Below are 41,045 nucleotides of genomic sequence, written 5' to 3' on the forward strand. Positions count from 1 at the left end.
GCCCCTTACGGGACATCGTTTAATGGAGAAGTACGGCTGGAGTACTAGGCCCACCCTGTACAGACCTCCACCCCGGCACGGGCTTGGGGTCGGCTCGTGCCGGGGCGGGTCACGCGCGAGTCAGCGCACGCGGTGGTTGCTGGTGTCGGCGATGTAAAAGCTCGCGTCGAGATCGACGCTCATGGACCTTGCCTTCACCGCAGGGCCCGCCACGTAGGCCGCTACAGGGGCGCCGGAGTCGTTGACGACCGTGAGAGAAACCGGAACGGCTTCGCCGCCGCTGACGACGAGCGTGGGCACCCCGTCCACGTAGCGCAGGCTCAGCGTGCCCACGTCCTCGGGTTTCGGCTCGCTCACGTCAATGATCTCGAACGGCTGCTTCTCCTCGGGCATGTGCCCACCCCTCTGAAACGGAAAAATGACGGCCTGTCGCGAATTTTGCCACGCCGTGACTGCGCGAGCTAGGACGCGCCCCATGAGCCCACCACGACCCATCGGACAGTCCCTAGGGCTCGTATCTGCTCCAGGTGGTGGGCGGCGGCGCAATTGGCGGCGTAGCAGGCGGTGCTGGCGGCCGCGGGGTGGTGGTCGGGGGTGTAGAGGTGGCGCCATCTGCCCTCGTCGTCGATTGGGCAGGAGCGGCATTGCACGCCGCCCGTGGCGGCCGGGGAGTTGTGCCTGTCCCTGCGGTGGCCGCAGAGGCAGAGGGGGGCGGGGTCACCGGGCACGGTCGCCGCCGAGGAGGAGCTGGATATGGCGGCGTTGACTGTCGGTCTCGCGGCGTAGGGCGTCGATGGTGCGGAGGAGCTCGGCACGCTCGGCGATCCAGGCTTGGCCGAGCGCGGGGGGCTCTGCAGGCGGTGTCCGGATGGTGTCCGTGCTGGTCGCAGCGGTTTCGGACGGGGCGGTGCCTGCGGTGTCCGGAGTGGTCCGGGTGGTGTCCGGATCGGTGTCCGCCCAGACGGTCCGGGTTGCGCCGCCGTGGCCGTGGACGGCTATGGCGTCGTCCAGGCGATCCCAGCGCGTTACGACAAGAGGGCCTACATCTTCCATGGCACTGTGACCGTCGCCGCGATCTGGCTGTGGCTCCGCCCCTGACCCGCCAGACAGTGCCTAGTTTTGTTCCGAGGTGGTGTCCTCCCTTGATGTAGTCGCCGACAGTTGGCGCGTTGCCGCAGGCCGTGACAACGTGTGTCTGAGTCTCCTCGGCGACCTCGCGTCGCAGGGCCTCGGTCAGGCTCTCGCCGTTGTCCACGCCGCAGCGCCATGGCGCTGTCGCCTCGACAGGCCGTCCGACTGGTATGCGGGGTGAGCTGGACGGCCGCAGTGAAGCGTCCGGCCCCGGCGACGGACTACTCACCCCGACGCCCTACGCGGGCGGTGAGCAGGTCATCGTTACAGTGACGCTCCATATCAAACAGCGCCAATGAGGGTATCCAGGGTTGTGGGGGCATCCCGGGTCGGTGGTGTGCCCTGAGCGCCCCGTTCCGCACCCTGTTGACGATCGCCTTCCGCGCGTCACGCTGAACCGACAACGCGTAAGGAGGAGCACCATGGCCGAACGTGTCCGCACCGGTTGGAGCAGGCTGCTCATCACCGCCGCCTGTGCCGTCATCATCCCCCTCACCCTCGCTCCACCCGCCGCCGCTGTTGACCTCCCCGGCGTCCCCGACGTCCTCCCCCTCGACACCGTCATCCTCAGCGTCTCCGAGCTCACCCAGAACATCTCCAACCTCTCCCGCAGCGTCCGCAGCGCTTGGCGCGTCGACGCCAACCTCGACCTAATCGGTGTCCCGGAAGGGGCTGTTTGAGCAGGCTGAGGTGCTTCGCGTGCTCTCGCGGGCTATCCCGCGAGGGCGAGGTTGTGGAGTCGGGCGGCGGTTCGGGCGGTCGGGTAGCCGAGGCGGACGGGCGTGCGGTTGCACCAGGCGCGGAGGGTCCAGCGGGTTCCGTCGTGGTCGATCGTGTAGGTGTACGAGCCGTCGGCAGTCTTGGCGTGGTAGGTGCGGGCGGGCCAGCTGGCCTTGTGCCAGGTGAGGTTGGGCCAGGAAAGTCGCATTGCTTCTCCAGGGGGCGGAGCCCGGCGGCTTGGCGTCCGCCGGGCCGACCGGTTCAGGCGCGGGGTGCCGTGGGGGACAGCGTGCTAGTACTCCAGCCGTACTTCTCCATTAGTGCTGGTCAGCGGCTTGGGTGTGGGAAGTGTAGCGGGGTGGGTCGGTGTGCGGGGCGGTCTTGGCGGACCGTCCCGCGAAGGTGTGACCGCGCCGCATGTAGTGACAGTGTCGGGCGCGTGCTTGGTGACGGCGTCTCCAGTGCGACCACCTGATTGCGTAGTCGCGTCGTGCAGGACGACGTTGGGGTTCAACTGCCAGCAGGCGGCGTACTTCTGCCGGGGTGAGGTCCACGAGGTCGGGCGTGTCAGCCGCATCACCCCTTTTTCGCGTGCCTGGACGGCCATCGCCGCGAGAAAGATGTGCGCGAGCATGACGAGAGTGATGTGCCGGTACCAGCCGACGTAGCGGCGGACTTCGTACTGGTCCAGGCCGCACTCGTTCTTCGCGCTCTGGAAGCACTCCTCGATCTTCCAGCGGCAGCCCGCGATGCGGGCCAGGTCGGCCACGGTGGCATCCAACGGGGCACTGGCCAGGTAGTAGGCGATCTCCGCGGGGCGGGTGATGCTGCGGCGGGCGAGCATCCAGCGTTGCCGCGTGGGCTCGTCGCCGTCGAATTCCCAGACGGCCGGCAGCCGGGCTGCCGCCCAGTCGTAGAGCCGTGGTCCTTTCGCGCCGTCTCCGCAGGACAGACGTTGCCATGCCTCGGGCGGGGCCTGTCCGATGAGGTAGTCGATGCGCGGCCCGTGGACCTGCTGCGACTTGGGCACCGCCACGACGTAGGAGAGGCCGGCGTCCTCCAGGAAGCGGCGAAAGCGGGAGTCCTGGCCATAAGCGGAATCTGCGGTGACCCAGGAGAAGACCAGCGGGGAGCGCATGGCTCGCAGGATCATGGAGCGGGCGAGGTCGTTCTTGGTCGTGAAGTCGCGCTGGTCGGGAACCTGGGCCGCCCGGCAGCGTTCGCGATCCTCAGTCCAGGACTTGGGCAGGTAGAGCTCGCGGTCGACCAGTGCGTGACCGCGGCTGGTGGCATAAGCGGCGAAGACACCGATCTGGCAATTTTCCGTGCGGCCCGCCGTTCCAGAATATTGACGCTGCACTCCGGCTGAGGTGGTGCCCTTCTTGACGAAGCCGGTGTCATCGATGATCAACACGCCCTTCGATGCGTCGAGTTGTTCTGCCGCATAGAACTGCAGATCGTCGCGGAGGCGGTCCGCTTCCCAGCGACTGCGGGACAGGAGGTGCTGCAACCCGTCTGGGGTGGCATGCCCGGCATACTCGGCGAGTTGCCAGCCGTCCTTGCGACCTACCGGACCCAGCAGCCCGCGCACGTAGTCGCGCATCCGGCGCCGGGGTTCCACCCTGGCGAAGCAGGCTCCGGCCCGCAGGAACAGGTTCTCAAGTTCACGGCCCCAGGCACTCGTGGGCACATCATCGATCACATCTGCGGACTGCTCGATCCACTGTCACTACATGCGGCGCGGTCACACCTTCGCGGGACGGTCCGCCAAGACCGCCCCGCACACCGACCCACCCCGCTACACTCCCCACACCCAAGCCGCTGACCAGCACTAATGGAGAAGTACGGCTGGAGTACTAGGCGCCCGCGCGGCGTCCGGCGCTCGTTGTCCTCACGCGCCGGACGGGCTGGATTTGGCCGAAACGCGGCCGGAACGGTTCTCCGCACGGGGCTGCTGGATCGCGAGCTGCCCCAGGGTGCCCTGGGAGGCGAGGCGTCGGAGGTTGGGTGCGAGGTGGGGGTTTATTCGGGAGTGGTCATGCTTGCGAGGGAATGGGGAGAGGCAGGTGGTTCGGTGGGGATTCGGTGGGCAATTCTTGGAGCGCGACGTCGTGAAGATCGCCGGGCGGTGGGCCAGCCTCCCGGCAGTTGGCGGTAGTTCCGTTCTGTGTTCTGGAGGAATTGACATGGCAAGCACCCGCACGGCCCGCGTCCTGGCTGCTGTGGCCGCACTTCCGATGGCGGCCCTGCTGTTCTCCGGCGTGGCCTCGGCCGACGACGGGAATGGCAACCAGGTGGCCAACCGCGGTTCCAATGCCGCCGCCGCGGGCATCATCGGGAGCGGTGTCGCCGGCCCCAACGAAGGCGCCTCCACCACGGGCCAGCAGCAGGCCGTGGGCACCGGAGCATCGAACCAGAACAATACGGCGAGTGTCGTCGGTTCCGAGGACACCGAGATTCAGCAGGAGAACGTCGCCGTCTCCTTCACCGAGCTCTGGTAGCCGCCTCTGGGGATGGTGGTGATACGTGACTGGGTGAATCCGAAATGGGTCTGGTGATGGTGCGCGGCGGCACTCCGGTGCCGCCGCGCAGCCATGTCCGGGGCGGGCCGGGTCGGACCGCTTGACAGTCACCCTGACCTGACGGACAGTCAGGTCGCGTGAGCGCGAGCATGAGCGACGCCCCCCGCGACGACGACCTCCACCCCTTGCTCAAGACCTTCGAAGGCCGGCCCGCCACCGTCTCCGGCCGGGCGAAGGACCCCGTCAACTCGCCCATGATCAGGCACTGGTGCGAAGCCATGGGCGACGCCAACCCCGCCTACACCGGCGACGACGCCATCGCCCCGCCCACCATGCTCCAGGCATGGCTCATGGGCGGACTCTCCGGGCGCGGGCGCGCCCGTTCCACCGCCTACGAGCAGCTGTTCGAGATGCTCCGCCGTGCCGGGTACACCGCCATCGTCGCCACCGACTGCGAGCAGGAATACCCGCGCCCCCTCCGCCCCGGCGACCTCCCCACCTTCGACACCGTCATCGAGTCCGTATCGCCGCGCAAGACCACCAGGCTCGGCGCCGGGCACTTCATCACGACGCGGACCGAGGTGCGGGTGAACGGGCGGCTCGTCGGGACGCACCGCTTCCGCGTCCTCACCTACGCGCCCGCACCCGGACCCGTCCCCGCCGCTGTCCGTACCGACCGTCCCCGCCCCGTCGTCAACCGCGACAACGCCGGCTTCTGGGAGGGCGTCGCCGCGCACCGGCTGCTCATCCAGCGCTGCGACGCCTGCGCCGCGCTCCGTTTCCCCTGGCTGCCGGGCTGCGGCCGGTGCGGTTCGCCGGAGTGGAGCACCGTCGAGGCGTCCGGTGCCGGGACCGTCTTCTCGTACGTGATCGTGCACCACCCGCCCGCTCCCGGCCTCGATCCCCCTTACGCGGTCGGGCTCGTCGAACTCGCCGAAGGGGTGCGGATGATCAGCAACATCACGGGCGCGGCGGCCGAGCGCGTACGGATCGGGATGGCGGTCGCGCTGGAGTTCGTACGGGTGGACGCGGATCTGGAGATCCCCGTATTCCGGGCGCTCCCGGACGGGGCCGCGGGATGAGGGCCGGCGACGAACTTCCCGCGCTGACCATCCCCGTCACTCGTACGCTCGTCGTCGCGGGTGCCATCGCCTCCCGCGACTACCAGGACGTGCACCACGACGTGGAAGCGGCCCGCGCCAAGGGCTCTCCCGACATCTTCATGAACATCCTCACCACCAATGGTCTGGTGGGCCGGTACATCACCGACTATTTCGGCCCGGAGGCGACGCTCCTGAAGGTTTCGATACGGCTGGGTGTGCCGAACTATCCAGGCGACGTCCTGACATTGACCGGAAGGATCGTTTCCGTGAGCGATCACGCCCACGACTCCCACGGTGTCCCCGTGGAGGCGGAGGTCGCCGTTCGCGGCGCCAACGGCCTCGGCCGCCACGTCACCGGCACGGTCATCGTCACTGTTCCGGGCCCGACGCCTGCCCCCGACTCCGCCACCGCCGGATGAGCGCCCGCCGCCCCGACACCCTCGGCGGCGCCGCGGCCGTCGTCGGCATCGGGGCGACCGAGTTCACCAAGGACTCCGGGCGCAGCGAGCTCGCCCTGGCGGCCGAGGCCGTACGGGCCGCCCTCGCGGACGCCGGGCTCGCGCCCTCCGACGTCGACGGCCTGGTCACCTTCACCATGGACACCAGCCCCGAGATCACCGTCGCCCAGGCGGCCGGCATCGGTGAGCTGACCTTCTTCTCGCGCGTCCACTACGGAGGCGGCGCCGCCTGCGCCACCGTGCAGCAGGCCGCGCTCGCCGTCGCGAGCGGCCTCGCCGAGGTCGTCGTCTGCTACCGCGCCTTCAACGAGCGCTCCGGCCGGCGCTTCGGCGCGGGCGTGCGCCGGCGCGAGCCCTCGACGGAGGGCGTGGCGCTCGGCTGGGCACTGCCCTTCGGGCTGCTCACGCCCGCGTCCTGGGTGGCGATGGCCGCCCGCCGCTACCTCCACACGTACGGTCTGACGCCCGAGGTCTTCGGGCACGTCGCCGTCACCGACCGCCGGCACGCGGCGGTGAACCCGGCCGCGTACTTCCACGGCAGGCCGATCACCCTCGCCGACCACGCCGCGTCCCGCTGGATCGCCGAGCCGCTGCGGCTGCTCGACTGCTGCCAGGAGACGGACGGCGGGCAGGCCGTCGTCGTCACCTCCCTCGACCGGGCCCGTACACTCCCGCACCCGCCGGCCGTGATCGTCGCCGCCGCCCAGGGCGCGGGACGGGCGCAGGAGCAGATGACCAGCTTCTACCGGGACGACCTGACCGGCCTGCCCGAGATGGGAGTGGTCGCCCGGCAGCTGTGGCGCAGTGGCGGCCTGACCCCGGAAGAGATCGACGTGGCCATCCTCTACGACCACTTCACCCCGTTCGTCCTGATGCAGCTGGAGGAGTTCGGCTTCTGCGGGCCCGGCGAGGGCGGGGACTTCGTCGCCGCCGGCGCGCTGCCGCTGAACACCCACGGCGGCCAGCTCGGCGAGGCGTACCTGCACGGGATGAACGGCATCGCCGAGGCCGTGCGGCAGGTCCGCGGCACCTCCGTCAACCAGATCACCGGCGCGGCGCGGGTCCTGGTGACCGCCGGGAGCGGAGTTCCCACGTCCGGGCTCCTTCTCGGGGCAGACGGATGAACCGAGGGCGTGTCAGCGGAGACGCCGGGTCGGGGGAGCCGTTCACTCTGCGTATGGACCGACGAAGGAAGATCATCGGATATTTCGTCGCCCTGATGGTCGCTGCGGCCCAGCTGACCACCGGGACGTCGCCCGCGACAGCCGGCGGCCGGCGGGACCCCGACCCCAGGGCCGAGGGAGCCTCCATCTTCAAGGGATGGGGCATCGACGCCTGCCAGGCGCCGCCGCTGTCCACCATGCGCGCGTGGCGGGACTCCGACTACCGCGCCATCGGGGTCTACTTCGCCGGCCGGGCCCGCGCCTGCTCCCACCAGCACCACCTCAGTGCCTCCTGGCTGACCGGCGCCCGCGCCCTCGGCTGGAAGTTCCTGCCGATCTACGTCGGTTCGCAGTCGCCGTGCGTCGGCTCGGACTCCAAGCGGGGCTACCTCATCGAGGACGACGACCCGTACGGGCAGGGTCAGGACGAGGGCCGGGAGGCCGTGGACCGCGCCGCCGCGATGGGCATCGTCTCCCGCAGCCCGCTCTACCTCGACATGGAGGCGTACGACCAGAGCGACTCCGACTGCGCCCGTACGACGCTGTCCTTCATCCGCGGCTGGGACTCGACGGTGCGCCGCCACGGTTACCTCGCCGGCTTCTACAGCAGCGCGAGCTCCGGCGTGCGCCACATGGAGCGCGCCCGGCGCTCGGGCACGTCGAGCCTGCCCGACGTGCTGTGGTTCGCCCGCTGGCAGGTCGACCCCTCCACCGACGACGAGCCGTCGCTCGCCCGCACCGCCTGGCAGCCGCACCGCCGCATCCACCAGTACCGCGGCAATGTCACCGAGACGCACGGCGGGGAGCGGCTGACCATCGACCGCAACCTCGTCGACGCGCCTGTGGCGATCATCGACTGATGACGCCGGGGGCGTGCGGGCTCGCCCGTACGCCCCCTCGTCGCCTCTCTCCGCCTCCGGTGCGGCATGCCGTCGGCCAGAGCCTTGGGTAGGGGTCCCCCTGAGCACCCTCCCCCTTCAGGAGGTGGGGACAACCTCACCTGTACGACCTGAGGCGGACGGTTCTTCGGCACTTGCGGCCGATCCGGCGGGCAGGGGCGCGCTCCTAGCGTTAAGGCATGACCACGTCCGTGTGCACCAGCGCATCCACCGCCGTGTACCCGTCGTTCTCCTCGTACGTACGGGCACGCGGTCCGGTGCTGCAGCGCACCGCCCGCTCCCTGACCTCGAACCCGTGCGACGCCGAGGACCTGCTGCAGACGGCGCTCACCAAGACGTACCTGGCGTGGGAGCGCATAGAGGACCACCGGGCGCTGGACGGCTACGTACGCCGCGCCCTGGTCAATACGCGCACGTCGCAGTGGCGGAAGCGGAGGGTCGACGAGTTCCCCTGCGAGGAGCTCCCCGAGCGCGAGGCGACGGCCGCGGCTGACCCCGCGGAGTCGCAGGCGCTGCGCGACGCGATGTGGCGGGCGGTCCTGAGGCTGCCGGCCCGCCAGCGGGCCATGGTCGTCCTCAGGTATTACGAGGACCTCACCGAGGTACAGACCGCGGAGCTGCTCGGCGTCTCGGTCGGCACGGTGAAGAGCGCGGTGTCGCGGGCGCTGGGCAAGCTGCGGGAGGACCCGGAGTTGTCGCGGGCGGCGTAGGCCGTCGGTTATTCGTCGGTTATTCGCCGCTCAGCAGGTCGGCCACCTGGTTCAGGACGTCGAAGTCGGCAGTGCCCGTGAAGACCGTGCTGTTCGCGGGCAGCGGGCTGGTGGTGAAGTCTTTCGCGAGGGCGGCCGCGCCGGTCCGGGTGAGGTTCATCGGGATGTCCGCGGCGCTCACCTTGGTCAGGAAGAGCTTCAGCTGGGCCGAGGGCGAGGAGAAGACGTCGATCCGCCGACCGTGGTGAACGGCCGAGGTGACCAAGGTCCGGTCGGGTGTGGCCGCGCCGGCCAGGTCCTCGAACGTGGCCCGCTGCTGACCACGGTGGAAGGCGAAGCCGCCGCCCGCCGCCGGGGCCGGACCGGAGAGGTCCGGGTCGATCCGCCCGGTCGCCAGGGCCGTCCGCACGCAGGGGTGGCCGTTCTCGCTGACCAGGGTGGCGGGTGCGACGGCCGCCAGCTCGATCCGCGCCGCGCGCAGGGCGGCGGCGGACGCGTCGGTCAGGCAGAGGGTGACCGGGGTGCCGGCGCGCAGCGGGCTCGGCGCCTGCGAGGGCGCGAGCGCTCCCAGTGACACCACGGCGAGGGTGAGGACGCGGAGGCAGGGCTTCTTCACAGCGGACTCCGGAGGGTCGGTGACGCCGACGACGAATGCGCCTGGCCAACGCGGGGGGTGCTGCGCACGTCACGCCTCACCTCGGCGACTTGGGCCGGGCGGCGTAAAGGTCTGTCCGGGCCCGTTCGTACGGCCACGTCCCGTTTCCCCTGGTGTACATGGCGCCGGTGGTGGTCGCGATGGCGCCGGCGGCTTCAGCGGGGGTCCGGGTTCGGGCGTCATCAGGGCGCCCGGCCCGGAGGAGCGCTGCCGGTCCGGGTCCCCGCACTCCGAGGGTGTGCTAAACAGAGAGCAATCAAAGGGGCCTTTTGCAGCAGCTCAAGCTCGGAATCATGTCGCAGACCCGCAAAGAGAACGAACACCGTCTGCCGATCCACCCAGCGCACTTCGAACGCATCGCCGCCGACCTCCGCCCCAGCATCTATCTGCAGACCGGTTACGGAGAGCACTTCGGTGTCTCGGACAGTCAGCTCGCACCGCTGGTCGCCGGTTTCCGCTCACGCCAGGAGCTGATCGCGGAGTGTGACGTCATCCTGCTGGCCAAACCGCTGCACGAGGATCTGGCGGAGCTGCGGGAAGGGCAGGTGCTGTGGGGATGGCCGCACTGCGTGCAGGACGAGAAGGTCACGCAGGCCGCCATCGACCGCAAGCTCACCGTGATCGCCTTCGAGGCGATGAACCACTGGACCCGCGAGGGTTCCTTCAACCTGCACGTCTTCCACAAGAACAACGAGCTGGCCGGCTACTCGTCGGTGCTGCATGCCATGCAGCTGACCGGTGCGACCGGTGACTACGGGCGCCGGCGGCGTGCGGTGGTGATCGGCTTCGGCGCCACCGCCCGCGGCGCGGTCACCGCTCTCAACGCGCTGGGCGTTCACGAAGTGGACGTGCTGACTGCCCGCGGCGTCACCGCCGTCAGCTCACCGATCCACTCGGCGCGGATCGTGCAATTCGACCACGACGTGGCCGACGACACCCTCGACCCGCGGCGCAGCGTCGCGCTCACCGAGGACGGCCCGGAGCCGCTGGCCGATTTCCTCGCCGGGCACGACATCATTGTCAACTGCGTGCTCCAGGACACCGCGGCGCCGCTGATGTTCTTGATAAACGAGGACCTGCCGAAGCTCGCGCCCGGCACCCTCGTCATCGACGTCTCCTGCGACGAGGGCATGGGCTTCGCCTGGGCCCGGCCGACCACCTTCAACGACCCGATGTTCACCGTCGGCGACCACGTCCACTACTACGGCGTGGACCACAGCCCCTCCTACCTGTGGGACGCGGCCACCTGGGAGAACAGCGAGGCGCTGATCCCGTTCCTGCGGCCGGTCCTCGAAGGACCGGCCGGCTGGGACGGTGACGGCACGATCCGCCGGGCGATCGAGATCCGCGGTGGCACCGTCCAGAACCCCGCGGTCCTGGCCTTCCAGCACCGCGCCGAGCAGTACCCGCACGCGCTGCTCTGAGCCGGCGCCGCCCGGTCGACGGCGTACCCGCACCGGGTAGGCCGTCGACCGGGCGCTCCCGGCCGCCCCTCGACGGCGGGGCCCCGGTGCCGCCAGGCGTTCACGCGACGGGGTGCCCCGCGCCGTCCGTGTGGCCGGCCTGGCTCGAGAACTTGCTCAGGAATACGTCGTACCGGCCGTCGGAGCGCTGGGTGAGCGTCGCGCCGTCCTGCCAGATCCCGTTCTCCGCCCACCACTGGGAACCGACCGGGTCGCCCTGATTCTGGTGGACGTTGTGCATGCCGAGATCCCCCTCGGGATCGTCGAGGAACGGCTCGCCGAAGACGAGGGTGCGCCGCCCCGGCACCAGGATCGGCTCCAACGCGGTAGCGGCGTCGGCGTTGGATCCGGCATGCCACGGTCGCGAGCCGAACAGGTCGAGGAGTTCCTGCAGCCAGGACGGTGGGCGGCGCTGGAACAGGACGCCGGACCGGTCCAGCAGCGCCGGGTGGCGCAGGAAGTCCAGGGCCCCGGAGTCCGGCGCGGACGCGAGGTCGTGGTAGCCGGGGGCGAGGGCGGCGGCCGGCCCGAGATCACCGGCGTCCAGGGTGAACAGCTTCCACTGCACTCCCACGTTGGACTTGTGGCTGTCGACGTCGATGGCGCAGTGGTAACGCCCGTCGGGCGCGTCCACCTCGATGTGGAGGTGGAACCAGCGTCCCTGATCGTCCGGCCGGTCGCGGTAGTGACGGTAGAGGGTTCCCGAGAGTGCGCCGTAGCGTGCGAAAGGCATACCGCCAGTGAATCACTCGTGAACACGACCCGCATGTGAGTGGTGACTGTGCGTAAAGGCCGCTATGGCCGAGCCGCACCGCTACCTTTGCTCCCGTCCGTCCCAGTATGCCGGTCGGGGCATCAGCAAGCCTCGTTCGTCCTCCCGTCGTTCAGCCGCCGACTCCACCCGGCAGTCCCGGCGTGGACAACGGGGCGAAATGGCGCGCGCTACCAGCGGACTTCCCACCGTGGTCCACTTATCTACTACGTCTCAGGGCCCGCGCCGGGGTGGTGGCCTCCATCCGTGACCAGCTCCGCCGCCGCATCCGCACCGGCACCTGCCAGTCCGCCGGAACCTGCGTCGCACCCGGGCTGACCCGTCCGCGACAGTGCGCCTGATGGTCTTCTTACGCCCATGGTGTGATCAACCACTGCCACCCGGGCCCTCTCGGCAGGATGCTCCTGAGACACGGGATCAACTCGGCATATACAGGTACGAGACGGAATGGCCGGGCTGGGTGCTGCGCAGGCAGCTGGCGGCGTTGGAGACCCCGACTCTGACCATCCGCGACTTCGTCCTGCCTTTGCAGGCACTGACCGTCTTCGTGCTGGCCTAGGTCCTGGTCATGGCCTCGGGCTCCAACGGCAAGGCGGAGGAAGCCGTGCGGCAGGAGGCCCAGACTCTCGATCACATGTACAAGGCCGCCGACTTCGCTCCCACCGCGCCCCGGCGACGGCTACAGGGCGACATCACCTGCTACGTGCGCGCGGTCCGCTCCGCGGAATGGCCGGCCATGGCCGACGGTCACGGTTCACCCACTCCCGATGCATGGGCCAGCGATTTCCACACCGCGCTGCTGAGCATGGACGTCAAGAGTGCCCCACTCAGCCAGCTCATCTCCGCCGACCAAGACCGTGACCAGGCGCGCCAGACCCGGGTGGCGGAATCGACCCCAGCGATCCCCAGCCCGGTCTACTGGCTGCTCCTGGCCACCCTCTCCGTCCTGGTCGTCCTCCTGGGCCTGTGCCTGCCCACAGCCAAGAGCATCACGGTCACCGCCGCTCTCGTCGTCCTCACGGCCCTCCTCACCTGCGTCCTGCTCGCCATCCGCGACGTCGAACGTCCGTTCAGCGGCATCATCCAGATCAAACCCACCGCCCTGACCGCGCTGGAGGACAACATGAGCCGGCACTACACCGCCACCTACCGGCACGCCCAGCTCCCCTGCACAGAAAGCGGCGCGAAACGCGAAGCCTGACTGCCGAACAAGCGGCGAGCACCGCTCCGTTCGGCCCCGCGGCCTGCTCCGGCCCTCACCCGGCACCGCGACGGGTAGTAGATGGCATCGTTGAGGTGCAGTCGCTGCGGTGGCGGGCTGGTGAGCGGGGTGATCGAGCGCGCCGGGCCGGCCGAATTCATTGGGAAGAGCAACCGGGTGTCTCGCCCGGTGCCCGGCATGCGAGGTCGGCGGTGTGTCAGGCCGGGCACGAGGGTCAGAAGATGACGTACGCGCCGTCGTGCGTCCCGCCGACACACCTTGGGATCCCGCTTTCGTCTGAGACGCGCCCGCCGCCGCTGCGGCACTCCTGCGCGCGGAGACGATGCCGTCACGGGCGTGGGTGGGTGCGGCGGCGCGGGCACTGGCTCCCACCGCGCCGGTGAGCAGCAGCGCCAGGGCGGCGGGAGCGAGGAAGTGACGTGTACGCATGAGCCGGACCGTGGACTGCTGTTCGCGTGGCGTCCTGGAGTGCGGCAGCTGTAGGTGTCGGACGATCTGACCTTTTGACCGGGTGGTGCGGCGCCAGTACGTGAGTGTTTTCGATCCACGGCATGCCAGCGATCCGGGCGCGATCAGTGTGGTGGCGGCGTGGCGGAAGCGGCCGTAGCGTGGCGAGGAGAACATCGTCGGCTCGGGGCGGAGGTGGTGGACCATGGACTGTTTCGAGGATCTGCGGGATCCTGACGAGTTCATCCGGGCCGCCATGCAGTGGCATTTCGGTCCGCGCACGGGTTCGCCGTTCTGGCTGGGCCGGGCCCGCACGCTGGGCTTCGATCCGCTTGCCGATGTGAAGTCCTTCGATGACCTGGCACTGTTCCCGAACGTGGTCAACGAGCTGCGGCACGTTCGCGTGGAGGATCTGATCCCCCGCGGGTACGCCGAAGAGGCCCGACCGGTCGGGGTGTACGAGAGCGGCGGGACCACGGGTGCGCCCAAACGGGTGGTTCTGCTGGAGGACTGGCTGGTGCGCAACGTGTCGCTGTGGCAGTCGAGCCTGGCCGAGCACCAGGTGCAGCTGCGGGGGAACTGGCTGCTGCTCATGCCCTCCGGCCCGCACCTGGCCGGCCCGTTCACCCAGCGCCTGGCCACCCTGACCGGCTCGGTGGTCTTCACCGTCGACATGGACCCCCGCTGGGCGAAGCACCTGGCCGCCCAGGGGCGGGCGGACGAGGTCGACGCCTACGCCGAGCACGTGATCGACCAGGCCGTCCACATCGTCCGCAGCCAGGACGTCGGCATGCTGATGACCACCCCGCCCATGCTCCAGCGGTTGGCCGCCCGAGAGGACCTCGCCCATCTGATCAATGAGAAGATCCACACGATCATCTGGGGCGGCGCGCACATGGACCCCGACACTCGCCACCTGCTGCGCACCGAGGTCTTCCCGCAGGTGAAGCTGATCGGCAACTACGGCAGCACGATGGCCCTGGGATCGGCCGACGAACGGCCCGGTCTGGCAGATGACGAGCCGTGCGTCTTCGACACCTTGGCACCCTTCATCACCTACTGGGTGGTGGACGCGGCCACCGGCCGGCGCGTCGCCCTGGGCGAGCGCGGCCAGGTCGTGATGCACCACGTCACGAAGTCGGCGCTGCTGCCCAACAATCTCGAACGGGACGAGGCCACCCGGATCGCGCCGCGCCACGGGGAGTGCGGTGACGCGGTCGCCGACGTCGCGCCGGTGGCCGTCTTCCAGGGCGAGAAGGTCACCGAAGGGGTGTACTGAGGTGAGCGGCGCTCCCCCCGGCATCGTCGCTCTGGACGCGCTCGGCCCGACGGGGCCTTTCCGGGCCCGCCGCCGGGTCACCGTCGAGGAGGTGACAGGCCGGCCGGCCGCCGAACTCAGCCTGGTGCCCGAGCTGTTCGTCAGCCGGGCCCTGGCGGCCTTGCGCCGGGCCGAAGAGATGCCGGTGGATGACCGGGTGGCCGCGCTCGCCCGCGCCGGGCAGGCGTTCGCCACCGCCACCGTCGCCGGGCTGCCGCCCGCCGCCTACCAGCACCTGGTCAGCCGCGTCTCGGGGCTCCCCCTGTCGGTGGTCCGCCGCGCCGCCGACACCATCGCCCGCGCGGCCGCCGACGCCCACCGCGCCGTCCGGCAGGCCCGCCCCCACAGCGCGGTCGATCACTGGCGCGACCCCGCGACTCGTGCCGGGTGCGCCGTGTGGTGCCGCCGGGGTGAGGTCTTCGCCGTCCTGGCCGCGGGCAACCACCCCGCCGTCCACGCCCAGTGGCTGCAAGCCCTCGCCCTGGGCTTCCGCGTCGCCGTACGCCCCTCGCAGCGCGAACCCCTGACCGCCCACCGGCTGATCACCGCCCTGCGCGAGGCCGGCTTCGGCCCCGACCACGTCGTGCTGCTGCCCACCGACCACCACACCGCCGACCGCATCCTCACCCACGCCGACCTCGCCACGGTCTACGGCAGCACCGAAACGCTCCGCGCCTACGCCGGCAACCCGCTCGTCCTGCCCCAGGGACCGGGCCGCTCCAAGATCCTCATCACCGCCGACACGGACTGGACGCCCTGGATCGACACCCTCGTCGCGTCGGTCGGCCACGAAGCGGGCACCGCCTGCGTCAACGCCACCGCCGTCCTCGTCGAAGGCGACCCCACCCCCGTCGCCCAAGCCCTCGCCGAACACCTCGCCGCCCTGCCCGTCCTGCCCCCGCACGACGAACGCGCCGTCCTGCCCGCCCAGCCCCTGGCCACTGCCCACGCCCTGAACAAACACCTCCTCGACCACGCCGCCGGCGCCACCACCTGGCTCGGCAAGGACGGCGTCCTGGCCGACCTCGGCGACGGCAGCGCCGTCCTGCGCCCCGCCGTCCACCAGCTCGACCACCCCGGCGACGAACGCGCCGGCCTGGAGATGCCCTTCCCCTGCGTCTGGGTCACCCCCTGGACCCGCGAAGCCGGCCTCACACCCCTGCGCCACACCCTCGCGCTCACCGCCCTCACCCAGGACGAGACCCTCATCGACGCCCTGGTCGGCGAACCCACCATCAGCGGTGTTCACATCGGTCCGCACCCCACCCACCTCAGCACCCCGGCCATGCCGCACGACGCCTTCCTCGCAGAGTTCCTCATGCGCACCAAAGCTGTCATCCGCTGACACGGCAGAGCCCCGTCCGCCAGCCTCTCAGGGCGCGAAGTCCGGTGTGGCGACGGGAATAACCACGTCGTCTCACGCCTCGCGCGCGGTTTATGCCGTGGTCTTCTTCGTCCACGCAGTGCGGGGGCCGGTGCGAGCCAGGCGGCGGGTCATCAGGGTGATGGCAGCCCACGTGATGTTGCATGAACCCCCAGACCGTGCGCCAGGGAGGGAAGTCCGCAGGCAAGGCCCTCCATTTGCAGCCGGTGTCCACGACGTAGCGGATGGCGTCGACGACCTCGCGACGGGGTGCTTCTCCGGCCGCCCGCCTCCGGGCGTCTCGCAGGCCGGCACCGGCAGCAGAGGTTCGATCAGAGCCCACTCGGCGTCGGTGGTGTCCGAGGGATAGCGGGGGCACCGCGCCGGCGGCTCCTTCCGGTCGCCGCTTCCACCCGGCAATCCCGGCAGCTCGTCTCTTCCGCCAGTGGGCGGAACACCCGCTCGCACCCTCCGTCGCACGGCCGCAACGGCCGTACCCCAGGCGCGTCCGCGCCGAACCGCGGAGCGTCCGGCATCTTGCGGGTGAGGCGGTTGCGGGCCAGGGCCGCCGGGGAGTGGACGCGGTCCGGGAGGCCGTCCGTCAGGGCCTCGCGGATTTCCTTGACCGTCGCGCCCCGCAGCAGCCATTCACCCGCCAGGGCGGCCAGTTGCTGTACGTCCCTGCCGGTCAGCCGGAGCCTTCGTTCGCGGTGCGAGACCGAGGCCAGGACCAGCCCACCCCGCTCGATCAACGGCTGCGGGATTCCGGAGGGCTGGGAGGGAGGGTCGTCAGTGTTCTCTTCAGTGTTGTCTGGGTGACGGCCGACCGCCCGACCCGTCGGTTCACCGACGGCCGGTTTCACGGCCCTCGGTGCGGCGGGGTCGCGTAAGGCCGTGGCCTCCTCCGCCGACAGGGGAACGTTCGACACCAGCTGCGTCGTCATCCACCGGCCGTCCGTGCCCTGGCGGCGCCATTCGTGCACGTAGCCCTCCGCCATCAGCTCCCGCTTCGCGCGGATGAACGCCGTCTTCTTGATGGCCGCCTGCGTCGCCGTTACGTGCAGTGGGGTGCGCACTTCCTCCGGCAGGGACAGCTGCCACAGCAGCAGCCGTACGGCCTCCGCCGACAGCCGCGGATGGCGAATGATCTCGTTCGGTACTTGGGAGAAGAATCGCGCGGGGGCGATAGCATGCCGGAGCATCCTGAGGTCCTCCTGAGACCTTTGTCGGGTGTAGGCCCTCGACCGGTGTTCGCAGCACCGTCGAGGGCCGCTTCGTTTCGTTACGAAGCAGCCGAATCCCGGCCACCGTATCGCAAGCCCACCGACCCGCGCGGGCCTTCAACACCCGTTCTGGCGTGCGAAGTTCGGTGCGGTCAACGTGCCGTTGACGGTTGTTGGTGCGTCCGGTTGCGTACCTGGGCGGAATGTGCGGTATCGGATTATTTGCCTGTTCATGGGAGTTTTATTACTTCTATCGGGTACGCGGGGGTGTCCGGCCCTGCCATCGGAATCACCCGGAGTGAGCGATGACGCGTTCAGCAGGCAGCCACTCGGCAGCCAAGCGGTGGATCATCGCGGTGGCGTCCGTCGTCGCGCTCGGACTGATCGCCTGGCCCGTGTTGATCCACTACGAGATACCCCCGTTCACCGACAAGGGCGACCCGGTCACCTATGGCGGGGTCGAACCCGACCGGACCGCCGGTGGCACGCGGAGCGGCGGGGACCCCAGGGTTCTGATGCCGACCGGGCCGGTCGCCGACTTCAGGAACGCCAGGACCCTGGACGACGGCACGCACGTCAGCGTCGTCACCCTGGACGGGAAGAAATCCGGGTTCAGGGGCAAGGTGTGGGTCTGGGCACCCAAGGAATACACGGACGAACCGAAGTTCGCCAAGAGCGGCTTCCCCGTGATGATCGCCCTGCCGGGTGGCCCCGGCTTCGACTCCAATTACTGGTGGGCGGGGTTCGCGTTCGAGGAGAACATGGCCAAGTGGTACGAGGAGGGAAAGAGCAAGCCGTTCCTCCTGGCCATGCCGGTGCTGAATCCCGGTCCGGACACCGACGGCAGGTACTGGGACGGCAGTGACATCCCGGGGCAACCGAAGATGGGCACGTGGCTGACCGAGGACGTCCCGGACCTCATGAGGCAGAATTTCCGGACGCTCACGTCGCGGGACGGCTGGGCATTCATGGGCTCGTCCACCGGTGGATTCGCGGGCGTGAAGGCCGTGTTGAAACACCCGGACAAGTTCAAGGCCGTCATCGCGAACGGGCCGGATTTCGTCCCGGATTCCCTGCTCTGGCGGGGCCATGAGCAGGAGCAGCGGGAGAACACCCCGTCGGTGCTGGCCAAGCGGCTGATCGCCGCCGGGGGCCCGGACGTCTACATGGCCTTTCAGGTCGGCACGAGGGAAAGGGCGGCGACCATGAAGGGCGTCAAGGACTTCATGGCGCAGTACGACAAGGGGCCGATCCACACATACCTGCGCCCGATCGAGGGCGGAAAGCACGACGGGGCCACGTACGCGCCGAACCTGGGCCTGGGGCCGATCCAGTGGATCAGCCGGTACATCGAGGGGCCGACGCCTTCGTCCTGAGGTTCCAGCCATGAATCATGCGTAGCATATGGGCGAAGTTAAATGATTGTCTCCAATAAGTGGGTATTGCGCGTGAAACTGGCTCGTGTCTCGGCCATCGTGGCGGCTGTCGCGATGGCACCTGCCGTTCTTCTCTCCTCCCCGGCCTTCGCCGCCGACGCCGCCTCGACGGGGCCCGCCGCGTCGACGCCCGACAAGGCTGAGCCCGAGACGAAGTCTCCCAAGAGGGGCTCGCAGGAAGAAGAAGACCGGGTCGCCATTGCGAAGATGCTGGCCGACGCCGGCCTCGGCAAGGGCCTCCGGAGGGAGGCGAACAAGGCACTCGACGGTGACGCGGCCGCTGTGCGCAACTTCCTGGAAAAGGGCCAGTACGCCGCCCGTGACGAGGACAACCGAGTCGCCATCCTCAAGATGCTCGGCGACAAGAGCAACGGCCCGACCTTCGTGGAAGCGGCGAACGACGCACTCAACGGTTCCGCCAAGGACCGCGTGTACTTCCTGGAGACCGGGCAGCACGACGCCCGCCTGTCGGACGACCGGTTGCGCGTGACCCAGATCGCCCACAAGGGCGGCCCCACGATGAAGGAAGCCGCCAGGAAGGCGCTGGACGGCACGGCCGAGGACCTGCGCCGCTTCCTGGAGACCGACCAGTACATCGCCCGCCTGATGGACGACCGGCTTCGTGCCTCCCAGCTCTACAGCTCCGGCGGCCCCGCGGTGAAGGCCGCGGCCAGGGCGGCGCTGGACGGTACCGACGATGACCTCCGTAAGTTCCTGTCGACCGGGTACGACGAGGCCAAGGCCAAGGACGACGCCGCAACGAAGGCAGCCAAGGACAAGGACGCCAAGGACAAGGGCGACAAGGGCGCCAGCGACAAGAAGGACGACAAGAAGGCCGACAAGGCGACCGACAAGGACGCCAAGGGCAAGCCGGCTACCGACAAGGGCACCAAGTCGACCTCGTCCGACCAGCAGAAGTCCGGCCAGGCCGGCGGCACCACCGCCGCCGTGAAGCCCACCGGTGGCAGCACCGAACTCGCCACGACCGGCGCTGGTTTCGACGCCAACTGGGCGATCGGTGGCACGGCCGTGGCCGTCGCCGCCGGTGCGGGCCTGGTCGTCGCGGCCCGTCGCCGCAAGTCCGCCGAGCGCTGACGTACGGCGACGTACGGCAGGGAGGGCAGCCGCACTGCGTCATCGGCAGCCGCGCGGCGCCATTGTCAGTGGTGGGGAGTTCAATGGTCCGCATGACCGTTCTGGAGCTCGTGGCCCAACTGCCCGACCCGGTGGTGCTCCTGGAGCGCTGCCGGGCCCTCGCCGTGCTCGACGCGGTTTTCGATACGCGCTTTCGCACATACCGCTTCGACCCCGCGTGGGGTGGGGACGGGGTGGCGCTGGCCGAGATGGACAACGGCGGCGGTGATCTCTACGCCATCGTCTTCGACCCGGCCGGGGTGTTCCTCTACGGGTTCGACCACGAAAGCGATGCCACGCCCTGGCGCGAGGACGACCGCGTCCACTGGCCCGGTCTGCTCGACGGGCTGCCCCCGGCGCTCGCCCGCTACGCCACCGAGCCGGCGTTCCAGTTCGACGGCTTCTTCGACGCCACGGTGTGCGCCTGGCGGGAGGCCGGGGACGACAGGTGGCGCTGCGGGCCGGTGGAGTTCGAGGACGGCGAGTCCGACGGGGCGGACTTCCTCTTCGAGCTCGTGCTCGACGGCGGCGCCGATGCGTACGCGGAGTGGGCCGAGGACTACTTCGAATGCCCCGTCGACGGGGACGCGGTGGCGGCCGTCCTCTCCGGGGCACCGCTGACCCCGGAGCTCGTCCGCGTGCTCAACCCCTCGGCGGACTACGCGAAGATCGCCGAGGAGGCCGCGGCGCTGGGGCACCGAATACGGTAGGCGGCCGGCCTGTTTCCAACCGCTTGGCAGGTTGGCGCCCAGGGCGTACGGCCGGAGCCTCGCTCACGTCATGTGCTCGCCGCACAGGCACGCGACGGCGGTGTCGATCCACTCCCGGCCTGCCCACTCGGGGTGCCGCGCGATCAACACCGCTCGTACCTCCTCGACGATCGTCTCCTGGCTCATCGCCGAGTCACGGCGAGCCCAGGTCTCGTCGCGCAGCTCCCGCAGGTAGCCGAGCACGTCCTCCAGCACCCGCGTTCCGCCGATGTCGCCGTGGCCCGGGACCACGGTCCGCGGCCTGGCCGCCGCCAGCCGGGCCATGACCTCGATCCAGCCGAGGCCGGTCACGTCGGTGTCGTGCGGCGGGAACCACGGGAAGATCGCGAACTGTCCGGTCTCGGCCAGGTCGCCGGTGAACAGCACATCGGCGTCGGGCACGGTGATCACCTGGTCGCCCTTGCTGTGCGCGGGGCCGACGGCCCGCAGACGCACCACCCGGCCACCGAGGTCGAGGTCGTGCGACTCCGCGTAGACGACGTCCGGCGTGGGCACCCGCGCGCCTTCCAAGCGCTTGGCGAGGGTCGTCCCGAGGCCGCCGAACATCGTGAGGTACCCGGCACCCTTGACGGCCAGGTCCTCGGCCTGCGCCTTGTTCACGAGGTACGTCGCCTCGCCGGCGAAGACGTGCGCGCCGAAGGCGTGCTCGGGGTGGAAGTGGGTGGATGTCAGGTACAGCTCGCGCCCCTTGGCGTAGTCGCGGGCGAAGGCCAGCACGCTCTCGGCGTTCTCCGGCCCCAGGCCGGTGTCGACCACCAGCACCGAGTGCGTCCCGCCGATGACCCCGATGTTCGGGACCAGTTGCACGTTCCGGTTGGGCACGACCACGAGGTCGCGCGCGAGCTCCTGCGCACCGGCGGTCCGCACCACGGGGTCGGGCTGCTGATAGTCGGCCATGACACATGCTCCTCGCGTCGCCGGACCGCACCGGACCGGATTGCCCCCACCTCACCTCCGCGTCGACCCCGGCGTCCAATACCTGTTGAACACGCCCGATACCGTCCGGGTATCGTGACCGGCGATGGACCTCCGCCTCCTGCGCTACTTCGTGGCCGTCGCCGAGGAGCTCCACTTCGGCCGCGCCGCCGCCCGGCTGCACATGACCCAGCCACCACTGACCCGTGCCATCAAGCAGCTGGAAGCGCATCTGGGTGCCACCCTGCTGCACCGCTCGGCCGCCGGCGTGACGTTGACCGCGGCCGGAACCGTCCTGTACGACGAAGCCCGCGCCCTGCTGGCACAGGCCGATCACGCGCGCGCCCGGGTCGCCGCCGCGGCCGACGTCGCGAGCATCACCATCGGCACCCTCGGCGACAGCGTGGAGCGCGCCGGCGCCGGCACGTCCCTCGCGGCCGCCTTCCGCCGCCGCCATCCGGGTGTCGAAGTCCGCGTCCTGGAAGCCGACTTCACCGACCCCACCACCGGACTGCGCGCCGGCCTGGTCGACGTCGCCGTGACCCGGGCGCCGTTCGACGACACCGGGATCAGCACCCGCGTCATCCGCTCCGAACCCGTCGGGGCGGTCCTGCGCTCCGACGATCCGCTCGCTGGGCGCGACCTCGTACGCCTGGCCGACCTCGACGACCGCACGTGGTTCCGGTTGCCCGACGGCACCGACCCCGTCTGGCGTGCCTACTGGAACGGCACCGAGCCCGGCGAACCGCTGCGCGAGGGCCCCGTGGTGCGCACGATCCACGAATGCGTCCGGGCGGTGCTGTGGAACGGAACCGTCGGGCTGGCGCCGCTCGGCCACGAGCCCCCCGACGGCCTCACCGTCGTCCCCCTGGCGGACATGCCGCCGAGCCCCCTGATCGTCGCCTGGCACGCCGCCGACGCCAACCCCCTGGTCCGTTCATTCGTCGAGCTCGCCGCGCCCGGCACCCGCCGTCACCAGGAGGATCTTCACTAGGTCGTCCGGTACGTCCCGCATGAGGTTGTGCTTGCCGGCCAGGGCGTGGACCGACCACCGCGGGTCCTTCCGCAACCGCTCGTAGAGCGAGGCGAACGGGGACCCGCCCTCCCACTCCGACTCCGTCGCGTAGACATAGGTCCTGCTCCGGAAGCGGCTGAGGTCACCGGTGAGGCGGATGCGCTGAAGAGCCGACGCCAGCGGGTGATCCGTCGCGCGCGGGTCGAAGAAGGGCAGGGGCGGTATCGCGTAGCCGGTCTCACCCACGCCCAGGTACCAGTCGCCTTCGGCGGGGACGAGGCCGAAGACGGAGTCGCCGTCCTCGGGGACGAGGGCGTCGAGGTAGACGAGCGAGTCCACCCGCCGCGGCACCCGGTCCGCGACGCCGGTGATCACCATGCCGCCGTAGCTGTGGCCGACCAGCACCGCGTCCTCGATCGCCTCGGCCTCCAGGACGCCGACCACGTCCTGGATGTGCGTGTCCAGGTTCACCGTCGAGGTCAGGAGGTGGGCGCGCTCGGCGACGCCGGTCAGGGTCAGGGCGTACACGCGGTGCCCGTGCCGCCGCAGCGGCTCGACGAGCGTCTCGAAGCTCCAGGCGCCGTGGCACATGCCCGGGACGAGGACGAAGGTTGCCATGGGTGCTGCTCCTCAGGGCCGGCGGGGCCGGCGGTCGGCGCCGGTGGCGCGGCGGTAGTCCTCGGTGATGCGGGCGAGTTCGGCGGGGGTACGGGCGTCCGCGCCGCGTCGCATCTCGCGGTTCACGGCGATGACGGCGGCCGTCGCCTCGCGGCGCGCCTTCTCGTACGCGGCCAGGCCGTGGGGCAGGCCGGCGGCCGCGAGCTCGTCGGCCAGGACGCGCGCGTCGACGATCGCCTGGGACGCGCCGTTCGCGCCGAGCGGATACATGGGGTGGGCGGCGTCGCCCAGCAGGGTGACTCGGCCCGTGCCCCACGACGGCAGGGGGTCCCGGTCGACCATGGGGTATTCGAGGATCATCGAGCTGTTGGTGATCAGGGAGGGGACGTCGAGCAGACCGAGGTCCCAGTGGCCGATGTGGCGCAGGATGTCTTCCGGGCGGCCCGGGAGGTTCCAGTTGGCGTCGCCGGGCAGCGGGCCGGGCTCGGCCACCTGGACCTGGGCCACCCAGTTGATCAGGTTCGGGCCGATCGGGTAGGCGACGAGCTCGCTCGGCTCGCTGCCCTCGCCCCGCGCGATGACCATCGAACTGCCGCCGAGGAAGGGCCCGGCCTCGGTCACCCCGCGCCACATCTGTACGCCGGACCATGCCAGCGGCCCTTGGCCCGGGTGCAGTTGGGCCCGTACCGCCGAGTGCAGGCCGTCCGCGCCGATCAGCACGTCGGCCGCGATGTCCGTGCCGCCGACCCGGGCCCGTACGGTGTCGGCGTCCTGCGTGAACCCCGTCAGCCGGGCGCCGGTGCGGACCGCGTGCGGGCCGAGCCGCTCGCGCACCGCGGACAGCAGCAGCATCTGCAACTGCCCGCGGTGCACGGCGTACTGCGGCCGGTCGTATCCCCCGGGGAGCCCGCGCTTCTTGGTGAAAAGCGTGGTTCCCGACTGGTCGCAGTAGACGTTCTCGCTGATGGCGACGCCGATACGGGCCAGGTCGTCGCCGAGACCCAGGTCGGTGAGCTCCCGCACGGCGTGCGGGAGGACGTTGATGCCGACGCCCAGGGGGCGGAGTTCGCGGGAGCCCTCGATCAGGGCCGCCCCGATGCCCGCGGCGTGGAGGGTGAGCGCGGTGGTGAGGCCGGCGATGCCGGCCCCGGCTATGAGGACGCGCATGGTCAGCCCGCGATCTCGGGACGGTCGGCGATCTCGGGGCGGTCCATGATGCGCAGCCACGTGCCGTCCGGCTGCTGCCGCGCGACCTGGACGCGGCCGCCGGTGTCGTCCGCCGGTCGCGTCGAGGTGACGGCCAGGTCGCCGTACCGGAGGGTCGGCAGCGGCTCCTCCACCTCGAACCGCGGGGTCTGCGCGACCATGTGCTCGAACAGCGCGCGGATCGCCTCCCGGCCGACCGTCCGCGCACCCGGTGGGAAGGCGAGGACGGCGTCCTCCGCGTAGAGCTCGGCGAGCCCTTCTGCGTCACCGGCGTTGGCGCGCTCCACGAACATCCGGGCGAGGTCCTCGGGGGCGGTGGCGCGCGGGCGAGGGGTGGTGTCCATGCTCAGCTCCTTTTCCTTCCTTGCGGGCCTTGCTGCCCCGCACTCCTCAGCCTCCTCGCCACCGATCTAGAAGTCCAAGAGCTAGTGATGCTCGTAGCTAGAATCATTCGTTATGGAACTTCGCCAGTTGGAGTACTTCGTGACCGTGGCCGAGGAGGCCAACTTCACCCGGGCGGCAGCCAAGTTGCACGTGGCGCAGCCCGGCGTCAGCGCGCAGGTCCGGCGGCTGGAACGGGAGCTCGGGCAGGAGCTGCTGGACCGGTCGGGCCGCGCCGTGCGGCTGACGGAGGTCGGCGAGGCCGTCCTCCCGTACGCGCGCGCGGCGCTGGCGGCGGTGGACGGGGTGCGGCTGGCCGTGGACGAGATGTCGGGGCTGCTGCGCGGGCACGTCGCTCTCGGCATGGTGACCTCGCACGACGTCGATCTGCCGGCGCTGCTGGCGGAGTTCCACGCGGATCACCCCGGTGTGGAGATCACCCTCGCCGAGGCCAACACCCACGAGCTCATCGAGGCGTTGCGGTCCGGACGGCTGGACGCGGCGATCATCGCGTTCGGTGAGACGCTGCCACCGGGCCTCGCGATCCACTCGATCATCGAGGAGCGGATCGTGGCGGCCGTCGGCCTGGACGACGAGCTCGCCGCCGGGACGACGATCCCGCTCGCCGCCCTGCGCGACCAGGTACTGATCAGCCTCCCGCAGGGGACGGGAATCCGGTCGATCTTCGACGATGCCTGCGCGGCCGCCGGGTTCGCCCCGCGCGTCGCCTTCGAGGCCGGCAGCCCGGTGGTGCTGGCGAAGCTGGCCGCGCGAGGGCTGGGCGCCGCGATCATTCCGGAGGGCCTGGCCCGGTCGAGGGCGGACCTGCACACGCTGATGATCGACGAACCGGCGCTGCGTGGGGGGCTCGCGCTGGCGTGGCGCGAGGACGGACCCATGAGCCCGGCGGCCCGCGCCTTGGTGGAACGGGCCCGGCGCATGCCGTAGGCCGTGTCCGGCGGATCTTCGGCTGCGGGCCGTCCTTGCCGCGTGGCCGCCTGCGGCGGGGCGGGCCGTCTTTGCCGCCTGCGGCGGCGGGCGCCCTGCGGGCGCGTCCTCAAGCGCCGGACTGGCTTGATTTTCGGCTGAGCCCAGCCGCTTTCAGCCCGTCCGGCGATTGAGGACGCCACCGCGCAGCGGTGGTGCGCACGACACGGCCCGCAGCCGCCCGCTCAGCAGCCCTCCTCGGCGTACATCGCGTGTTCCCAGTCGGTCACCGAACCGCAGAAGCGGGCCCATTCGTCCGCCTTGAGGACCTGGAAGAGGTCGGTGAGTTCCGGGCCCAGCGCGCCGGTGACGACCGGGTCGGCGACGAACTCCGCCACGGCCTCGCCCAAGGTCATGGGCAGCGCGGCAGCCGGAGACGCGGCCTCGGCGTAGCCGGCGCCCTCGTGGGCGGGGCCGGGGTCGGTGCGGTTCTTGATGCCGTCCTCGATGGCGGCGAGGAGCACCGCGTGCGACAGGTACGGATTGACCATCGCGTCCGGCAGTTTGAACTCCAGGCGGCCGTTCGCCGAAAGGCGCACGCTGCACGTCTTGTTGTCCATACCCCAGTTGGCATGCGTGGGCGCGAATTGACTGGCGTGCCAATAGCGTTTGTAGGAGTTGACCGTGGGGCCCATGACGGCGGTCATGGCGGTGGTGTGGGCGAGGATTCCGCCGATGGCGTGCCGGCCGATGTCGGTCAGGTGCAGCTGTCGCGTTCCCGGGTCGGCGAGTACGTTCTCCTCGCCCCGCCAGAGGCTGAGGTTGTGGTGACAGCCGTTGCCTTTACGGTCATTGGCGGGCTTGGGCATGAAGCTGACGGTGACGCCGAGTTCGCGGGCGACCTGGCGGCAGATCTGCCGGTGGACGACGAGCCTGTCGGCGGTGCGGTCGGCGTGGTCGTACATCCAGTTCAGTTCGAGCTGGCCGGGGTCCTCGTAGTCGCCCTCGATCATGTCGAGGCCGAGGGCCTGCCCGTAGGCGATCACCTTCTGGTAGATCGGCCGGTACCGCTCAAGGTGATCGACGTGGTAGGCGGGGCTGGTGTGCGGGCGGGGCCGGGGTTCCAGGCCGGGGCCGCTCCAGGAGAGTTCGGGTTCGCAGCCGGTGCGCAGTTCCAGGCCCGTCCGCTCGGTGAACGCGGCGTGGACCTGGTGCAGATTGCCGCGCGCGTCGGTGCCCAGGGCGCGGCCGCCGATGTCTCCGGCGGTGTGGGCGGATTCGTACAGGCGGCAGAAGAACCGGCCCATCCGGGTGTCCCAGGGCAGCACGGCGAACGTGTCCAGGTCCGGCATCGCTGTGAATTCGGCGGCTCCGCACCCTCCGCCGAGGAGCGTGCCGTGCCGGTCGGTCTGCAGGTCCGCCAGCACGGTGCGGTGCATCTGCACGCCGTGTTCGACGTTGCGGGCCAGGTGCCGCGCGGGTACCACCTTGCCGATGACCCGGCCCGTGACCGTCACCGTTTGGTAGTACACATATTCCACGCCGGATTCGGCCATCCGGGTCCGCACCGCCTCGACGGCGGCCTCGTCGGTATTGCGTTCGCGGTGCTGGTCCAGCTCGGGCAGGTCCCTGACGGTCGTCATGACTTCCTCGCAAGCGGGGAGGGGATCAGGTCGGCGGCCACCTGGGCCGAATTGCCGCGTTTGCTCACCAAAGATACTTTTGCTTATTGTGCGCCGCTCGCTGAGGCGCGGCGCGGCACAGCGCACTGCCCGCACCCGCAGGTGTAACCGCACGGTCGGCATCACAGCCCACCCTGGCAGGAGAAGCGCCGTATGCGACCCGAAACCCTCCTGCTGACGCAGGACGACCTGAACGAGATCCTTGACGCCCACGGCCGCCACGCGTTCATGGACCTGGTGATCGAGCGACTGCACGAAGCGCTCGTGCTCGCCCACCACAGCCGCACCGCGACCCCCTCACGGGCGGGCGTGCGGCGCTGTCCGCAGGAGACCGGTGTCCTGGAGTGGATGCCGCACCACGAGTCCGGCCGCTGCCTGACCGTGAAGACGGTCGGCTACACGCCGACGAACCCGTCCGCCAGGGGTCTGCCGACCATCCTCGCGACCCTGACGCGCTTCGACGACGAGACCGGCCACCTGGTGGCGGTCTGCGACGGCGTCCTGCCGACCGCGATCCGCACGGGTGCGGCCTCCGCCGTGGCCAGCCGGCTGCTCGCGCACCCGGACAGTGCCACCCTGGGCCTGATCGGCGCGGGCGCGCAGGCCATCACGCAACTCCACGCCGTGTCCCGGGCGTTCCGGCTGCGTGATGTCCTCGTGCACGACATCGACCCGGCGCGCGGCACCAGCCTCGCCGAACGGGCCGCCTTCCTGGGCCTGGACATCCGCGTGGCCACCGTGCGGCAGATCGAGGAGTCCGCGGACATCATCTGCACGGCCACCTCGGTCGGTGTCGGCGCCGGTCCGGCGCTCGACGGAACCCACCTCCGGCCGCACGTCCACTTCAACGCCATCGGCGCCGACCTGCCCGGCAAGACCGAGCTGCCGGTGGAGGTGCTGCGCTCCGCGCTGGTCGTCCCCGATCACCTCGAACAGGCGCGCAGGGAGGGTGAGTGCCAGCAGCTGAAGCCGGCGGAGATCGGCCCGGACCTGCCGACCCTGCTGGCGTCGCCCGCCGAGGCGGTGGCGCATCAGGGCCGGTGGACCGTGTTCGACTCGACCGGCTACGCGCTGGAGGACCACGCGATCCTCGACGTGCTGCTGGAACTGGCGGAGAAGTACGGCCTCGGGCAGCGGGTACGGGTGGAACACCTGCCTGCCGATGCGCTCAATCCGTACGAGGGGTGACGGGGTCGTGCCGGCCGCTGTCGCAGGCTCGGAACGTGACCTGATCTCCTACGCCCGCCTCGCCCCGGCGACCTGACGTCCCGTCCGTAACCGGGCACCAGCCTCTCCGCTCCCGGGGGAAGCGGCCCCCAGGAGGCCGGTGCGCGGATGTGTGTCACTCGCCGAGTTCAGTTGATGCCGGGCTCGATCTTGCCGTGGGCGTTCGCGGGCATGTACCGCTTGTTGCCCTGGAAGTGGACCTCGTAGCCGGAGCTGAGCGCGTGGATCCACAGCAAGGGGTCGAGAAGGTTCGAGCCGCTGTCGAGGTGCGCGACCCCGGTGGCGTCCGTGACCGCCGTGCCGACCTGCCGGCCGTCAGTGAGCGTGAAGGTGATCGGCTGTCCCTTGATGGGCTGGCCGTCGTTGTCGATGAGCTTCGCGCTGACCTGGGCCTGCGCCTGCCCGAGCACGGTGCCCTTCACGGTCGCCGCGGTGAGCTGCGGGTATTCCTTCTCCGGGTCAGGCTGGGGCTGAGGCGGGTAGTAATACCCGTACGGGCCCGGCTGGGGCTGGGGCTGGTAGTACCCGTAGGGCCCGGGCTGGGGCGGGTAGTAGCCCCAGGGGCCAGGCTGGGGCTGGGGGTTCCCGTACGGTCCGGGCTGGGGCTGCGGCGCGTATGGCTGTGTCACCAGAGAACTCCTGCTGGTCGTGTGCGGTGAGTTTCCTACCGAGCCAGTGCGTGGCGAACGAACAGCTTGGGCACATGCGAAGTCGAGAACACCGGTGCGAACATTCGAGAACGTCCGATAATCCGGATATCACTCTGCGGTGTTTCTCCTTGCCGTGTTCAAAAGGTATGCCGATTCCCATCCCGGCCACATCGACCCCATCGAGCCATCCGCAGGAAACAAGCGAGATGAGACCCGACGGCTCATCGCCTAGGGGCGCCTGGCGAACGGGCAGGCCAGGAGGGCCGATGGGGCCCTCCCGCCACACCCTCACCCGGGAACCCCTCGACCGCGGCCGAAAACCGCATGACAACCGTTTCTGCAGGCCAGGGAGCGCATCGGAATGGGCCGAAAACCGGGTCGTGCCGGCAGTCGACGGTGAACGAATTTCGTTTGAGCTTCCTGGCTTTCGTCGGCGTCGAGGTCAACGAACAGTGGTCCGCGAATCCGCCGCGATGAGGGCGACAGCGTCTCTGACCGCGTCCAGCGCCGCCGATCGTTCCTGGTCGGTCATGCGGACAGGCCCATGGGTGACCACGGGGTCGAGTGCCTGGAATCCGACGAACTCCAGCATTCCGCGGTGGATGTGGTACAGGAAGTCGTCCATCGAGCCGAAGGTGCCACCGGGGCGGAACGACTCACTGGACCCGCCGGTCGTGAACAGCAGCATCGCGCGCTTCCCGACGAGCGCCGCGTCGCCGAAGACTCCGTAGTCCCCGCCGAAGACCCCGCCCATCACGAAGACCCGGTCCACCCATCCCTTGAGGATGGCGGGCAGCGAGAACCACCACAGCGGGAAGGACAGTACGAGCAGATCAGCGGCGAGCAGTCGATCGAGATGGGCCTTGACGGCCGCATCGAGCGTCCCGTCCTTGACCGCGCGCCGCTGCTCGACCTGCGGCTTGAAGTGCCCTTCCCCCGGCGCGTACTCCTCACGGGCGAGGACCGGCGCCCATGCGTCGGAGTAGAGATCGAGGATGTCGACCCGGTACCCGGCCTCCCGCAGGGCCTGAGCCGCAGTGGTCATCTGGGCCGTGGTGAACGACTGGGGCTCGGGGTGAGCGTGGACGATCAGCGCGATGGGAGCAGCATCGAAGGTCGACATGAGGCGATCATATCGACGTATTGCGATGCGTCAATTGGTTTTCAGATCGTGGTGTCGATCGCTCGTGCCACCTGTGCCAGCCGCTCTTCATCGCGCCGGTAGTGGGTCCACTTGCCCACCCGGGTGGGATGCACGAGCCCCGCCCGTTCGAGCGTGCTCATGTAGCTGGAGACGGTCGACTGGGCGAGCCCCGACTTCGCTTGGATGTGCGTGACGCACACGCCGACCGTCTGACGGTCCGCGATCGGCTCGTACTCGCAGAAGTGCGCGTCGGGATCCTTCAGCCACCGCATGATCTGCAAACGGGCAGGGTTGCCAAGGGCCTTGAACACCTCGATCAGATCACCCGAACCTGATCCCGCCGCTTCGGCCATGAGCCGCCTCTCTCGCCAGACACTCCGACACACCACGATATCTCGATGACCGATCCGCTCCCATTTCTCCGGCCGCGCCTCGCGAGGTGATCACGACCGCACCCCCGGGCTGTCCATCACCGCGCGCCAGCCGCGCTTGATGATCTCGGTGTACGAGCGGTGCGACGGGTGCGCGCCGGCGTGCCGGAGGACCCAGTCGATGGTCGGCGTCGGGTCCGCGGTGCGGGGTGAGCCCTCCCCACACAGGTCGCACTCCTGCGCGTACGTGCGAATCCTGGCGTCCGGCTCCTCGTCGGGCTGGACCGTCCAGTACATGTGCTTGATCACGGCGCGGGTGCTCACCGCTGGCTCCTCACTGTGTGTGTCGATGCGGTGACGAGCCTGGCTCCTGCGGAGTACGCTGACCAGGGGTAACGGCTTTCGGCGTATCGACGCGAAAACAGGGGATCAACGATGCCTCCACCGAAGGAACTCGACCCTTCCACGTCGCTGGCGGCTCTGTACGGGGTGAAGTTACGCAAGCTCCGCCTACGAGCGGGTTGGACGCAGCGTGAGTTGGGCGACAAGATTCCCATCGCGCACAACCGAATCGCACAGTTCGAACTGGGCAAGGAATCGCCGCCCAAGGACATTTCCGAGCGGCTTGACGCGGTACTCGGCGCGGACGGAGACCTTACCGACCTGTGGGAGTACGCAAAGCAGTTCCCGCCCACCGAGGCGTTTCGCAAGTACAAGGAGTACGAAGCCAGGGCCGTCGCCATGCACAAGTACCTGGCGTGCTCCGTTCCTGGTCTGTTGCAGACCGAAGCGTATGCGCGTGAGGTGATGCGTCAGGCTCTTCCATGGTGTGCTGCGGAGGAAATCGAGGAGAAGGTCGCGGCACGGCTCGCTCGGAAGAGCGTCCTTGAGAAGGAGGATCCGCCACTGCTCTGGGTCGTGCTGGATGAGGCGGTACTTCGGCGCCCAGTCGGTGGAGTTGCCGTAATGCGTGAACAGTTGGCCTGTCTGCTGAAGGCGTCAGAGGCTGCCAATGTCGAAGTACAGGTTCTACCGTTCGCGGCCGGCGGCCACGCCGCCATGGGCGGATCGGTAACAGTGTTGTCCTTTGGCGCAGCCCCGAACGTGGTCTACCTGGAAGGCGGCACCTTGACCAGCATGGTGAAGGAGCGCAGGGCCGTGGCTCGGCATTCTCATCGGTACGATCTCGTGCACGCCGCAGCGCTCCCGCCAGCCGCATCCATCAGATGGATTGAACGAGCGATGGAGGATCTCGAAGCATGCGAACCGTACGAGCTGATCTGAGCAGCCTCAGTTGGCGTAAGTCGACGTATAGCGACACCCAGGAGGATTGCCTGGAAATCGCCGACAACATACCCGGCGGCATCGTCCCCGTCCGCGACAGCAAGCGACCCCACGCCCGCGCCGTGATCTTCCCGTCCGCCGCCTGGAGTGCGTTCCTCGCCGCCGTCAAGGGCGGCAAGCTCGCCCCCTGAGCGGCAAGCGAAAACGTGCTCGCAGGGTAGTGACTTACCGAGGGGAACGTAAGCAGAATCGCAGGGAACCTCGCGCAACGCGGCGCGTAGATATGGGAGGCCCCTCGGTGCTGAGCACGATGCAGGACGTACCGCTGACCGTTACCCGCATGCTCCTCCACGGTGCGCTCGTGCACGGGGACGCGAAGGTGACGACCTGGACCGGGGACGGCGAGCCGCTGAGGCGCAGCTTCCGCGAGATCGGCGAGCGGACCACGCAACTGGCGCACGCGCTGCGGGACGAGCTCGGTGTCATAGGCGACCAGCGCGTCGGAACGCTCATGTGGAACAACAGCGATCACATGGAGGCGTACCTCGCGATCCCCTCCATGGGCGCCGTCCTGCACACCCTGAACCTGCGTCTGCCTCCCGAGCAGATCGCGTACATCGTCAACCACGCCGCGGACCGAGTGATCATCGTCAGCGGTTCGCTGCTGCCGCTGCTGGCACCGCTGCTGCCGCACCTCGGCACCGTCGAGCACGTCGTCGTCTCGGGGCCGGGCGACAGGTCCGTACTCCAGGGATGTCGACCGACCGTGCACGAGTACGAGGAGCTGCTCGCGGGCCGTCCCGGCGACCACTTCGACTGGCCCGAGCTGGACGAGCGCGAGGCCGCCGCCCTCTGCTACACCTCCGGGACGACGGGTGACCCCAAGGGCGTGGCGTACAGCCACCGTTCGGTGTATCTGCACGCCATGGAGGTCAACGCGGCGGCGTCGTTCGGGCTGACCCCGGCCGACACGTGCCTGCCGGTCGTGCCGATGTTCCACGTCAACGCCTGGGGCCTGCCGTTCGCGTGCTTCATGGCGGGGACGTCGATGCTGATGCCCGACCGGTTCCTCCAGCCGGCGCCGCTCGCCGACATGATCGAGGCGGAGAAGCCGACGGTCAGCGGTGGCGTTCCGACGATCTGGGCGGGGCTGCTCGCCGAACTCGACGCGAAGCCGCGTGACATGTCGTCCTTCCGGACCGTGATCGTCGGGGGCTCGGCATGCCCGCCGGCGCTGATGCGGGACCTGGAGAAGCGGCACGGCGTGACGCTCGTACAGGCGTGGGGCATGACGGAGACGTCGCCGCTGGGCTCGATGGCGTTCCCGCCGCTGGGGATGACGGGCGACGAGGCGTGGCCGTACCGCATCCTCCAGGGCCGGCCGCCGGCCGGTGTGGAGCTGCGGCTGGCCGCGCCCGACGGCGGCATCCAGCCGTGGGACGGCGAGTCGACCGGCGAGCTTGAGGTGCGGGGGCCGTGGATCACGGCCGCGTACTACGGCGGTGCGGGTGCCGAACACGAGCGCCCGGAGGACAAGTTCACGGAGGACGGCTGGCTGCGGACGGGCGACGTCGGCGCGATCTTCCCGAACGGCTTCCTGAAGCTGACGGACCGGTCGAAGGACGTCATCAAGTCGGGTGGCGAGTGGATCTCCTCGGTTGAGCTGGAGAACCATTTGATGGCTCACCCGGACATCGCCGAGGCGGCCGTCGTGGCCGTGCCGGACGAGAAGTGGGGCGAGCGGCCGCTGGCGGCGGTGGTCCTGAAGGTCGGCGTGACCTGCGACTATCCGGCGCTGAAGGCGTTCCTGGCCGAGCGGGTCGCCCGCTGGCAGCTGCCGGAGCGGTGGGCGCTGGTCGCGTCGGTGCCGAAGACGTCGGTGGGCAAGTTCGACAAGAAGGTCCTGCGGCGGCAGTACGCGGACGGGGAGCTGGCCGTCACGGTGGTCGCGTAGCGGCGGCGGGTACGGGCGGGGGCGCGTCGCCTTCCGGACAGACCGCGCCCCCCGGGTTCGTACACCGCACGGGCCCTCACGCCGCGACGAGTCGGACCCGGTCTCCACAGAGCTTGGTCATGTCGCCGACATCGGACGTCAGCATGACGACAGGGCGCTGCTGCCGGAGGGCGATCTCGGCGACGGCCGCGTCGATGGCGTATTTGTGCCCGTGCAGCCCAACGGCCGTCAGCAGCGACGAGGCGGCCTTCGCCTCCTCGTCGCCGACGGCGACGACGCGGAGACCGGAAAGGACCCAGCCGAGTCGGCTCCTGTTCGTGCGGGCGTGCACGGCCTCGATGATGGTGAGCGCGCAGATCACCACCTCCATGCCGCGTGAGCGGGCCTCCGCGACGAGCGCGACCACTGGTTCGTCGTCGCCGAGGAGCTTGGAGAACCCCTCGCTGTCGAGGACCAGCGTTCCCTCGTGGGTCAGCTTGCGGCGGGCCACTGATCCCCTTCGGCGAAGACCTCGTCGAATACCTGACGCGCCTGCTCCTGGGCCTCCACCGAGAGGGGGCCTTTGCGGCGCTCGTAGTCGGCGAGGTACTCGTCCAGGATCTGGCCGCGCAGCTCCCGTTCGACGGCCGCGGTGATGAAGGCGGAGAACTCGCGCTTGCCCACCCGGGCGCGGATCGCCTCGGCGGTCCCTTCGGGCAGCGACAGACTGACGCGGGTCGCAGGGCCTTCGCCGATGCTGTACGTCGTCTCGGACATGGCCCTATTTTGTCAAACGAGTAGGAATACCGGAAGTCGGCGCGCCTCCCCGATGGCAGCGCACTTAGCGGCGGGCTGAGCCCCGCCCCCGCCGGACGTCACCGCCGCGCGTGGAAGATGCCCCACCGCAGGTGACCCGTGCGGGACGCGTCCGCCCATAGAGGGAGGTTCTCCAGGAGGCGGTCCAGGTACGCCGGGCTGATGACGTCGTGGAGGTCCGCCGCCCGGCGGGCCGTCTCCTCGATCAGGCCGAGGTAGTGGGGGAGCAGGTGCTCGCTGAGGTCGTCGAAATCGACCTGGGCGAGGCCCAGGCCGGCCAGCCGTTCCCGGTAGAAGGCGGGCGTGGCCAGGGCCTCCACGTCCAGGCGGGCCACGGCCGCGCGCAGGGCGGCGGGCGGATCGTCGTCGGCCGACATCAGGTCGGTGAACAGCAGGTCCCCCTCGGGCTTGAGGACCCGTACCGCCTCGCCGATGACGCGCTCCCGGTCGCCGCTGTGGCAGAAGGCTTCCTGTGACCAGACGACGTCGAAGTGGGCGTCCGGGTAGGGAATGTCCTCGAAGGAGCCGGTGACGACGTCGATGAGCGCGTCCAGGCCGCGCTCCTCGTTCGTCTTGCGGTGGCGTTCGTTCTGGGTGCCGCTGATGTTCAGTGCGACGACCCGGCAGCCGAAGCTCCCGGCCAGCCGGCGCGCGGGCCCGCCGTAGCCGGAGCCCAGGTCGAGCACGGTGCTCCCGGGGCCCAGGCGGCCGGCGGCCTTGGCGGCCACCCGGTCGACCGTCCGGCGGGAGGCGTCCGCGACCGGCTCGCCTTCGTGGGCGTACACCCCGGTGTGGATGTCCTCGCCGCCCCAGAGGGCGTTGTAGAAGGCGTCGACATCGCGGGTGTCGTAGTAACGGCGGGCCGCCTCGGCGGCGTCCGTGGCGTGTTCGTGGCTCATTACCGTCTGCCTCGCTCTCCTCGTACGGACCGGTACGGATCCGGTGTCACAGGAGGTACCGAGGCCGACGGTATCCGGTCACCCGACGGGAGGTCAGGAGCGCGGAACCGGCCACGCACTCACGTGCGTGCCACGTCTACGTCGTCGCGGCTGGGCGTGTGTTCATCGGTCCCGCGTTTGGTCAGCGCGGTCCTCGGATGCTGTCGATGATGCGAGTCCAGTTGTCGCTGCCATGTCCGTCCTTGATCGCGCGCCGATAGTGGTCCTGCACGGCCAGTGGGAGCGCGAGGTCGAGGCCGAGTGAGGTGCTGGTCTCGACGATGTGGTCGGACGTCGCACCCATCATGGTGACCGTGCTGAGGTCGCCGGGATGCTCTCCGGCATCAAGCGCGGCGCCGGGGTTCTCTTCACCGGCCCTCAGGATGGCGCCGATCGAGTCGGCGGCGGAGAGCAACTCCGGCAGCGCTTCCTGAGCCTTCATTCCTGCGGTGCCCAGCATCGCGGTGGCGTGCATCAGTCCGGACAAGGTGGTGAGGAACACCGTGAGTTGGGCTTGGTACATCATCTGGGCGAGGCCCGGGTCCGCGCCGAGGTGCTTCGGTGTTCCGAGCAGTGTCAACGTCGCCAGGTGGTTTTCCAGCGCCTCGGCGCGGCCGCTGTAGTAGACATAGGCTGCCTCCGTGCCGACCATCGGCGCGGGGACCATGACACCTCCGGTGAGGAAGATGGCGTCGTGGCCCGCTGCCCAGGCTGCTGCCTCGCGTGTGCGGTCGGGAGTGTCGGAGCTCAGGTTGACCAGCGTCCGGCCGGCGAGCGATTCGGTGGCGCTGCCGAGGACGTCGTACATCGCCTGGTAGTCGGTGAGGCTGAGGATCACGAGGTCGCTCGCTTCGACCGCCTCGCCGGGTGTCGCCGCGAGCGTTGCTCCATCGGTGACGACGCCGTCGGCCCGACTGGCGGTGCGGTTCCAGACGGTGACGGGGTGGCCGGCGGTGAGGAGTGTGCGTGTCATCGCCTGGCCCATCGGGCCGAGCCCGATCACGGTGACAGCGCTGTTCTGCCTGGTGGTGCGGTTCTGTTGTTCGTTCACCCCTCCATGCTCGGAGAGCGCCACTACCATCGGAAGTACCCACTATTTTCTGCGGTACTTACCTTTTTGTAAGGGGATCAGTGATGGCCAAGGCGCCGAGATGCGGGCCTTACATCTGTGGGATCGACGCTGCGCTCGACGTGGTGAGCGGCAAGTGGAAGGGACTGATCCTCTGGGAACTCGATGCCCATCGCGTACGCCGCTTCGCTGAGCTCCGTCGCGGTCTGCCGGGAGTGAGCGAGAAGATGCTGACGCAGCACCTGCGTGAGATGGAGGTGGACGGCCTCGTGCACCGGGAGGTCTATGCCGAGGTGCCTCCGCGGGTGGAGTACTCCCTGACCGAGCACGGGCGCACGCTCAATCAAGCGCTCGGGCCGCTCGGCGCCTGGGGGGTCGAGCGGATGCGTCGCGAGGGCTCCGAAGCGGTTGTCGTGGCCGGGGCCTTGCACGGCTGAGCCGTGTCCGGTGGGTCTTCGGCTGCGGGCCGGCTTTGCCGCGTGGCCGCCTGCGGCGGGGCGAGCCGTCTTTGCCGCCTGCGGCGGCGGGCGCCCTGCGGGCGCGTCCTCAATCGCCGGACGGGCTGAAAGTGGCTGAGCTCAGCTGACTTCAGGCCGTCCGGCGATTGAGGACACCGCCGAGCTTCACGCGCGCGCCGTGCGTCCGCCCAGCGCGCCGCCGACCCAGCCGATCACCGTCCACGCCGCCGCGATCGCGCAGACGCCGTTCCAGCCCCAGTGGTCGAAGGCCGGGCCCGCCAGGGCCGAGGCGATCGAGCCGCCGAAGAACGCGGCGACGACGTACGCGGTGTTGGCGGCGGCCGGCTTGGACGTGGCGCCGAGCGCGCGGGTCTGGTTGGCGACCTGGGCCGCCATGAGGCCGGCGTGGATCAGCACCGCACCCGCGCACAGGGCCCACAGCTGTCGGCCACCCAGCCAGAACAGCGGCAGGGACGCGGCCGCCAGCACGTATCCGGACGTCACGACGCGGTGCGCGCCGAAGCGGTCGATCAGGCCGCCCGAAATGGGGGCGACCGCGGTCGAGACGAGGCCGAACAGGCCGAAGAGGCCGGCCGTGCCCGTGGAGAGGTGGAACGGTGCGTCCGCCGTCAGCAGCAGCGCGAGCGTCGTCCACAGGGCGCTCCAGGCGCCGAACAGGCCGCCCTGGCGCAGGCACGCGGCCCGCAGGTCCGCGGAGGAGGCGAGGAGCTTGGGCAGACCGGCGATGTTCCTGAGCGGGTTGGAGCGGCCGCGCGGGCGGGTCTCGGCGGGCAGCATGACGGCGGTCAGCAGGCCGACGGCCACGGTCAGCGCGGCGCCGCCGAGGAAGACGGCGCGCCAGCCGTACGCCTGCCCGGCGAGGCTGCCGAGGACGCGGGCGGCGACGATGCCGGTGAACAGGCCGGAGACGACCGCCGCCACGTGCCGGCCGCGCCGGTCGGCGGGCGCGCGCTCGGCGACGAGCGGTACGAGCAACTGCGGTACGACCGTGGCGGCGCAGGCCACCAGGACGGCGGCCGCGAGCGCGGGCAGGCCGGGCGCGAACGCGGCGGCGACCAGGGCGACGCCGGCGACGGTGGACAGCGCGCCGACGAGCCGGCGGCGGTCGGCGGTGTCGCCCAGCGGCGCGAAGACGAGCAGGCCGATCGCGTAGCCGAGCTGGGCTATGGAGGCGATCCAGCCGGCGGCGGACGGCGTGGCGCCGAAGTCCTCGGCGATGAGGCTGAGGAGGGGAGCGGCGAGGTAGATGTTCGCGGCGGTGACGGCCGTGCACAGGGCGATGACGGAGAGCAGGACGGCGGGGCGCGGGGTGCGCGCGGGGCGCGCCGCCGAGACGTCAGCGGCGGGGTCGGCGGGGTCGGCGGTGGGCGCGGGGCGCGTGGTGGCGTCCGGTGCGGGTGTCGGCATGTGGGGGTCCCCCTATGTTGCAACCAACTGGTTGGTTGTGAGTGTGTCGGGCACGTTGATCAGTTGTCAACCAAATAGTTGGTTACTCTTTGCGCATGGCAGTTGTGAGGGACCCCGAGGCCACCAAGGCGCGCATCTTCGCGGCGGCGACCGCCGAGTTCGCCGCGCACGGGATCGCCGGCGCGCGCATCGACCGCATCGCCCGCGAGGCCAAGGCCAACAAGCAGCTCATCTACGCCTATTTCGGCGACAAGGCGGAGCTCTTCGCGCAGGTCCTCCAGCGCGCCCTGCTCGACCTCGCCGTCGCCAACCCCGTCGACGCCGACGACCCCGACGGCTACGTCGACCGCCTCATGGAGTACCACCGCTCCCACCCGGAACTCCTGCGCCTGCTGTTGTGGGAGGGGCTGGAGTACGGCACCGCCGAGATCCCCTACGAGAGCGAGCGGCAGGCCAACTACAAGGCCAAGACCGACGCCTTCGCCGCCGCCCAGGAAAAGGGCACGGTCGACCGGCGGCTCCCGCCGCAGGACCTCGTCTTCATGATCAGCGCGCTCGCCGGCTGGCCCTCCGCCGTGCCGCAGTTCCGCCGCCTGCTCGTGGGCGAAACGGACGCCGACGCGGCACGGCTGCGCGAGTCCGTCCGTACCGCCGCACGCCGTCTCACCGGACGCGACGGCGACGCCCCGCGCTGACCGGCCCCGCGGGCGGCCCCGGCCGCGCTACCGTCGCCAGTAGGAGCGGACGGAGGAGGTTCCCATGAGCGACCCTCTCGACAGCCGGACGGCCGCGGTGACGCTCGCGCCCTTCGTGGAGCAGAAGACCGTGCTGCTGACCACCTTCAGGCGCGACGGCACGCCCGTCGGAACCCCGGTCAACCTCGCCGTCGAGGGCGACCGTGCGTACTTCCGCACGTACGACGCCTCCTGGAAGGCCAAGCGGCTGCGCCGCGAACCCGAGGTGACCGTCGCGCCCTCCACCGTGCGCGGCGCCCCGACCGGGCCCGCGATCACCGGCCGCGCCCGCCTCCTCGACGGCGAGGAGGCGCACCACGCGGCACGGCTGATGGCCCGGAAGCATCCGGTCCTGCACGGCGTCCTGGTCCCGGTCGTCCACCGGGCGCGTCGCTACCGGACGCTGCACTATGAGCTGACGCCGACCGGGTAGGCGGTGGCCGGCGGATCCTCGGCTGCGGGCCGTCTTTGCCGCCTGCGGCGGCGGGCGCCCTGCGGGCGCGTCCTCAAACGCCGGACGGGCTTGATTCGGCTGAGCTCAGCCGGCAACGGTCCTCAGTTCGTGCCGATCTTCGCCAGCAGGTCCACGATCCGGCCCTGCACCTCGGCGCTCGTCGAACGCTCCGCGAGGAAGAGGACCGTCTCCCCGGACACCAGACCGGGCAGCTGCGCCGGGTCCAGACCGGCGGAGGTGTAGACGACCAGCGGCGTACGGGCCAGCAGGCCGCCCGCGCGCAGCCAGTCCACGATGCCGGCGCGGCGCCGTCGCACCTGCATCAGGTCCATCACCACGAGGTTCGGGCGCAGCCGCTCCGCGAGCTCCACCGCCTCCCCGTCCGTCGCCGCGTGCGCCACCTGCATGCCGCGCCGCTCCAGCGTCGCCGTCATCGCGTCCGCGATCGGCTCGTGCTCCTCGATGAGCAGCACGCGGGGCGGGTGCATCTCGCTGTCGCGCGGTGCGAGCGCCTTCAGCAGGACGGCCGGGTCGGCACCGTACGCGGCCTCCCGCGTCGCCTGCCCCAGCCCCGCCGTCACCAGCACCGGGACCTTCGCCACGACCGCCGCCTCGCGCAGCGACTGGAGCGCGGTACGGGTGATCGGACCGGTCAGCGGGTCGACGAACAGCGCCGCCGGGTACGCCGCGACCTGCGCGTCGACCTCTTCGCGCGAGTGAACGATCACCGGGCGGTAGCCGCGCTCGGTCAGCGCCTGGCGCGTCGAGTCGTCCGGCGCCGGCCAGACGAGCAGCCGGCGCGGGTTGTCCAGCGGCTCCGGCGGCAGCTCGTCGTCCATCGGCGGGCGGGGGGCGTTGACCTCGACGGCGCCGTTCGGCCCGTCGAGCGGCTCGGGGCCCTCGGAACCCTCGTCCGGCGCGCTTATGGCGAACGCGCGGCCCTCGGGGTGGGGTGCGGGTGCGCTGCCGCTGGGGTTTCCGCCGGCGTTGCCGCTTCCGGTTCCGGCTCCCGTTCCGTTTCCGTTTCCGCCGAGTGGCTGGGGGCGGGCGGCGGAGGGTGCGGTGGTACGGGCCTCCCGCTCGCCCTCGGCGGGGTTGCCGAGCTTGCGCCGACGCCCCGATCCGACGACGGTCCCACCCGGCGGGGTGTCACCCGCGCCGGGTCCCTGCCCGAGCGGACGCACGCTGATGGGCCGCGCCATGTCGCCCTGCGGGGCGGTGCCCTGCGGCGCGGCTCCCGGCTCCTCGGCGAGCGCGCGGCGGGCGCGGCGGCCGCCGGTCGGGGC

43 protein-coding genes and 3 pseudogenes are annotated in these 41,045 nt (G+C 70.3%); 23 read left to right on the plus strand and 23 right to left on the minus strand.

Annotated features, from left to right (window positions below; genetic code table 11):
* Positions 1 to 120: 120 nt before the first annotated feature.
* Together J7E86_RS12720 and J7E86_RS12725 are read right to left on the minus strand one after the other, a co-directional pair.
* Positions 121 to 393, minus strand: a complete 273-nt coding sequence (locus J7E86_RS12720; protein WP_215081728.1) for a hypothetical protein — start codon at positions 391 to 393, stop codon at positions 121 to 123.
* A 324-nt stretch (positions 394 to 717) separates the two neighbouring features.
* Positions 718 to 1,053 (minus strand): hypothetical protein, encoded by a 336-nt coding sequence (locus J7E86_RS12725; RefSeq protein WP_215081771.1) that lies wholly within the window; start codon positions 1,051 to 1,053, stop codon positions 718 to 720.
* Positions 1,054 to 1,553: 500 nt separating this feature from the next.
* On the opposite strand from J7E86_RS12725, the gene J7E86_RS12730 reads away from it, so the two are divergent.
* Positions 1,554 to 1,811 carry a hypothetical protein gene (locus J7E86_RS12730; RefSeq protein WP_215081729.1) on the plus strand — a complete coding sequence of 86 codons (258 nt, stop codon included), beginning with the start codon at positions 1,554 to 1,556 and terminating at the stop codon, positions 1,809 to 1,811.
* 32 nt (positions 1,812 to 1,843) lie between these two features.
* Here the strand turns inward: J7E86_RS12730 and J7E86_RS12735 are convergent, their stop codons facing one another.
* Together J7E86_RS12735 and J7E86_RS12740 are read right to left on the minus strand one after the other, a co-directional pair.
* A complete protein-coding gene (locus tag J7E86_RS12735; RefSeq protein ID WP_215081730.1) occupies positions 1,844 to 2,059 on the minus strand; it encodes a hypothetical protein in 216 nt (71 codons plus the stop codon).
* Positions 2,060 to 2,443: 384 nt separating this feature from the next.
* Positions 2,444 to 3,541 (minus strand): annotated as a pseudogene (locus J7E86_RS12740) (IS701 family transposase); the annotation flags it as partial.
* A gap of 496 nt (positions 3,542 to 4,037) precedes the next feature.
* Here J7E86_RS12740 and J7E86_RS12745 point away from each other — a divergent pair.
* The 6 genes from J7E86_RS12745 (at position 4,038) to J7E86_RS12770 (ending at position 8,706) form a co-directional block, all read left to right on the plus strand.
* Positions 4,038 to 4,352 (plus strand): hypothetical protein, encoded by a 315-nt coding sequence (locus J7E86_RS12745; RefSeq protein ID WP_215081731.1) that lies wholly within the window; start codon positions 4,038 to 4,040, stop codon positions 4,350 to 4,352.
* A gap of 170 nt (positions 4,353 to 4,522) precedes the next feature.
* On the plus strand, positions 4,523 to 5,455 hold the full coding sequence (locus tag J7E86_RS12750; protein ID WP_215081732.1) for a bifunctional MaoC family dehydratase N-terminal/OB-fold nucleic acid binding domain-containing protein: 933 nt from the start codon (positions 4,523 to 4,525) through the stop codon (positions 5,453 to 5,455).
* On the plus strand, positions 5,452 to 5,895 hold the full coding sequence (locus tag J7E86_RS12755; protein ID WP_215081733.1) for a MaoC/PaaZ C-terminal domain-containing protein: 444 nt from the start codon (positions 5,452 to 5,454) through the stop codon (positions 5,893 to 5,895). The genes J7E86_RS12750 and J7E86_RS12755 overlap by 4 nt, the downstream gene beginning before the upstream one ends.
* Positions 5,892 to 7,058: a lipid-transfer protein gene (locus J7E86_RS12760; protein ID WP_215081734.1), complete on the plus strand. Its 1,167-nt coding sequence runs from the start codon at positions 5,892 to 5,894 to the stop codon at positions 7,056 to 7,058. The genes J7E86_RS12755 and J7E86_RS12760 overlap by 4 nt, the downstream gene beginning before the upstream one ends.
* Positions 7,059 to 7,111: 53 nt before the next feature.
* The gene (locus J7E86_RS12765; RefSeq protein WP_251019060.1) at positions 7,112 to 7,957 is read left to right on the plus strand and encodes a glycoside hydrolase domain-containing protein; all 846 of its coding nucleotides are present in this window, start codon (positions 7,112 to 7,114) and stop codon (positions 7,955 to 7,957) included.
* Between the two features lie 218 nt (positions 7,958 to 8,175).
* Entirely contained in the window at positions 8,176 to 8,706 is a 531-nt protein-coding gene (locus J7E86_RS12770; RefSeq protein ID WP_215081735.1) for a SigE family RNA polymerase sigma factor, read from the plus strand.
* A gap of 19 nt (positions 8,707 to 8,725) precedes the next feature.
* Here the strand turns inward: J7E86_RS12770 and J7E86_RS12775 are convergent, their stop codons facing one another.
* The gene (locus tag J7E86_RS12775; RefSeq protein WP_215081736.1) at positions 8,726 to 9,322 is read right to left on the minus strand and encodes a hypothetical protein; all 597 of its coding nucleotides are present in this window, start codon (positions 9,320 to 9,322) and stop codon (positions 8,726 to 8,728) included.
* Positions 9,323 to 9,654: 332 nt separating this feature from the next.
* Here J7E86_RS12775 and J7E86_RS12780 point away from each other — a divergent pair, with 332 nt between their 5' ends.
* Positions 9,655 to 10,785 carry a N(5)-(carboxyethyl)ornithine synthase gene (locus J7E86_RS12780; protein WP_374223794.1) on the plus strand — a complete coding sequence of 377 codons (1,131 nt, stop codon included), beginning with the start codon at positions 9,655 to 9,657 and terminating at the stop codon, positions 10,783 to 10,785.
* A 100-nt stretch (positions 10,786 to 10,885) separates the two neighbouring features.
* On the opposite strand, the gene J7E86_RS12785 is transcribed toward J7E86_RS12780, so the two are convergent.
* Complete coding sequence (locus J7E86_RS12785; protein ID WP_215081738.1) at positions 10,886 to 11,557, minus strand: DUF2278 family protein; 672 nt, start codon at positions 11,555 to 11,557, stop codon at positions 10,886 to 10,888.
* Between the two features lie 607 nt (positions 11,558 to 12,164).
* Here J7E86_RS12785 and J7E86_RS12790 point away from each other — a divergent pair.
* The 3 genes from J7E86_RS12790 to J7E86_RS12800 all read left to right on the plus strand — a co-directional run bounded on the left by J7E86_RS12790 (position 12,165) and on the right by J7E86_RS12800 (position 15,928).
* Positions 12,165 to 12,797: a DUF4239 domain-containing protein gene (locus J7E86_RS12790; protein ID WP_215081739.1), complete on the plus strand. Its 633-nt coding sequence runs from the start codon at positions 12,165 to 12,167 to the stop codon at positions 12,795 to 12,797.
* Between the two features lie 673 nt (positions 12,798 to 13,470).
* A complete protein-coding gene (locus tag J7E86_RS12795) occupies positions 13,471 to 14,544 on the plus strand; it encodes an AMP-binding protein (RefSeq protein ID WP_215081740.1) in 1,074 nt (357 codons plus the stop codon).
* Position 14,545: 1 nt separating this feature from the next.
* Positions 14,546 to 15,928, plus strand: a complete 1,383-nt coding sequence (locus J7E86_RS12800; RefSeq protein ID WP_308312572.1) for an aldehyde dehydrogenase family protein — start codon at positions 14,546 to 14,548, stop codon at positions 15,926 to 15,928.
* A 184-nt stretch (positions 15,929 to 16,112) separates the two neighbouring features.
* Here the strand turns inward: J7E86_RS12800 and J7E86_RS12805 are convergent.
* A pseudogene (locus J7E86_RS12805) lies at positions 16,113 to 16,327 on the minus strand (transposase); the annotation flags it as partial.
* Positions 16,279 to 17,148: a hypothetical protein gene (locus J7E86_RS12810; RefSeq protein ID WP_215081741.1), complete on the minus strand. Its 870-nt coding sequence runs from the start codon at positions 17,146 to 17,148 to the stop codon at positions 16,279 to 16,281. The gene J7E86_RS12810 and the pseudogene J7E86_RS12805, both read right to left, overlap by 49 nt.
* 326 nt (positions 17,149 to 17,474) lie before the next feature.
* Between J7E86_RS12810 and J7E86_RS12815 the strand changes: the two genes are divergently transcribed.
* The 3 genes from J7E86_RS12815 to J7E86_RS12825 all read left to right on the plus strand — a co-directional run bounded on the left by J7E86_RS12815 (position 17,475) and on the right by J7E86_RS12825 (position 20,449).
* On the plus strand, positions 17,475 to 18,545 hold the full coding sequence (locus J7E86_RS12815; RefSeq protein WP_215081742.1) for an esterase family protein: 1,071 nt from the start codon (positions 17,475 to 17,477) through the stop codon (positions 18,543 to 18,545).
* Between the two features lie 72 nt (positions 18,546 to 18,617).
* Complete coding sequence (locus J7E86_RS12820; protein ID WP_215081743.1) at positions 18,618 to 19,700, plus strand: ALF repeat-containing protein; 1,083 nt, start codon at positions 18,618 to 18,620, stop codon at positions 19,698 to 19,700.
* Positions 19,701 to 19,792: 92 nt separating this feature from the next.
* Entirely contained in the window at positions 19,793 to 20,449 is a 657-nt protein-coding gene (locus J7E86_RS12825; RefSeq protein ID WP_215081744.1) for a hypothetical protein, read from the plus strand.
* A 63-nt stretch (positions 20,450 to 20,512) separates the two neighbouring features.
* On the opposite strand, the gene J7E86_RS12830 is transcribed toward J7E86_RS12825, so the two are convergent.
* Entirely contained in the window at positions 20,513 to 21,406 is an 894-nt protein-coding gene (locus J7E86_RS12830) for an MBL fold metallo-hydrolase (RefSeq protein ID WP_215081745.1), read from the minus strand.
* Between the two features lie 124 nt (positions 21,407 to 21,530).
* Between J7E86_RS12830 and J7E86_RS12835 the strand changes: the two genes are divergently transcribed.
* A complete protein-coding gene (locus tag J7E86_RS12835) occupies positions 21,531 to 22,418 on the plus strand; it encodes a LysR family transcriptional regulator (RefSeq protein ID WP_215081746.1) in 888 nt (295 codons plus the stop codon).
* On the opposite strand, the gene J7E86_RS12840 is transcribed toward J7E86_RS12835, so the two are convergent.
* The 3 genes from J7E86_RS12840 to J7E86_RS12850 are packed head-to-tail and all read right to left on the minus strand — an operon-like array spanning position 22,362 to position 24,607.
* The gene (locus tag J7E86_RS12840; RefSeq protein WP_215081747.1) at positions 22,362 to 23,057 is read right to left on the minus strand and encodes an alpha/beta fold hydrolase; all 696 of its coding nucleotides are present in this window, start codon (positions 23,055 to 23,057) and stop codon (positions 22,362 to 22,364) included. The genes J7E86_RS12835 and J7E86_RS12840 overlap by 57 nt on opposite strands.
* A 12-nt stretch (positions 23,058 to 23,069) precedes the next feature.
* The gene (locus J7E86_RS12845; RefSeq protein ID WP_215081748.1) at positions 23,070 to 24,224 is read right to left on the minus strand and encodes an FAD-dependent monooxygenase; all 1,155 of its coding nucleotides are present in this window, start codon (positions 24,222 to 24,224) and stop codon (positions 23,070 to 23,072) included.
* 2 nt (positions 24,225 to 24,226) lie between these two features.
* A complete protein-coding gene (locus J7E86_RS12850; protein ID WP_215081749.1) occupies positions 24,227 to 24,607 on the minus strand; it encodes an SgcJ/EcaC family oxidoreductase in 381 nt (126 codons plus the stop codon).
* A 112-nt stretch (positions 24,608 to 24,719) separates the two neighbouring features.
* Here J7E86_RS12850 and J7E86_RS12855 point away from each other — a divergent pair, with 112 nt between their 5' ends.
* Entirely contained in the window at positions 24,720 to 25,592 is an 873-nt protein-coding gene (locus J7E86_RS12855; RefSeq protein ID WP_215081750.1) for a LysR substrate-binding domain-containing protein, read from the plus strand.
* A gap of 224 nt (positions 25,593 to 25,816) precedes the next feature.
* Here the strand turns inward: J7E86_RS12855 and J7E86_RS12860 are convergent, their stop codons facing one another.
* Positions 25,817 to 27,214, minus strand: a complete 1,398-nt coding sequence (locus J7E86_RS12860; protein ID WP_215081751.1) for a glutamine synthetase family protein — start codon at positions 27,212 to 27,214, stop codon at positions 25,817 to 25,819.
* A gap of 192 nt (positions 27,215 to 27,406) precedes the next feature.
* Here J7E86_RS12860 and J7E86_RS12865 point away from each other — a divergent pair, with 192 nt between their 5' ends.
* On the plus strand, positions 27,407 to 28,441 hold the full coding sequence (locus tag J7E86_RS12865; RefSeq protein WP_215081752.1) for an ornithine cyclodeaminase family protein: 1,035 nt from the start codon (positions 27,407 to 27,409) through the stop codon (positions 28,439 to 28,441).
* 167 nt (positions 28,442 to 28,608) lie between these two features.
* Here J7E86_RS12865 and J7E86_RS12870 read toward each other — a convergent pair whose 3' ends face one another.
* The 4 genes from J7E86_RS12870 to J7E86_RS12885 all read right to left on the minus strand — a co-directional run bounded on the left by J7E86_RS12870 (position 28,609) and on the right by J7E86_RS12885 (position 30,969).
* Positions 28,609 to 29,109: an Ig-like domain-containing protein gene (locus J7E86_RS12870; RefSeq protein WP_215081753.1), complete on the minus strand. Its 501-nt coding sequence runs from the start codon at positions 29,107 to 29,109 to the stop codon at positions 28,609 to 28,611.
* A gap of 463 nt (positions 29,110 to 29,572) precedes the next feature.
* Complete coding sequence (locus J7E86_RS12875) at positions 29,573 to 30,253, minus strand: NAD(P)H-dependent oxidoreductase (protein WP_215081754.1); 681 nt, start codon at positions 30,251 to 30,253, stop codon at positions 29,573 to 29,575.
* A gap of 41 nt (positions 30,254 to 30,294) precedes the next feature.
* Entirely contained in the window at positions 30,295 to 30,627 is a 333-nt protein-coding gene (locus J7E86_RS12880) for a helix-turn-helix transcriptional regulator (RefSeq protein ID WP_215081755.1), read from the minus strand.
* A 90-nt stretch (positions 30,628 to 30,717) separates the two neighbouring features.
* Positions 30,718 to 30,969: a hypothetical protein gene (locus tag J7E86_RS12885; RefSeq protein WP_308312573.1), complete on the minus strand. Its 252-nt coding sequence runs from the start codon at positions 30,967 to 30,969 to the stop codon at positions 30,718 to 30,720.
* Positions 30,970 to 31,080: 111 nt separating this feature from the next.
* Here J7E86_RS12885 and J7E86_RS12890 point away from each other — a divergent pair, with 111 nt between their 5' ends.
* The 3 genes from J7E86_RS12890 to J7E86_RS12900 all read left to right on the plus strand — a co-directional run bounded on the left by J7E86_RS12890 (position 31,081) and on the right by J7E86_RS12900 (position 33,883).
* Complete coding sequence (locus J7E86_RS12890) at positions 31,081 to 31,929, plus strand: helix-turn-helix transcriptional regulator (protein ID WP_215081756.1); 849 nt, start codon at positions 31,081 to 31,083, stop codon at positions 31,927 to 31,929.
* Positions 31,905 to 32,120: a DUF397 domain-containing protein gene (locus J7E86_RS12895; protein WP_215081757.1), complete on the plus strand. Its 216-nt coding sequence runs from the start codon at positions 31,905 to 31,907 to the stop codon at positions 32,118 to 32,120. Before J7E86_RS12890 ends, J7E86_RS12895 begins: the two co-directional genes overlap by 25 nt.
* 107 nt (positions 32,121 to 32,227) lie before the next feature.
* Positions 32,228 to 33,883 (plus strand): long-chain fatty acid--CoA ligase, encoded by a 1,656-nt coding sequence (locus J7E86_RS12900; protein ID WP_215081758.1) that lies wholly within the window; start codon positions 32,228 to 32,230, stop codon positions 33,881 to 33,883.
* Between the two features lie 76 nt (positions 33,884 to 33,959).
* Here J7E86_RS12900 and J7E86_RS12905 read toward each other — a convergent pair whose 3' ends face one another.
* The 4 genes from J7E86_RS12905 to J7E86_RS12920 form a co-directional block, all read right to left on the minus strand.
* Positions 33,960 to 34,373 (minus strand): DNA-binding protein, encoded by a 414-nt coding sequence (locus tag J7E86_RS12905; RefSeq protein WP_215081759.1) that lies wholly within the window; start codon positions 34,371 to 34,373, stop codon positions 33,960 to 33,962.
* Positions 34,355 to 34,639: a hypothetical protein gene (locus J7E86_RS12910; protein ID WP_215081760.1), complete on the minus strand. Its 285-nt coding sequence runs from the start codon at positions 34,637 to 34,639 to the stop codon at positions 34,355 to 34,357. Before J7E86_RS12910 ends, J7E86_RS12905 begins: the two co-directional genes overlap by 19 nt.
* 98 nt (positions 34,640 to 34,737) lie before the next feature.
* Positions 34,738 to 35,577 carry a cyclopropane-fatty-acyl-phospholipid synthase family protein gene (locus J7E86_RS12915; protein WP_215081761.1) on the minus strand — a complete coding sequence of 280 codons (840 nt, stop codon included), beginning with the start codon at positions 35,575 to 35,577 and terminating at the stop codon, positions 34,738 to 34,740.
* A gap of 181 nt (positions 35,578 to 35,758) precedes the next feature.
* On the minus strand, positions 35,759 to 36,667 hold the full coding sequence (locus J7E86_RS12920; protein WP_308312574.1) for an NAD(P)-binding domain-containing protein: 909 nt from the start codon (positions 36,665 to 36,667) through the stop codon (positions 35,759 to 35,761).
* Positions 36,668 to 36,750: 83 nt separating this feature from the next.
* Here J7E86_RS12920 and J7E86_RS12925 point away from each other — a divergent pair, with 83 nt between their 5' ends.
* Positions 36,751 to 37,122: a helix-turn-helix domain-containing protein gene (locus tag J7E86_RS12925; RefSeq protein ID WP_215081763.1), complete on the plus strand. Its 372-nt coding sequence runs from the start codon at positions 36,751 to 36,753 to the stop codon at positions 37,120 to 37,122.
* A gap of 186 nt (positions 37,123 to 37,308) precedes the next feature.
* Here the strand turns inward: J7E86_RS12925 and J7E86_RS12930 are convergent, their stop codons facing one another.
* On the minus strand, positions 37,309 to 38,571 hold the full coding sequence (locus J7E86_RS12930) for an MFS transporter (RefSeq protein ID WP_215081765.1): 1,263 nt from the start codon (positions 38,569 to 38,571) through the stop codon (positions 37,309 to 37,311).
* Positions 38,572 to 38,666: 95 nt separating this feature from the next.
* On the opposite strand from J7E86_RS12930, the gene J7E86_RS12935 reads away from it, so the two are divergent.
* Positions 38,667 to 39,266 (plus strand): TetR family transcriptional regulator, encoded by a 600-nt coding sequence (locus J7E86_RS12935; protein ID WP_215081766.1) that lies wholly within the window; start codon positions 38,667 to 38,669, stop codon positions 39,264 to 39,266.
* 64 nt (positions 39,267 to 39,330) lie between these two features.
* Positions 39,331 to 39,738, plus strand: coding sequence for a PPOX class F420-dependent oxidoreductase (locus J7E86_RS12940; RefSeq protein ID WP_215081767.1), 408 nt, complete (start codon positions 39,331 to 39,333; stop codon positions 39,736 to 39,738).
* Between the two features lie 122 nt (positions 39,739 to 39,860).
* Here J7E86_RS12940 and J7E86_RS12945 read toward each other — a convergent pair.
* A pseudogene (locus J7E86_RS12945) lies at positions 39,861 to 41,045 on the minus strand (PAS domain S-box protein); the annotation flags it as partial.

Origin of the sequence: Streptomyces sp. ISL-11, from assembly GCF_018614525.1 — a bacterium.
In the GTDB taxonomy this organism is placed as follows: Bacteria; Actinomycetota; Actinomycetes; order Streptomycetales; family Streptomycetaceae; genus Streptomyces.

Bases quoted from the DNA above. Each gene is read 5' to 3' on its own strand.
- J7E86_RS12830 (WP_215081745.1), bottom strand. From the start codon at position 21,406: ATGGCCGACTATCAGCAGCCCGACCCCGTGGTGCGGACCGCCGGTGCG.
- J7E86_RS12880 (WP_215081755.1), bottom strand. From the start codon at position 30,627: ATGGCCGAAGCGGCGGGATCAGGTTCGGGTGATCTGATCGAGGTGTTC.
- J7E86_RS12835 (WP_215081746.1), top strand. From the start codon at position 21,531: ATGGACCTCCGCCTCCTGCGCTACTTCGTGGCCGTCGCCGAGGAGCTC.
- J7E86_RS12750 (WP_215081732.1), top strand. From the start codon at position 4,523: ATGAGCGACGCCCCCCGCGACGACGACCTCCACCCCTTGCTCAAGACC.
- J7E86_RS12760 (WP_215081734.1), top strand. From the start codon at position 5,892: ATGAGCGCCCGCCGCCCCGACACCCTCGGCGGCGCCGCGGCCGTCGTC.
- J7E86_RS12925 (WP_215081763.1), top strand. From the start codon at position 36,751: ATGGCCAAGGCGCCGAGATGCGGGCCTTACATCTGTGGGATCGACGCT.
- J7E86_RS12790 (WP_215081739.1), top strand. From the start codon at position 12,165: ATGGCCTCGGGCTCCAACGGCAAGGCGGAGGAAGCCGTGCGGCAGGAG.
- J7E86_RS12785 (WP_215081738.1), bottom strand. From the start codon at position 11,557: ATGCCTTTCGCACGCTACGGCGCACTCTCGGGAACCCTCTACCGTCAC.
- J7E86_RS12730 (WP_215081729.1), top strand. From the start codon at position 1,554: ATGGCCGAACGTGTCCGCACCGGTTGGAGCAGGCTGCTCATCACCGCC.
- J7E86_RS12810 (WP_215081741.1), bottom strand. From the start codon at position 17,148: ATGCTCCGGCATGCTATCGCCCCCGCGCGATTCTTCTCCCAAGTACCG.
- J7E86_RS12915 (WP_215081761.1), bottom strand. From the start codon at position 35,577: ATGAGCCACGAACACGCCACGGACGCCGCCGAGGCGGCCCGCCGTTAC.
- J7E86_RS12890 (WP_215081756.1), top strand. From the start codon at position 31,081: ATGCCTCCACCGAAGGAACTCGACCCTTCCACGTCGCTGGCGGCTCTG.
- J7E86_RS12940 (WP_215081767.1), top strand. From the start codon at position 39,331: ATGAGCGACCCTCTCGACAGCCGGACGGCCGCGGTGACGCTCGCGCCC.
- J7E86_RS12780 (WP_374223794.1), top strand. From the start codon at position 9,655: ATGTCGCAGACCCGCAAAGAGAACGAACACCGTCTGCCGATCCACCCA.
- J7E86_RS12765 (WP_251019060.1), top strand. From the start codon at position 7,112: ATGGACCGACGAAGGAAGATCATCGGATATTTCGTCGCCCTGATGGTC.
- J7E86_RS12720 (WP_215081728.1), bottom strand. From the start codon at position 393: ATGCCCGAGGAGAAGCAGCCGTTCGAGATCATTGACGTGAGCGAGCCG.
- J7E86_RS12845 (WP_215081748.1), bottom strand. From the start codon at position 24,224: ATGCGCGTCCTCATAGCCGGGGCCGGCATCGCCGGCCTCACCACCGCG.
- J7E86_RS12895 (WP_215081757.1), top strand. From the start codon at position 31,905: ATGCGAACCGTACGAGCTGATCTGAGCAGCCTCAGTTGGCGTAAGTCG.
- J7E86_RS12850 (WP_215081749.1), bottom strand. From the start codon at position 24,607: ATGGACACCACCCCTCGCCCGCGCGCCACCGCCCCCGAGGACCTCGCC.
- J7E86_RS12770 (WP_215081735.1), top strand. From the start codon at position 8,176: ATGACCACGTCCGTGTGCACCAGCGCATCCACCGCCGTGTACCCGTCG.
- J7E86_RS12910 (WP_215081760.1), bottom strand. From the start codon at position 34,639: ATGTCCGAGACGACGTACAGCATCGGCGAAGGCCCTGCGACCCGCGTC.
- J7E86_RS12735 (WP_215081730.1), bottom strand. From the start codon at position 2,059: ATGCGACTTTCCTGGCCCAACCTCACCTGGCACAAGGCCAGCTGGCCC.
- J7E86_RS12935 (WP_215081766.1), top strand. From the start codon at position 38,667: ATGGCAGTTGTGAGGGACCCCGAGGCCACCAAGGCGCGCATCTTCGCG.
- J7E86_RS12825 (WP_215081744.1), top strand. From the start codon at position 19,793: ATGACCGTTCTGGAGCTCGTGGCCCAACTGCCCGACCCGGTGGTGCTC.
- J7E86_RS12865 (WP_215081752.1), top strand. From the start codon at position 27,407: ATGCGACCCGAAACCCTCCTGCTGACGCAGGACGACCTGAACGAGATC.
- J7E86_RS12855 (WP_215081750.1), top strand. From the start codon at position 24,720: ATGGAACTTCGCCAGTTGGAGTACTTCGTGACCGTGGCCGAGGAGGCC.
- J7E86_RS12725 (WP_215081771.1), bottom strand. From the start codon at position 1,053: ATGGAAGATGTAGGCCCTCTTGTCGTAACGCGCTGGGATCGCCTGGAC.
- J7E86_RS12840 (WP_215081747.1), bottom strand. From the start codon at position 23,057: ATGGCAACCTTCGTCCTCGTCCCGGGCATGTGCCACGGCGCCTGGAGC.
- J7E86_RS12875 (WP_215081754.1), bottom strand. From the start codon at position 30,253: ATGTCGACCTTCGATGCTGCTCCCATCGCGCTGATCGTCCACGCTCAC.
- J7E86_RS12755 (WP_215081733.1), top strand. From the start codon at position 5,452: ATGAGGGCCGGCGACGAACTTCCCGCGCTGACCATCCCCGTCACTCGT.
- J7E86_RS12795 (WP_215081740.1), top strand. From the start codon at position 13,471: ATGGACTGTTTCGAGGATCTGCGGGATCCTGACGAGTTCATCCGGGCC.
- J7E86_RS12745 (WP_215081731.1), top strand. From the start codon at position 4,038: ATGGCAAGCACCCGCACGGCCCGCGTCCTGGCTGCTGTGGCCGCACTT.
- J7E86_RS12815 (WP_215081742.1), top strand. From the start codon at position 17,475: ATGACGCGTTCAGCAGGCAGCCACTCGGCAGCCAAGCGGTGGATCATC.
- J7E86_RS12860 (WP_215081751.1), bottom strand. From the start codon at position 27,214: ATGACGACCGTCAGGGACCTGCCCGAGCTGGACCAGCACCGCGAACGC.
- J7E86_RS12930 (WP_215081765.1), bottom strand. From the start codon at position 38,571: ATGCCGACACCCGCACCGGACGCCACCACGCGCCCCGCGCCCACCGCC.